General features: G+C 71.0%; 53 protein-coding genes, 1 tRNA gene and 1 riboswitch (2 of these 55 cut by a window edge). Of the genes, 37 read left to right on the top strand and 17 right to left on the bottom strand.

All coding sequences use genetic code 11. The features are described 5' to 3' along the window. The 19 genes from KDB89_RS11995 to KDB89_RS11905 all read left to right on the top strand — a co-directional run. A protein-coding gene (locus KDB89_RS11995) for a TadA family conjugal transfer-associated ATPase (RefSeq protein WP_219081340.1) crosses the window boundary here: on the top strand, nt 1–519 show its 3' end. Its footprint begins 621 nt before the window's first position; 519 of the gene's 1,140 nt are visible here — the last part of the coding sequence; its start codon lies off the left edge, out of view; it ends in the stop codon at nt 517–519. Further along, a complete protein-coding gene (locus tag KDB89_RS11990; protein ID WP_219081338.1) occupies nt 516–1,310 on the top strand; it encodes a type II secretion system F family protein in 795 nt (264 codons plus the stop codon). The genes KDB89_RS11995 and KDB89_RS11990 overlap by 4 nt, the downstream gene beginning before the upstream one ends. 46 nt (nt 1,311–1,356) lie before the next feature. Continuing rightward, entirely contained in the window at nt 1,357–1,926 is a 570-nt protein-coding gene (locus tag KDB89_RS14695; RefSeq protein ID WP_255555918.1) for a type II secretion system F family protein, read from the top strand. Nucleotides 1,927–2,043: 117 nt separating this feature from the next. Beyond that, nucleotides 2,044–4,305, top strand: coding sequence for a DEAD/DEAH box helicase (locus KDB89_RS11980; RefSeq protein WP_255555917.1), 2,262 nt, complete (start codon nt 2,044–2,046; stop codon nt 4,303–4,305). 105 nt (nt 4,306–4,410) lie between these two features. Continuing rightward, on the top strand, nt 4,411–4,626 hold the full coding sequence (locus KDB89_RS11975) for a DUF4244 domain-containing protein (RefSeq protein ID WP_219081334.1): 216 nt from the start codon (nt 4,411–4,413) through the stop codon (nt 4,624–4,626). After that, nucleotides 4,626–4,973: a TadE family type IV pilus minor pilin gene (locus KDB89_RS11970; RefSeq protein WP_219081332.1), complete on the top strand. Its 348-nt coding sequence runs from the start codon at nt 4,626–4,628 to the stop codon at nt 4,971–4,973. Before KDB89_RS11975 ends, KDB89_RS11970 begins: the two co-directional genes overlap by 1 nt. 155 nt (nt 4,974–5,128) lie before the next feature. Then, nucleotides 5,129–5,458 carry a hypothetical protein gene (locus tag KDB89_RS11965; protein WP_219081330.1) on the top strand — a complete coding sequence of 110 codons (330 nt, stop codon included), beginning with the start codon at nt 5,129–5,131 and terminating at the stop codon, nt 5,456–5,458. 21 nt (nt 5,459–5,479) lie between these two features. Next, complete coding sequence (gene mgrA, locus KDB89_RS11960) at nt 5,480–6,532, top strand: L-glyceraldehyde 3-phosphate reductase (RefSeq protein ID WP_219081328.1); 1,053 nt, start codon at nt 5,480–5,482, stop codon at nt 6,530–6,532. 34 nt (nt 6,533–6,566) lie between these two features. Further along, nucleotides 6,567–8,054, top strand: coding sequence for a DUF7059 domain-containing protein (locus tag KDB89_RS11955; protein ID WP_219081326.1), 1,488 nt, complete (start codon nt 6,567–6,569; stop codon nt 8,052–8,054). A 76-nt stretch (nt 8,055–8,130) separates the two neighbouring features. Beyond that, a complete protein-coding gene (gene topA / locus KDB89_RS11950) occupies nt 8,131–10,809 on the top strand; it encodes a type I DNA topoisomerase (RefSeq protein WP_439654851.1) in 2,679 nt (892 codons plus the stop codon). An 8-nt stretch (nt 10,810–10,817) separates the two neighbouring features. Beyond that, on the top strand, nt 10,818–12,194 hold the full coding sequence (locus tag KDB89_RS11945) for a hypothetical protein (protein WP_219081324.1): 1,377 nt from the start codon (nt 10,818–10,820) through the stop codon (nt 12,192–12,194). Continuing rightward, the gene (gene tmk / locus KDB89_RS11940) at nt 12,191–12,802 is read left to right on the top strand and encodes a dTMP kinase (RefSeq protein WP_219081322.1); all 612 of its coding nucleotides are present in this window, start codon (nt 12,191–12,193) and stop codon (nt 12,800–12,802) included. The genes KDB89_RS11945 and tmk overlap by 4 nt, the downstream gene beginning before the upstream one ends. A 257-nt stretch (nt 12,803–13,059) precedes the next feature. Next, complete coding sequence (locus tag KDB89_RS11935; RefSeq protein WP_219081320.1) at nt 13,060–13,959, top strand: sulfite exporter TauE/SafE family protein; 900 nt, start codon at nt 13,060–13,062, stop codon at nt 13,957–13,959. A gap of 7 nt (nt 13,960–13,966) precedes the next feature. After that, nucleotides 13,967–15,124, top strand: coding sequence for a DNA polymerase III subunit delta' (locus tag KDB89_RS11930; protein WP_219081318.1), 1,158 nt, complete (start codon nt 13,967–13,969; stop codon nt 15,122–15,124). A gap of 84 nt (nt 15,125–15,208) precedes the next feature. Then, nucleotides 15,209–16,513, top strand: a complete 1,305-nt coding sequence (locus tag KDB89_RS11925) for a DoxX family protein (RefSeq protein WP_219081316.1) — start codon at nt 15,209–15,211, stop codon at nt 16,511–16,513. 99 nt (nt 16,514–16,612) lie between these two features. Beyond that, complete coding sequence (locus KDB89_RS11920) at nt 16,613–18,274, top strand: alpha/beta hydrolase (protein ID WP_219081314.1); 1,662 nt, start codon at nt 16,613–16,615, stop codon at nt 18,272–18,274. A 53-nt stretch (nt 18,275–18,327) separates the two neighbouring features. Then, nucleotides 18,328–18,400: transfer RNA gene (locus tag KDB89_RS11915), tRNA-Thr, on the top strand. Between the two features lie 151 nt (nt 18,401–18,551). After that, nucleotides 18,552–19,901, top strand: a complete 1,350-nt coding sequence (locus KDB89_RS11910) for a flavin monoamine oxidase family protein (protein WP_219081312.1) — start codon at nt 18,552–18,554, stop codon at nt 19,899–19,901. A gap of 20 nt (nt 19,902–19,921) precedes the next feature. Next, nucleotides 19,922–21,004 (top strand): winged helix DNA-binding domain-containing protein, encoded by a 1,083-nt coding sequence (locus KDB89_RS11905; RefSeq protein WP_219081310.1) that lies wholly within the window; start codon nt 19,922–19,924, stop codon nt 21,002–21,004. A 75-nt stretch (nt 21,005–21,079) separates the two neighbouring features. Here KDB89_RS11905 and KDB89_RS11900 read toward each other — a convergent pair whose 3' ends face one another. From KDB89_RS11900 to KDB89_RS11870, 7 genes are all read right to left on the bottom strand, one after another. Beyond that, on the bottom strand, nt 21,080–21,418 hold the full coding sequence (locus KDB89_RS11900; RefSeq protein ID WP_219081308.1) for a P-II family nitrogen regulator: 339 nt from the start codon (nt 21,416–21,418) through the stop codon (nt 21,080–21,082). Beyond that, complete coding sequence (locus KDB89_RS11895; protein WP_219081306.1) at nt 21,415–22,746, bottom strand: ammonium transporter; 1,332 nt, start codon at nt 22,744–22,746, stop codon at nt 21,415–21,417. The genes KDB89_RS11900 and KDB89_RS11895 overlap by 4 nt, the downstream gene beginning before the upstream one ends. Nucleotides 22,747–22,856: 110 nt before the next feature. Further along, nucleotides 22,857–23,333, bottom strand: a complete 477-nt coding sequence (locus KDB89_RS11890; protein WP_219081304.1) for a SixA phosphatase family protein — start codon at nt 23,331–23,333, stop codon at nt 22,857–22,859. 36 nt (nt 23,334–23,369) lie between these two features. After that, complete coding sequence (locus tag KDB89_RS11885) at nt 23,370–24,158, bottom strand: ferritin-like domain-containing protein (protein ID WP_219081303.1); 789 nt, start codon at nt 24,156–24,158, stop codon at nt 23,370–23,372. Further along, entirely contained in the window at nt 24,142–25,050 is a 909-nt protein-coding gene (locus KDB89_RS11880) for a hypothetical protein (RefSeq protein WP_219081301.1), read from the bottom strand. The genes KDB89_RS11885 and KDB89_RS11880 overlap by 17 nt, the downstream gene beginning before the upstream one ends. 42 nt (nt 25,051–25,092) lie before the next feature. Continuing rightward, nucleotides 25,093–26,097, bottom strand: a complete 1,005-nt coding sequence (locus tag KDB89_RS11875; protein ID WP_219081299.1) for a TRM11 family SAM-dependent methyltransferase — start codon at nt 26,095–26,097, stop codon at nt 25,093–25,095. A gap of 1,180 nt (nt 26,098–27,277) precedes the next feature. Then, nucleotides 27,278–28,840, bottom strand: coding sequence for an HNH endonuclease signature motif containing protein (locus KDB89_RS11870; protein ID WP_219081297.1), 1,563 nt, complete (start codon nt 28,838–28,840; stop codon nt 27,278–27,280). A gap of 496 nt (nt 28,841–29,336) precedes the next feature. On the opposite strand from KDB89_RS11870, the gene KDB89_RS11865 reads away from it, so the two are divergent. The 3 genes from KDB89_RS11865 (at nt 29,337) to KDB89_RS11855 (ending at nt 31,608) form a co-directional block, all read left to right on the top strand. Then, a complete protein-coding gene (locus KDB89_RS11865; RefSeq protein ID WP_219081295.1) occupies nt 29,337–30,674 on the top strand; it encodes a DDE-type integrase/transposase/recombinase in 1,338 nt (445 codons plus the stop codon). Between the two features lie 66 nt (nt 30,675–30,740). Then, the gene (locus KDB89_RS11860; protein ID WP_219081293.1) at nt 30,741–31,106 is read left to right on the top strand and encodes a CrcB family protein; all 366 of its coding nucleotides are present in this window, start codon (nt 30,741–30,743) and stop codon (nt 31,104–31,106) included. A 142-nt stretch (nt 31,107–31,248) separates the two neighbouring features. Further along, entirely contained in the window at nt 31,249–31,608 is a 360-nt protein-coding gene (locus KDB89_RS11855; protein ID WP_219084310.1) for a fluoride efflux transporter FluC, read from the top strand. A gap of 308 nt (nt 31,609–31,916) precedes the next feature. On the opposite strand, the gene KDB89_RS11850 is transcribed toward KDB89_RS11855, so the two are convergent. Next, nucleotides 31,917–32,447: an inorganic diphosphatase gene (locus KDB89_RS11850; RefSeq protein WP_304650879.1), complete on the bottom strand. Its 531-nt coding sequence runs from the start codon at nt 32,445–32,447 to the stop codon at nt 31,917–31,919. A 110-nt stretch (nt 32,448–32,557) separates the two neighbouring features. On the opposite strand from KDB89_RS11850, the gene dacB reads away from it, so the two are divergent. From dacB to KDB89_RS11795, 11 genes are all read left to right on the top strand, one after another. After that, nucleotides 32,558–33,985 (top strand): D-alanyl-D-alanine carboxypeptidase/D-alanyl-D-alanine endopeptidase, encoded by a 1,428-nt coding sequence (dacB, locus tag KDB89_RS11845; protein ID WP_219081291.1) that lies wholly within the window; start codon nt 32,558–32,560, stop codon nt 33,983–33,985. Continuing rightward, nucleotides 33,985–34,884, top strand: coding sequence for a zinc-dependent metalloprotease (locus KDB89_RS11840; protein ID WP_219081289.1), 900 nt, complete (start codon nt 33,985–33,987; stop codon nt 34,882–34,884). Before dacB ends, KDB89_RS11840 begins: the two co-directional genes overlap by 1 nt. After that, nucleotides 34,871–35,842, top strand: coding sequence for a tRNA lysidine(34) synthetase TilS (gene tilS / locus KDB89_RS11835; RefSeq protein ID WP_219081287.1), 972 nt, complete (start codon nt 34,871–34,873; stop codon nt 35,840–35,842). Before KDB89_RS11840 ends, tilS begins: the two co-directional genes overlap by 14 nt. Before the next feature lie 10 nt (nt 35,843–35,852). Beyond that, complete coding sequence (hpt, locus tag KDB89_RS11830; protein ID WP_219081285.1) at nt 35,853–36,404, top strand: hypoxanthine phosphoribosyltransferase; 552 nt, start codon at nt 35,853–35,855, stop codon at nt 36,402–36,404. 104 nt (nt 36,405–36,508) lie between these two features. Further along, nucleotides 36,509–38,548: an ATP-dependent zinc metalloprotease FtsH gene (ftsH, locus tag KDB89_RS11825; RefSeq protein ID WP_219081283.1), complete on the top strand. Its 2,040-nt coding sequence runs from the start codon at nt 36,509–36,511 to the stop codon at nt 38,546–38,548. Continuing rightward, on the top strand, nt 38,548–39,114 hold the full coding sequence (gene folE, locus KDB89_RS11820; protein WP_219081281.1) for a GTP cyclohydrolase I FolE: 567 nt from the start codon (nt 38,548–38,550) through the stop codon (nt 39,112–39,114). The genes ftsH and folE overlap by 1 nt, the downstream gene beginning before the upstream one ends. Before the next feature lie 19 nt (nt 39,115–39,133). Continuing rightward, a complete protein-coding gene (gene folP / locus KDB89_RS11815) occupies nt 39,134–39,961 on the top strand; it encodes a dihydropteroate synthase (RefSeq protein WP_219084308.1) in 828 nt (275 codons plus the stop codon). A gap of 45 nt (nt 39,962–40,006) precedes the next feature. Beyond that, nucleotides 40,007–40,342 carry a dihydroneopterin aldolase gene (gene folB / locus KDB89_RS11810; RefSeq protein ID WP_439654850.1) on the top strand — a complete coding sequence of 112 codons (336 nt, stop codon included), beginning with the start codon at nt 40,007–40,009 and terminating at the stop codon, nt 40,340–40,342. A 2-nt stretch (nt 40,343–40,344) separates the two neighbouring features. Next, entirely contained in the window at nt 40,345–40,908 is a 564-nt protein-coding gene (gene folK, locus KDB89_RS11805) for a 2-amino-4-hydroxy-6-hydroxymethyldihydropteridine diphosphokinase (protein WP_219081279.1), read from the top strand. After that, nucleotides 40,905–41,420 (top strand): DUF3180 domain-containing protein, encoded by a 516-nt coding sequence (locus KDB89_RS11800; RefSeq protein ID WP_219081277.1) that lies wholly within the window; start codon nt 40,905–40,907, stop codon nt 41,418–41,420. Before folK ends, KDB89_RS11800 begins: the two co-directional genes overlap by 4 nt. An 85-nt stretch (nt 41,421–41,505) precedes the next feature. Continuing rightward, nucleotides 41,506–42,123, top strand: coding sequence for a hypothetical protein (locus tag KDB89_RS11795; RefSeq protein WP_219081275.1), 618 nt, complete (start codon nt 41,506–41,508; stop codon nt 42,121–42,123). Between the two features lie 64 nt (nt 42,124–42,187). Here KDB89_RS11795 and KDB89_RS11790 read toward each other — a convergent pair whose 3' ends face one another. Beyond that, nucleotides 42,188–43,297: an NADH-quinone oxidoreductase subunit D-related protein gene (locus KDB89_RS11790; protein WP_219081273.1), complete on the bottom strand. Its 1,110-nt coding sequence runs from the start codon at nt 43,295–43,297 to the stop codon at nt 42,188–42,190. Nucleotides 43,298–43,376: 79 nt separating this feature from the next. On the opposite strand from KDB89_RS11790, the gene KDB89_RS11785 reads away from it, so the two are divergent. From KDB89_RS11785 to pgsA, 3 genes are all read left to right on the top strand, one after another. Further along, nucleotides 43,377–43,715 carry a histone-like nucleoid-structuring protein Lsr2 gene (locus tag KDB89_RS11785; RefSeq protein WP_219081271.1) on the top strand — a complete coding sequence of 113 codons (339 nt, stop codon included), beginning with the start codon at nt 43,377–43,379 and terminating at the stop codon, nt 43,713–43,715. Nucleotides 43,716–43,890: 175 nt separating this feature from the next. After that, the gene (locus KDB89_RS11780; protein WP_219081269.1) at nt 43,891–46,386 is read left to right on the top strand and encodes an ATP-dependent Clp protease ATP-binding subunit; all 2,496 of its coding nucleotides are present in this window, start codon (nt 43,891–43,893) and stop codon (nt 46,384–46,386) included. A gap of 85 nt (nt 46,387–46,471) precedes the next feature. After that, nucleotides 46,472–47,095 (top strand): phosphatidylinositol phosphate synthase, encoded by a 624-nt coding sequence (pgsA, locus tag KDB89_RS11775; protein ID WP_219081267.1) that lies wholly within the window; start codon nt 46,472–46,474, stop codon nt 47,093–47,095. Here the strand turns inward: pgsA and KDB89_RS11770 are convergent. The 5 genes from KDB89_RS11770 to disA all read right to left on the bottom strand — a co-directional run bounded on the left by KDB89_RS11770 (nt 47,049) and on the right by disA (nt 52,839). Continuing rightward, nucleotides 47,049–47,642: a TetR/AcrR family transcriptional regulator gene (locus tag KDB89_RS11770; RefSeq protein WP_219081266.1), complete on the bottom strand. Its 594-nt coding sequence runs from the start codon at nt 47,640–47,642 to the stop codon at nt 47,049–47,051. The genes pgsA and KDB89_RS11770 overlap by 47 nt on opposite strands. Before the next feature lie 60 nt (nt 47,643–47,702). Continuing rightward, entirely contained in the window at nt 47,703–48,677 is a 975-nt protein-coding gene (locus KDB89_RS11765; RefSeq protein ID WP_219081264.1) for an ABC transporter ATP-binding protein, read from the bottom strand. Then, nucleotides 48,671–50,317 carry an ABC transporter permease gene (locus tag KDB89_RS11760; protein ID WP_255555914.1) on the bottom strand — a complete coding sequence of 549 codons (1,647 nt, stop codon included), beginning with the start codon at nt 50,315–50,317 and terminating at the stop codon, nt 48,671–48,673. Before KDB89_RS11760 ends, KDB89_RS11765 begins: the two co-directional genes overlap by 7 nt. Then, nucleotides 50,314–51,354 carry a thiamine ABC transporter substrate-binding protein gene (locus KDB89_RS11755; protein ID WP_219081260.1) on the bottom strand — a complete coding sequence of 347 codons (1,041 nt, stop codon included), beginning with the start codon at nt 51,352–51,354 and terminating at the stop codon, nt 50,314–50,316. Before KDB89_RS11755 ends, KDB89_RS11760 begins: the two co-directional genes overlap by 4 nt. Nucleotides 51,355–51,387: 33 nt before the next feature. Continuing rightward, nucleotides 51,388–51,493: riboswitch (TPP riboswitch) on the bottom strand. A gap of 308 nt (nt 51,494–51,801) precedes the next feature. After that, the gene (disA, locus tag KDB89_RS11750; protein ID WP_219081258.1) at nt 51,802–52,839 is read right to left on the bottom strand and encodes a DNA integrity scanning diadenylate cyclase DisA; all 1,038 of its coding nucleotides are present in this window, start codon (nt 52,837–52,839) and stop codon (nt 51,802–51,804) included. Nucleotides 52,840–52,955: 116 nt separating this feature from the next. On the opposite strand from disA, the gene KDB89_RS11745 reads away from it, so the two are divergent. Then, nucleotides 52,956–53,714 (top strand): HEAT repeat domain-containing protein, encoded by a 759-nt coding sequence (locus tag KDB89_RS11745; protein WP_219081256.1) that lies wholly within the window; start codon nt 52,956–52,958, stop codon nt 53,712–53,714. Here the strand turns inward: KDB89_RS11745 and KDB89_RS11740 are convergent. From KDB89_RS11740 to KDB89_RS11730, 3 genes are all read right to left on the bottom strand, one after another. Further along, the gene (locus KDB89_RS11740; protein ID WP_219081254.1) at nt 53,705–54,781 is read right to left on the bottom strand and encodes a HEAT repeat domain-containing protein; all 1,077 of its coding nucleotides are present in this window, start codon (nt 54,779–54,781) and stop codon (nt 53,705–53,707) included. The genes KDB89_RS11745 and KDB89_RS11740 overlap by 10 nt on opposite strands. Further along, nucleotides 54,778–56,145, bottom strand: coding sequence for a DNA repair protein RadA (gene radA, locus KDB89_RS11735; protein ID WP_219081252.1), 1,368 nt, complete (start codon nt 56,143–56,145; stop codon nt 54,778–54,780). The genes KDB89_RS11740 and radA overlap by 4 nt, the downstream gene beginning before the upstream one ends. A gap of 107 nt (nt 56,146–56,252) precedes the next feature. Beyond that, on the bottom strand, nt 56,253–56,658 hold the final stretch of the coding sequence (locus KDB89_RS11730) for a cytochrome P450 (protein ID WP_219081250.1). Its footprint extends 671 nt past the window's final position; 406 of the gene's 1,077 nt are visible here — the last part of the coding sequence; its start codon lies off the right edge, out of view; its stop codon occupies nt 56,253–56,255.

Here is a 56,658-nt window from a genome sequence, read left to right as displayed (position 1 = left end):
CACGAGCGCATCGTGCTGGTGGAGGACGCCAGGGAGCTGGACCCGGACCACCCGCACTGCGTACGGCTCGAGGGACGGCCCGCCAATGGGGAGGGCACCGGTCAGATCGGGCTGACCACGCTGGTCAGGCAGGCCCTGCGGATGAGACCGGACCGGCTGGTGGTGGGGGAGGTCCGGGGCCCGGAGCTGCGGGACCTGCTCACGGCTCTCAACACCGGGCACGAGGGCGGCTGCGGAACCGTGCACGCGAACTCGGCCTCGGACGTGCCGGCCAGGCTGGAGGCCCTCGCGACGCTCGCGGGCCTGACCCGCGAGGCGTGCCACGCCCAGGTCGCCGCCGCCCTGCGGGTCGTCATCCACCTGACACGCAGGGCCGACGGCCTGCGCAGGGTGCAGGGCATCGGCGTCCTGGCCCGCGGGGAGGACGCCCTGGTGCAGGTGTGCCCGGCCGTCTCCTTCGGAAGCGGGGGCGTCGTGCGTGAGGATGCCGCCGGTGTGCTGGAGGGTTGGCTGTCATGATCGCCGCGGTGCTGGCCGGGCTCGCCGCCCTGCTGCTCATCACGCCGCCGCCTGCCCGCGGCCTGCGGCGGCTGCACCCGCCCCGCCCGTCGTCCGGGCGACGTGGGACGGCGCCCCTCATCGCTGCGGCCATCGCGGCGACGGCCCTGGCCGCCGTCGTCGTCCCGTGGGCGGCCGGGTGGGTGCTGGTGGCGGCGGTGGCGGCCGGGACCGTGATCCTGCTGGCCACCCGACATCGGCGCAGGGCGGCCGCCGCCGTGGGGTCGGCCGAGACGGCCAGGGCCGCGCGCCTGCTGGCCGCACTCCTGCGGGCCGGGCACATCCCGCAGGAGGCGCTCGCGATGGCGGCAACCGACAGCCCGATGCTCGCGCCCGCCGCCACGGCCGCCCGCCTCGGGGCCGACGTGCCCGAGGAGCTGCGACGGCTGACCGGCTCTCCCGGCGGCGGGGGCGGGGCAGCCCTCGCGAGCGCGTGGCGGGTCGCGGAACGCAGCGGGGCCCCGGTGGCCGCCGTGCTGGGGCGGACCTCCGAGTCGCTGAGGGCCGAGCGGGCGCTCGCAGGGGTGGTCGAGGCGGAGCTCGCCGCGGCCCGCGCGAGCGGCCGGATCATGGCCGCACTCCCGTTCGGCGCGGTGCTGCTGGGCACCGCGGCCGGGGCCGATCCCGTCGCGTTCCTCCTGGCGAGCCCCGCCGGCGGGGTCCTCGTGCTCGTAGGCACGGTGCTGACCGCAGTGGGAGTGCTGTGGATCGACCGGCTCGCCGAGAATCCGACGCGGCGGGCCGGGCCATGACCGGCGTGGTGGCCACCCTGCTGCTGGGCGTCGCCTGGCTGATCGCGTGCTCACCCGCACCCGCCCGCCTCCGGCGGCTCCGAACGACCGGGCACGCCGGGCGGGCACGCTGCGTTCGTTCTCGAGCCCGGCGGATGGGGGACGCACTGGGACGCGCTACAGGTTCAGCGGGCCGCGCGTCACGGGACCGGGGGATCCCCGAGGCCCTCGACCTGCTGGCCGCCTGCCTCGAGGCCGGCCTACCGTTGTCGGCCGGCGTCGCCATCGGGGCGAGGCGACGCCAGGGCCCACGGGTGAGGCCCTCGGCCGGGTGGCTGCGCGATTCCGGCTCGGCCACCTCGGCGCTCAGGCGTGGGAGGCGGCCGATGGGCACCCGGGCTGGGCGGAGGTGGGCCGCGAGATGGCGAGGGCCGAGCGGTCCGGCATCTCACTGGCGCCCACCCTGCGTGACCTGGCGGAGGACGCCCGCCGGGAGGCGGCCGACCAGGCGTTGGCGAGCGCGCGCAAGGTCGGCGTGCGGTCAGTCGTGCCGCTGATGGTGTGTTTCCTGCCGGCCTTCGTGCTCGTCGGCGTGGTGCCGATCATCGCCGGCCTGCTCGCGGGCCTCGTCGGCTGACGGGGCGGCGGCCACAGGAGCGCCGCACAGGGGGACCAGTACGACGAGCACTGACCAGAGCGCCTGCCGCCAGGGCCTCGGACACACGACGTGCGAGGGCCCTGGCACAGTGGTGGGGTGGAATTCGACTGGGTGCTGGCGCGCGACGAGGTGACGGCCGTGTCCGTGCGGGAGCCCCGCGACGGGGTGGGCGTCGCCTGGCCGGCCTGGCTGGCGGCCGACACCGTCGCCCGGATCGAGTCGGCCGGGGTGCCGGAGCCCTGGGCGCACCAGGCGGAGTTCGCCGACGCCCTCTTCCGCGGGAGCCACGCGATGATCTGCACCGCGACCGGCTCCGGCAAGACCCTCGGCTACCTGATGCCGGTGCTCGCGGCCTGTGTCGACGGCACCGTCGGGTCCGAGGCGACGTCGTCGAGGCGACGTCTCACGCGCTCCAGACACACGGCCATCTACCTGGCGCCGACGAAGGCGCTGGCCCACGACCAGGCGCGCGCGGCCGCGGAGCTCGGCCCGGCGTCCTGGCGCATCTCCACGCTGGACGGCGACTCGGACGAGGCCGAGCGACGATTCGCCCGCGACCATGCCAGCTACGTGCTGACCAATCCGGACATGCTGCACTTCTCCGTCCTGCCGAACCACCAGCGGTGGTCGAGGCTGCTCGGCTCGCTGCGCTACATCGTCATCGACGAGGCGCACCGCTACCAGGGGGTCTTCGGTGCACATGTCGCGCAGGTGATCCGGCGGCTGCGCCGGCTCGCCGCGATGTACGGCGCGGAGCCGATCGTGGCCCTGTCGTCGGCGACCGCGCCCAACGCCGCGGAGTTCGCCGCGTCGCTAGCCGGGGTGGACGAGGTGACGATCGTGGAGGAGGACACGTCGCCCGCGGGTCGCCGCACCGTCGCGCTCTGGCGGCCGGCGGACTCGCTGCGCGGCGACACGGCCTTTCTCCTGTCGTCGCTCTCGGACGAGGGACGCCAGACCATTGCGTTCGTCCCCTCCCGGCAGGGCGCAGAGCTCGTCTCGCTGGCCGCGCAGGAACTGGCCAAGGACCCCGCCCGCATCGCCTCGTACCGCGGCGGCTACCTCGCGATCGACCGGCGCGGCCTTGAGGCGGCCCTGCACAGCGGAGAGCTCGGGGGGCTGGCAAGCACCAACGCGCTCGAGCTGGGCGTCGACATCGCCGGGATGGACGCCGTGCTCGTCTCGGGCTACCCGGGCAAGCTGGCCTCCTTCTGGCAGCAGGCCGGCCGCGCGGGCCGCCGCGGTCAGGACGCGCTGGTGGTGCTGTTGGGCCGCGAGGACCCGCTCGACGTCTACCTCCTCGAGCACCCCGAGCTGGTGTTCGACGCGCCCGTCGAGGCGGCCATCCTGCATCCCGAGAACCCCCGCGTCCTCGGCCCGCACCTCGCCGCCGCCGCGCAGGAGCGCCCCCTCACGATCGAGGATGCCCGCTGGTTCGGGCCCACGATCGGTGCCCTGCTCGACACCCTCGCGACCCAGGGGGTGTTGCGGAACCGTGCGGGGCGGTACTTCTGGACGCGTCCGGACCGTGCCGTCGACTACATCAACCTGCGCTCCATCGGCGAGCGGCCGCTCGACATCATCGAGCGCGACACCGGCCGCGTGGTGGGCATGGTCGACGTCGGCGCCGCCGACCGCACGGTGCATCCGGGTGCCGTCTACCTCCACCAGGGGGAGTCGTTCCTCGTCGAGAGCCTCGACGAGGAGGACCACCAGGCCATCGTCGTGGCGGGCCGCCCCCGCTACTACACCCAGCCGCAGGAGAGCTTCGACATCCAGATCCTCGGCACCACCGACTCGCGGCCCCTGGGGCGCACGACCATCCACCGCGGCGACGTCCGGCTCGACTCGCAGGTGCTTGCCTACCTGCGCCGCGACGAGGTCACCCACGAGGTGTGGGACACCACCACGCTGGAGCTGCCGCGACGGCAGATGATCACGCAGGCGGTGTGGTGGACCGTGCCGCCCGGACTGCTGGGCAGGCTCGGCTGGGATGAGCTCCAGGTCGGCGCCGCCGCGCACGCGATGGAGCACACGGCCATCGGCCTCCTGCCCGCCTTGGCGCCCTGCGACCGGTGGGACATCGGCGGGGTGAGTACCGCGCTGCACCCCGACACGGGGGTCGCGACGATCTTCGTGCACGACGGCATGACCGGCGGGTCCGGCTTCGCCTACCGCGGCTACGACGTCGCGGAACTGTGGCTGCGCGCCACCCTCGACCGCCTCACGAGATGCCCCTGCGCCGACGGCTGCCCAGCCTGCGTCGTGTCGCCGAAGTGCGGCAACCAGAATCAGGTGCTGAACAAGGCCGACGCCACCGAGCTCCTCGCGCTGCTGCTCGACCAGCCGCTTCCGTAGCCGGGTGCTATCCACACCCTTGAACGGGAGTGGAGACTCGGGCGCTGAATCGGTCATCACGTCCGTGACCGGCTGAAAGGCAGCCGCTCACGGAAGGAACCGGCCATGTCCCACCTCGTCGTCGCCAAGACGCCCACGAAGATCAGCCGTCGCGCCCGGTTGGCCGAGCGCGGTCTCACCACCGTCGAGTACGCCATCGGCCTGCTGGCCGCGGCCGCCGTGGCGCTCGTGCTCCTGCGGATCTTCAGCGACAACACCTTCTTCAAGACCCTGTTCGACTGGGTGGTGGAGATCTTCACCCGGGTCGCCGAGGGCCTGTGATGCCGCGGCCGGGTGGCCAGCGAGGGCTCGTCACGGTTGAGCTGGCCGTCGGGATCGTGACGGCCACCCTGCTGACGGCGTGCCTTGTCAGCCTGACGATGCTCGGCGTCGCGCAGGCCGCCTGCCAGGAGGCGGGATCGCAGGTCGCCCGGCAGACGGCCCGCGGGGACGGCGAGGCCGTCTCGGCGGCGCTGGCCAGGGCGCCCGCGGGCGCGGAGGTCGAGGTCGACCGGCAGGCCGACGGCGTCCGGGTCACCGTCACAGCGCCCGTGGTCGTCGTGGGGCTGGGGACGGTGTCCGTCACGGCAGAGGCGTGGGCCGCGTACGAACCGGGTGTCGGGCCGTGACGGGTCCGGCGAGCCGCCCAGCCCCACTCCGGTCCGGCCGCCCACTTCGGTCCGCCCGAACCCTCCTGTCGGTTCGGCTGCGCCGGGCGGCCGGGGTCCTCCTGTCGGCTCCCCTCCGCCGACGGGAGGGCTCCGAGCGGGGAGCCGCGGGGTCGATGCTCGTGGTCGGGGCGTGCGCGGGTGTGCTGGCCGTGACGCTGGCGGCCTGCGTACTGATCGGCTGGTTCGCGGTGGCCCGCAAGGCGCAGCAGACGGCCGAGCTCGCGGCGCTGGCCGGCGTGTCCGCGGCGGTCCGGGGCGGGGACTCCTGCTTGGCCGCGGCGGCGACGGCGGGCAGGAACGCGGCCACGATGACCGGCTGCGACGTGCGGGGGACGGCGCCCTGGGTGGTGGTCGAGGTGGAGGTGTCGGCCCGGCTCGTGGGCACGATCCCCGGTGCCCCGGAGAGGGTGGCACGGCGGGCGACGGCGGGCACGCTCGGCTGAGAGCGTCACTAGGCTGGGCGCATGACCTATGTCGCATCCGCTGACCGATACGAGTCCATGCCCTACCGCCGCCTCGGCACTTCCGGCCTGAAGCTGCCTGCCGTCTCGCTGGGGCTGTGGCACAACTTCGGCGACGACAAGCCGCTCCAGACCCAGCGCGATGTGCTGCGCAGGGCCTTCGACCGCGGCGTGACCCACTTCGACCTCGCCAACAACTACGGCCCGCCCTACGGCTCGGCCGAGACCAACTTCGGCCGCATCTACTCGGAGGACTTCGCCGGCTACCGCCACGAGCTGGTCATCTCGAGCAAGGCGGGCTGGGACATGTGGCCCGGTCCCTACGGCTTCGGAGGGTCCCGCAAGTACCTCCTCAGCTCGCTCGACGATTCCCTCCAGCGGATGCGCGTCGACTACGTCGACATCTTCTACCACCACCGTCCCGACCCGGAGACCCCGCTCGAGGAGACCATGGCCGCCCTCGACCAGGCCGTCCGTACCGGCAAGGCGCTCTACGCAGGCATCTCCTCCTACTCGGCGGGACTGACCCTCAAGGCGCAGGAGATCGCCCGCTCACTGGGCACGCCGCTCGTGATCCACCAGCCCTCCTACTCGATCCTCAACCGCTGGGTCGAGGAGGGCAGCCCGAGCCTCCTGGAGGCCGCCGCGCAGGCCGGCATGGGCGTCATAGGCTTCTCGCCGCTCGCCCAGGGCATGCTCACGTCGCGCTACCTGGACGGGATCCCCGCGGACTCGCGCGCCGCCCAGCACAAGTCGCTCGACACGGACCTCCTGAAGGAGGAGAACATCGCCCAGCTCCGCGAGCTGAACAAGATCGCCGAGGCCCGCGGCCAGTCGCTGGCGCAGCTGGCGATCGCGTGGGCGCTGCGGGACCAGGGCGCCGCTTCGGTCACCTCCGTGGTGCTCGGGGCGTCCTCGGTCGCCCAGCTCGACAACAACCTCGACGCGCTCGGCAACCTCGAGTTCACCGCCGAGGAGCTGAAGGCCATCGACACCCACAGCGGCGTCGAGGGCATCAACCTGTGGAAGGGCGCGACCGAGTCGGTCACGGCCTGAGTGACGGGCGCGCAGGCGGGATAGGCTGACCCTCATGTCTGCTGACCATGGACCCGCGGTGGACACCACCCGCCTGCGCGCCGACCTCACCGCCGCCGGGTACGTCGTGGACGAGGTCCTCGACCGGATCGGCACCAGTGGTCAGGACGGCCTCGGCCGCAACTGCACCGTGCCCGCCGACGTCGCGCTCGGCGACGCGACGGACCCGCTGGCCACCCTCATCCGGGTCTTCCTGCTCCAGCAGCCCGTCCCCGCCGCCGACCTCGCGGGCGAGCTCGACGTGGACGCCCTGCTCGCGGCCGGCTACCTTGCCGCGGAGGACGACCTCGTGCGTGCCGCCGTCGACCTGCGCCCCTACGGGTCGCCCGACGACGGGGCCAGCGGCTGGGTTGTCGCCGACCTCACGCCCGGCCTCGACACCGTCGTCGAACCCACCCGGCCCGACTACGTGCTCGGCGTCTCGCCGGCCTCGACGTCGTTGGCCCAGCTGACCATGCGCACCCCGGTCACCTCGGCGCTCGATCTGGGCACCGGCTGCGGGGTCCAGTCGCTGCACCTCGCCCGGCACGCGCGGCGCGTCGTCGCGACCGACGTCAACCCGCGGGCCCTCGAGCTCGCTGCGCTCAGCTCGGCGCTCAGCGGCACCCGCGTCGAGTTGCGGTCCGGGTCGCTGTACGAGCCCGTGGCGGGGGAGCGCTTCGATCTCATCGTGTCCAACCCGCCCTTCGTGATGAGCCCGCCCGGCGACGACGAGGACAGACTCGCCTATCGGGAGACGAACTTCGTCGGCGACTCGCTCGTGGAGACCCTCGTCAGGGGCGCAGCCGATCATCTGTTCGAGGGTGGCTCCCTGCAGCTGCTGACCAACTGGGCGATCCTCGAGGGCGAGCCGTGGGAGGAGCGCCTCGCCGGCTGGGTCCCCGACGGCTGCGACGCATGGGTCGTCGAGCGGGAGAGGCTCGATGTGTTCGCCTACATCGAGATGTGGCTTACAGATGCCGGCCTCGGCGGCCGCCCCGGCTGGCGGGCCGCCTACGACGAATGGCTCGCCTACTTCGACGGGCTCGGCATCACCTCGGTCGGCATGGGATGGATCCTCATCACCCGCGCGGGCCGCACCGTGCCGCACCGCCGGTTCGAGAGCTGGCCGCACGCCGTCGCCCAGCCGGTGGGCGGGGTGTTCGCTCGCCACGCCGCCGCGGTCGACGCGTCCCGGCTGCCGACCGCCGCACTGCTGGCCGCCAGGCCGAGGCTGGTCGACGTCGAGCAGGAGACACTCGGCGACCCCGGCGCCGCCGATCCTCGCTACGTGGTCTTCCGGCAGCGGGTCGGCCTGCTCCGGGCGATCAAGGCCGACACTGCGCTGGCCGCGGTCCTCGGCGCGCTCGACGGCGACCTCACGCTCGGCCAGGTGCTCGCGGCGGTGGCGCAGGTGCTCGAGGTCGACGGGTCCGAGCTCGCCGCGCAGGTGCTGCCCGAGGTCCGCGAAGCGCTCCTCGACCAGCTGCTCGTCATCGACTGACCCGGTGGCCCCCGGGGGCGATTGACACGTCAGGCTATTGTGTCGTGAGTCTCTCACCCCGGAAGGGCACCAACTGATGGCTTCGAAGCGTCTCGTGATCGTGGAGTCGCCGACCAAGGCGACCAAGATCGCCGGCTACCTCGGTCGCGACTACATCGTCGAGTCCAGCCGTGGGCACGTCCGTGACCTGCCGACATCGGCGTCCGAGGTGCCAGCCAAGTACAAGGGCGAGAAGTGGGCCCGCACCGGCGTCAACGTCTCCGACGACTTCCAGCCGATCTACGTGGTGTCCGCCGACAAGAAGTCCACCATCAAGGACCTGAAGGCCAAGCTCAAGGAGGTCGACGAGCTCCTGCTCGCCACCGATGGTGACCGCGAAGGCGAGGCCATCGCGTGGCACCTGATGGAGGAGCTCAAGCCCAAGGTTCCGGTCAAGCGGATGGTGTTCCACGAAATCACCAAGCCCGCGATCGAGGAGGCCGTCCGGAACCCCCGCGAGCTCGACGTCGACCTCGTCGACGCGCAGGAGACCCGCCGCATCCTCGACCGGCTCTACGGCTACGAGGTCTCCCCGGTGCTGTGGAAGAAGGTCATGCCCCGGCTGTCCGCCGGGCGCGTGCAGTCCGTGGCGACCCGGCTCGTCGTCGACAAGGAACGCGAGCGCATCGCCTTCGTCCCCGCCTCCTACTGGGACCTGGACGTCACGCTCGACGCCGGCCCTGACTGCGACCCCCGCAACTTTCCCGCACGCCTCGCCGAGGTGGAGGGCACCCGCGTCGCCCAGGGCCGTGACTTCGACGCCGCGGGTCAGCTGACCGGCAGCGACGCGCTCGTGCTCGACGAGGCCGCGGCCAAGGCGCTCGCCGAGGCGCTGCGTGCCGCCACGCTGAGGGTCGGCTCGGTGGAGTCGAAGCCCTACACACGCCGTCCCTACGAGCCGTTCCGCACCACCACGATGCAGCAGGAGGCCGGCCGCAAGCTCGGCTTCTCCTCGCAGCGCGCCATGTCAGTGGCCCAGGAGCTCTACGAAAAGGGCTTCATCACCTACATGCGAACCGACTCGGTGACGCTGTCCACGCAGGCGATCTCCGCGGCCCGCAGGCAGGTCGCCGAGCTCTTCGGCGAGCGCTTCCTCCCCGCGAAGCCGCGCGTCTACACGTCGAAGGTCAAGAACGCGCAGGAGGCCCATGAGGCCATCCGCCCCGCAGGCGACACCTTCCAGCATCCCGACGCGACAGGCCTGGCCGGCGACGCATTCCGCCTCTACCAGCTGATCTGGCGGCGCACGCTCGCCTCGCAGATGGCCGACGCCCGCGGCGAGTCCGTCTCTGTGGGCATCGAGGCGGCCTTCGTCGCGACCCAGCTGCCCGCCGGCGAGGCCTCGTCGGCGAAGCTCGTCGCCTCCGGCCGCACCATCACGTTCCCCGGCTTCCTGAAGGCCTACGTCGCCGGCACCGACGACGACTCCGCCACCGACGACGCGCAGACGCGCCTCCCCATCCTGGACGAGGGCCAGGGGCTGGCCGCCGCGTCCGTCGAGCCGGCCGGTCACGAGACCCGGCCCCCGGCGCGCTACACCGAGCCGTCGCTCGTCGCGAAACTCGAGGAACTCGAGATCGGCCGCCCGTCGACCTACGCGTCGATCATCCGCACCATCACCGCCCGCGACTACGTGTTCAAGAAGGGCTCCGCCCTCGTGCCGACGTGGCTCGCGTTCGCGGTCACCAGGCTGCTCGAGGACCACTTCCCGGACCTGGTCGACTACGCCTTCACGGCCCAGCTCGAGGAGCAGCTCGACGAGATCGCGGCAGGCAAGGCCAAGCGACTCAGCGTGCTGACCGACTTCTACTTCGGCGGCGGCGACGCCCACCTCGGGCTCGAGAAGCTCGTCACCGAGCTGGGTGACATCGACGCACGCGCGCTGTCCACCTTCCCGCTGGGGGACTCCGGGATCGACGTGCGCGTCGGCCGCTACGGCACCTACGTCGAGGCCTCCGACGGCCGCCGTGCCAACGTGCCGGAGGACCTCCCCCCCGACGCGCTCACCGTCGAGCTCGCCGAGGAGCTCCTCAGCAAGCCGCTCGACGAGGAGCACCAGCTCGGCGTCGACGAGGCCTCCGGGAACATGATCGTCGCGAAGAACGGACGCTTCGGCCCCTATGTCACCGAGGTGCTGCCCGACGACGCCCCGAAGTCGGCCAAGCCCCGCACGGCCTCGCTGTTCAAGTCCATGTCGCTCGACTCGGTCGACCTGCCGACCGCGCTGAAGCTCATGTCGCTCCCGCGCGTCGTCGGCGCCGATCCCGAGGGCAACGAGATCACCGCGCAGAACGGCCGCTACGGGCCGTACCTCAAGCGCGGCACGGACTCGCGCTCGCTGACGAGCGAGGACCAGATCTTCGACATCTCGCTGGACGAGGCACTGGCCATCTACGCGCAGCCCAAGACGCGCGGCAGGGCGGCGGCCGCCGCGCCGCTGAAGGAGTTCGGCCCCGACCCCGTCTCCGGGAAGCCGGTCGTGCTGAAGTCCGGCCGCTTCGGGCCCTACGTCACCGACGGGGAGACGAACGCGACGCTGCGCCGCGATGACGACCCCGCGACCGTCGCGCCCGAGCGGGCCTTCGAGCTGCTCGCCGAGAAGCGCGCCAAGGGGCCCGCACCCAAGCGCACCACCCGCAAGGCTCCCGCCAAGAAGGCGACGACGGCCAGGAAGCCGGCCGCCAAGAACCCCACCGGCACCGCCGCGAAGAAGTAGCGGCCCGCATGGGCACGAAGGGCAGGAAGCTCGCGCCGATCAGGCTCGAGGTTCCCTACACCGCACCGCCTCCCGAGCTGACCAGCCTCGACGTCGGCATCGCGCGGTTGCTGAGGCGCCCCTCGGCCAGTTACGAGCTGGAGGTCACGGTCCTCGATGCACCCGACGGCAGGCTCCTGCGCGACGGCGTGATCGTGGCGCACCGCGTCGTCGGCGGCATCGGGCAGTGGTTCCTGTCCGCTGCCCGCTGGCGCCCGCACCTGCCTGCCCGGCAGATCGAACCGCTCGGTGCCGACGGCGACCTGCCCCCGGTGTTCGCGCAGCTGCTGCGGCCGCTGATCCGCCACCAGATCATCGGCCCGCTCGCCGGTCTGCACTGCGTCCGCGACGAGTGGACGCTGCGCGGCGTCGACGGGAGCGGCATTGCGCACGTGCGGGACGAGAAGGTCAGGGTCCGCCGCGACTCCATGACGACCGCGAGGTACCGCGAGGTCACCATCACCCCCACCAAGGGCCTGACGGGAGACCAACGCCGGTTCCTGCTCGCCGCAGCCGACCGCATCAACGCCACCGAGGTCGACGCGTTCCCGTCGCTGCAGCGCCGCCTCGGCGCTCCCGCGACGGGGCTCACGAACTTCCCTCCCGTGCGCGACACGACCCGCGACGACACCCTCGAGGAGTTCGTCAGTGCCGTCTTCTGCCGGCACCTGCACGCGATCGTCACCGCCGACCTCGACCGGCGCGCCGCCGGCGGAGACGACCTCAGCCAGGTCAACGACCGGCTCTGGGCCTTCGGCCGCGACCTGCGTGGCCTCGCCTCCGTCCTCGACCCGAGCTGGCGCGAGTCCGTCGAGAAGCTGCTCGTCGGCCTGCCGTTCTCGACACAGACCGAGATCGATCCGCCGACGCTGGCCGTGCTCGACGCGCTCGTCGGGGCCGTGCCCGCGCCGCGGCTCGGCGACCTGTCGCAGCGGCACGCCGCGCAGATGCTCTTCCAGCCGGCCGATCAGGGTGCGTCCATCCTCGGGGACCGGTGCCTCGCGCTCACGGTTGATGCGCCCGACGAGCAGTGGCAGGCCGCGCTGCGTGCCGCCGAGCAGCTGGAGGTGGTGGCCGCGGTGGCGTCGCCGCTGTTCGGCAAGGAGCTCCGCAGGCTTCGGGGGCTCCTCGACGTCATCATCGACGAGCTGCGGGACTGCGCCCTCGGCCCCTTCCGCGGCGAACCCGAGCTCGACGGGCTGTCGGCCAGGCAGGCGTACCAGCTGGGGGTCGACACCGAACGCGCGCGCAGCGCCGTGGCGCACCGCCGGCAGACATTCATCGACCAGTGGCCCTCGCGGGTCGAGGTGGCGCGCAAGCAGCTGCGGAAGGCGAGGAACCGGTGACCGGACTGTTTGTGGTGTTCGAAGGCGGAGACTCGGTCGGGAAGACCACCCAGGTGGCGCTCCTTGGGACATGGCTCGCCGAGCGCAGCGTGCCGCACGTCGTGACCCGTCAGCCCGGCGGCACCGAGGTGGGGGCCGAACTGCGCCGCCTCGTGCTCGATCCCAGCTTCGGCGACGTGTCCCCCCGGGCTGAGGCGCTCATGTACGCCGCCGACAAGGCCCAACACGTATACGAGCTCGTCTCGCCGGCACTGGAGGCAGGGCAGGTCGTGGTCTGCGACCGCTACGTCGACTCGATGGTCGCGTACCAGGGGGCCGGGCGGGCGCTCGGCCAGGACGAGGTCGCCCGCATCGCGTGGTGGGCCGTCGGTGACCTGCGCCCCGACCTGACCATCCTGCTCGACGCGGATCCGGGGGACGCGGTGGCGACGATCAAGGACAAGGACCGGCTGGAGAGCGCCGGCCTGGACGTGCACCGTCGGGCCCGGCAGTTCTTCCTCGATCTCGCGGCCGCCGAGCCCGCCCGGTACCTCGTCCTGAACGCCCGCGGGACCCGCGAGGAGATCGCCGCCGCGATCCGGGACCGGCTGCTGCCGATGCTGCCCTGAACCGGCTCTGATCAGCCCCTTCCCCGCATCGGGGGAGGGGCGCTTTCATTCCTGATTCCTCGGTGGGCGAAAACGAATCGGGACGCTTCCTCCTGCCGCGCCACCCGTGCTTGACTCCTCCAGAACCGCACGGCCGGAGAGGAGTGAGCGACATGCCGATGTTCACCGCACGTCGTCCCATCGACTTCCGGCGCGTCGCGAGTGCCCTGTGTCTGCGCTGACGTCACCCATCCGTCAGCCACACCCAGGAGCCCACCATGTTCAGACTCATCCTCATCGCCCTCGTCGGGCTGGCCGCGCAACTCGTCGACGGCTCGCTCGGCATGGCCTACGGCGTCACGTCCACCACCCTGCTGCTGGCGATCGGCACCAACCCCGCCATGGCATCCGCCACAGTCCATCTCGCGGAGATCGGGACAACCCTCGCGTCGGGTGTCTCGCACCACCGGTTCGGCAACGTCGACTGGAAGGTCGTCGCCCGCATCGGCGTCCCCGGCGCCATCGGCGCCTTCCTCGGCGCATCCGTCCTCTCGAACATCAGCACCGAGCTGGCGGCCCCGATCATGGCCGTGATCCTGCTGACGCTCGGCCTCTACGTGTTGATCCGCTTCACCTTCTTCAACATCTCCACGAAGCGGCTGGGCGAGCGCCTGCCCACGAAGTTCCTCGCGCCGCTGGGCACCTTCGCCGGGTTCATCGACGCCACCGGCGGTGGCGGCTGGGGTCCGGTCGGCACGCCCGCGCTGCTGGCCAGCGGACGCATGGAGCCCCGCAAGGTGATCGGCACCATCGACGCGAGCGAGTTCCTTGTGTCCATCGCGGCCAGCATCGGCTTCTTCATCGGACTCGGCGGCGAGGCCATCGTGCCCGGCCTGGCCATCGCACTGCTCGTCGGCGGCGTCATCGCCGCCCCGATCGCCGCGTGGCTCGTGCGCCATCTGCCGCCCCGCCTGCTCGGCGCCGCTGCCGGATCGACCATCGTGCTGGTCAACGTGCGCTCACTGCTGAAGGCCTTCGACGTTCCGTCGGCGGCGCACGTGCCGATCTACCTCTTCATCGTCGCCGCGGGCCTGGCTGCGCTGGCCTGGTCGCTGCGCAACCACCGCATCGAGCGCGCCCAGCAGGCTGCCGCCGAGGGGGAGGCTGTCGTCGCCTGATGGCAGGATGAGCACCATGGGTGAGGTGTTCTCGGAACTTGTCGGTCAGGACCGCGCGGTGGAGACGCTCCGTCGCGCGGTCGACGGCCGTCGTCACGCCATGACCCACGCCTGGCTGTTCGTCGGCCCGCCCGGGTCGGGGCGATCGAACGCCGCCAAGGCCTTCGCCGCAGCCCTGCAGTGCCCGCGCGGAGGCTGCGGCGAATGCGAGGAGTGCCGGACCTCGCTCTCGGCTGCGCACCCCGACGTCACGCTGCTGCGCACGGAGCAGCTCTCGATCGGCGTCGCCGAGACCAGGGCGCTGGTGGGCCGCGCGAACATGGTGCCCGTCAAGGGCCGCTATCAGATCGTCATCGTCGAGGACGCCGACCGCATCACCGAGCGTGGCGCCGACGCTCTGCTCAAGGGCCTTGAGGAGCCGGAACCAGCCACGGTGTGGCTGCTCTGTGCGCCGAGCGCCGACGACGTCATCGTGACGATCCGGTCACGCTGCCGCACCGTGCGGCTCGTGACGCCGAGCGACGAGGCGGTCACCGAGCTGCTGATCCAGCGCGACGGGATCTCGCCCGCGCTGGCCGCGCACGCGGCCCGGGCCGCCCAGGGGCACATCGGACGCGCCCGGATGCTCGCCCGCCACGACGAGGCGAGGATCCGCCGTCGTGAGATCCTCTCGCTGCCCGGGCGGCTCACCTCGGTCACGGCCTGCCTCGACGCGGCCGAGAACCTGGTGTCGTCGGCGGCTGACGAGGCCCAGCAGGCCACCGCCGAGGTCGACGCGCGGGAGCGTTCCGCGCTGGAGGAGGCACTCGGCGTCGGCACCCGCGGTATCCGGGTCCGCAGCGCGCAGGCGGCACTGAAGGACCTCGAGGACCAGCAGAAGCTCCGGGTGAAACGGCTGCAGCGCGATGCTCTCGACCGGGTGCTCACTGAGCTGACCGGGTACTACCGCGACGTCCTCGCGGTGCAGACGGCACCCGAGGTCGCGCTCGTCAACGCCGATCTCGCCGACGAGATCGCGCCCGTTGCGCACCGGTCGACGCCCGAACAGACCGTGCGGGCCCTCGATGCGATCCTGGAGGCGAGGACCGCGCTCGAGGGCAACGTCGCCCCTCAGCTCGCCCTCGAGGCGATGCTGCTCGGTGTGTCGCTCGCGGCGCGTTCCTGACCTGGCGCGGGCGTGTCTGCCCGGGGGGTGGCCGCGTCGATGACAAGATGATGGTGAGGACTGCCCAGGAAGAGGGGACGCGACATGTCGAACAACGATTGGGTTCACGAGGGCACGCCCCGGGAGCCGGACTGGTCCGCCGAGCAGGACGACTACGGCGTCCCTGTGTCCCCGGGTGAGTGGGACGACTACGCCGAGGAACAGGCCGTTCCCGTGCCCGAGCCGCCGCAGAGCGTTGCCGCCGCCCAGGAGCCTGGCCCCGTCGTCGCCGCGACCGCGGACGAGCCCGCACCCGAGCCGGAGCCGGAGATCGCACCCGAGCCGGAGCCGGAGGTCGCGCCTGAGCCCGAGCCGGAGGTCGCGCCTGAGTCGGAGCCGGAGATCGCTCCCGAGCCGGAGCCGGAGATCGCTCCCGAGCCCGAGCCCGAGATGGTGCCTGAGCCGGAGCCAGAGGCCGAGCCGGAGATCGCACCCGAGCCCGAGCCCGAGATGGAGCCGGAGCCAGAGCCAGAACCGGAGCCGGAGATCGCTCCCGAGCCCGACCCGGACGAGACCCAGGTGCGCCCGCGGCCCGATGCGGAGGCGGTCGTCCCGCCGGAGCTGGCCGCGCCGACCGCAGAGACCGACATGTCGCTCGTCGACGAGGTGGAGCCCGCACCCGAGGAGTCGGATCTCGAGCCGGACCAGGAGGGGCTGGGCGCCGCCGCAGCCGTGATGGCGGCCGGAGCCGGCGGAGGCGCCGCGATCGCGGGGCTCTACCGACCCGATGCCGAGGACACCCAGATCATCGACGCTCCCCAGCGTCGCAGCCTCGAGGACGAGGTGGCAGAGGAGGAGCGTGTCGCCCAGCAGCTGCGCGCCGAGAAGGAGGCGCGGGACCAGCGACTCGGTCTCGTGGCCACCTCTGAGGCGAACGCGCTGCGCGAGGCACCGCCCGCGCCCCGCCGCGGCGTCGGGGGCTTCGGGAGCTTCGGCCTTCTGGTGCTGCGTCTGGTCGTCGCCGCGATCCTGGGGATCGTCGGCTACCAGATCCTGTCGGACATCGACGCGACCACCGAACTGCTCAGCCGCACACTGATCCCCGAGCCGCGCACTGTTGCCTGGGTGCTCGGCTTCGCGCTGGCCGTGATGGCGGTGCTCCTGGTGATCGGCATGGCGGTGCGGGTCGTCGGCCTGCTGCTCACCGTGATCGCGATCGGCTCGCTGGTGTTCATCCGCTGGGGCAGCTTCAGCATCTTCGTCGAGGGTGTCGAGGGCTTCATCGGAGACAAGGACCTGCTCCTGGCGGCCGTCGGCATCCTGTTCTTCAGCCTCGGAGGCGGCAAGGCAGGCGTCGACGGAGCCATCTCCGCGTCCCGCCACCACGCCAGAGAGGCCAAGCGCTCCTGAGCCGACACGCGGACGCCGTGGCCCGCTGCGGGCGAGGATCCCGCCCGACTGGGTATCTTCGACGTCAGGAGCGCGACGTCCGCGCTGGGAGAGGGGCTCATGAGTAGAACGGTCAAGCTGACCCAGGTCATCCTGGCGGTCATCGCCGTCGGCCTGGTCGTTGCGCTGTTCACCGGAGGCCTCGTGCGCGGGCAGAGCAGGGACGAGCCCGCGTCCCCGTCGACCACAGGGCCGGTCACGCCCTCCGCCCCTGCGGACGGCGCCCGGATGCCGGGCGTGCCCGAGGTCCCCGTGGCCGACCATGCGCTGCTGCCCTCCGAGGATGACGCGAACGCCGACCGTCAGCTCGACTACACCCCGTCGGGAGACCCGAGCGTCGAGTTCGAGGACTCGCTGGGGGACCTCACGTCGTACGCCACCCAGGTCGTCGACTGGGAGGCCTGCCAGGACTCCGACATCGGCGCCCAGTGCGCCACGATCGTCGCCCCCCTCGACTGGGAGGACCCCTCCGGGCCGGCCGTCGAGATCGCGGTGCGGCGCGTGCCGGACGGCGATTCGTCGCGCGGCCCCCTGTTCGTGAACCCCGGCGGCCCAGGTTACGGCGGGCAGTCCATGGCCGAGAACCTCGCCGGACGCTGGCAGAACTACGACACCGTCGGCTGGGATCCGCGGGGTACCGGCGAGTCAACGCACGTCGTGTGCGGAGATCTCGAGCAGACCGACGCCATCATGAACCTCGACGCGAGCCCGGACGACGACGCCGAGGTCAAGGCTCTCAAGAACGGCGGCAAGGACTTCGCCGAGCAGTGCCGCGACGCCTCCGGCGACCTGCTCGACCACATCACGACCGTCGACGTGGCGCGCGACCTCGACCTGCTGCGCCACCTCCTCGGCGCTGAGAAGCTGAACTACGTCGGCGTCTCCTACGGCACCTTCGTCGGGGCCACCTACGCCGAGCTGTTCCCCGACACCGTCGGCCGGCTCGTGCTCGACGCCGCCGTCGACATCACCGGGTCCGACGACGCGCCAGCCCAGGTGGAGGGTTTCGAGCTCGCGCTGTCCAACTTCACGGCCTGGTGCGCCGACTCCGACCTGTGCGACCTCGGCGACGACCAGGACGCCATCAACAACCGCATCGCCGACTTCCTGGCGGGCCTCGACGAGCAGCCCCTAACGGTGGGGGACCGGAAGCTGACCCAGAGTCTGGCGGCCACCGGCATCGCGCTGTTCCTCTACGAGGACGACACCGCCTACCGAACGCTGGCCGAGGTGATCGCACAGGGATTCACCGGCGACGGCACCAACCTGCTGTGGGCGGCCGACGTCATGAACGGACGCGGTGACGACACCTATGAGACCATCGCGTTCGCGTTTCCGGCCATGGCCTGTGCGGATGCGCAGGACGACGGCGCCGGTGCCGTCATGGGTGACTGGAAGGACACCTTCGCGAAGGCGCCGATCATGGCGCCGAACATGGGCACCAGCTACACCTGCCAGTTCTGGACGGCCGACTCGGCTCCCCAGTTGAAGCTCACCGCGAAGGGCGCCCCGACCATCCTCGTCGTCGGCACCACCGGAGACTCGGCGACGCCCTACGAGCAGGCGCAGACGATGGCAGAACAGCTCGACTCCGGCGTGCTGCTCACCCTCGACGGGGCGGGCCACGGCGCGGTGACGGGCGACAACAGCTGCATCGCGGAGCACGTCGACGCCTATCTGTACGACGGCGCCGCCCCCGACGAGGGAACCGTGTGCCGCTGATCGCGGCCCGGTTGGACCAAAGCCGCGCGGGTTCTGTATAGTTCTCAACTGCTGCCGCCCTAGCTCAGTCGGTAGAGCGACGCTCTCGTAAAGCGTAGGTCACGGGTTCGATTCCCGTGGGCGGCTCGGCAGTGGGACGGCCTCCGGAGCTCATCTGGAGGCCGTCCCCGTTTGCTGCCCGGACGTTTAGGGGCAGCCCGTGAATCCGAGCTGTGGCGGCCTTGTAGTCTGGTCTGAGCCCTCGGGAACCACCACTTCCGGGCAGCGAGGAGGAACCGTGTTCGATTGCGCCATCATCGGTGCTGGCCTGGCCGGCCTTGTTGCTGCCAGGCACCTCGTGGACCGAGGCCTGAGCGTCGTCGTCCTGGAGGCACGCGGTCGGGTCGGCGGCCGGGTCGAGAACAAGATCCTGAACGACGGCTCGTATGTCGAGCTCGGCGGCCAGTGGATCGGCCCCGGTTACGACTCGCTGCAGGAGATCATCGACGAGCTCGGATTCGAGACCATCGGGCTTCCGGCCTCCGGCAACCTGGTGGTGCGGCTGCGCGGCAAGTCCCTCGAGGTTCCGAGCTCCGAAGAGCTCCCCGCGCTTACGCCCTTCGAGGTCTCCGACCTCGGCCAGGGCCTGCTCCGGCTGCGGCGGCTCTCGCAGCGCCTGCGGGACGACGCGGCCTGGCGGAAGGCCAACGAGGCCTGGCTCAACCAGGATCTGCGACGCTGGGTCACCTCGAACCTCCGCACCCAGGGCGCCCAGCGCCGCTTCGGCGAGGTCTACGCCGCGGCCTTCGGCCCGATGCCCAAGGACGCGACGCTCCTGGAGGGGCTCCTGCAGGTCACCTCAGGAATCGACCTCGAGACGATGCTCGCCAGCAACGGCGGCCTGCATCAGAAGCGCGTGGAGGGCGGCGTCGCCGCCGTCGCCGACGCCATGGCCGAGCGCCTCGGAGACGTCGTGCGGCTGGAGTCCGAAGTCACTCGCGTCGACCACGACGACTCCTCCGCACGCCTCACGCTCGCGGGCGGTGAGGTCGTCGAGGCCCGCCAGGTCATCTCCACGCTGCCGCCGCGCCTCGCCGTCGCGCTCGAGCACAATCCGCCGCTGCCGCAGTGGCGGATCGAGGCCGCCGACAAGGTCGCCCCCGGAAACGTCATCAAGGCCTTCCTGATCTACAAGGAGCCGTTCTGGCGGGACAAGGGCTTCTCCGGCCAGTCGAGCGCCGATGAGGGCGCGGTGCGCGTCACGTTCGACACGACGGCCGACACCAGCGAGCACGGGCACCTGATGGGCTTCTTCGAGGGCGCGGATGCGGACTCGTTGGCCCGACGCTCGGTGACCCTGCGCGAGCGCGCCTTCGTGGACGCCGTCGTGCGTGCCTTCGGTGAGGGCGGCGCCAAGCCGATCGGCTATGTCGAGCGTGACTGGGGCGCCGAGCGCTTCACGGGCGGCTGCCACGGCGCGCATTTCGCGCCAGGCGTGTGGACCGCCAACGGTCCGCTCCTGGCACAGGACGAGGGTGTGCTGCATTGGGCCGGGGCCGAGTATGCGAGCCGTTTCAACGGCTACATGGAAGGCGCGGTGCGTTCCGGCCGTGAGGCCGCCACCCGCGTCACGCGCTCCCTGGCCTGAGCCTCTGGGACGCTGGTCCCATGCCTGACGCTCAGCTGGGCAGGTCCCGACTCGTCGCCCAGGGCCTCGTCACTCGCCCTTTCGCACGCCCCTCAGACGCGGTCGCCGCGCTGGGGGCCATGCAGGGCCAGGATCTCCCCGGCGTGCTGGCGTCCGCGGCCCTGCGGACCGCCTCGGGCGACGTCCGCGAGGTGCTCGAGGATCTCGACGTCGGCGCGCTCGTGCGCGGCTACCCCATGCGGGGGACCGTGTTCCTGCTCCCCAGCGTCGATGCGGTCTGGATGACCGAGCTGTGTGCCGAGCGGTCCATCCGCGAGGCCGTGGCGCGGCGGAACCGTCAGGGCCTCGACGACTCGTCCCTCGAGATGGCCAGGGAGATCGCCAGGGCGGAGATGGCCGGCGGTCCGATCAGCCGGGCACTGCTGTTCGAGCTGTGGGAGGCCGCGGGAATCCGGACCACCGGCGGCTTCGGCTACCACCTGGTCTTCATGCTCATCGCCGAGACGACCCTCGTCTACGGACCCTGGAACGGGACGGATCAGGACCTGGCGCTGGTCGACCAGTGGATCCCGGACAGCCCTCGCCTCGCGCACCGGTTCGACGGGGACACCGTCGCGGCGACGGCCGAGCTGGCGCTGCGGTACTTCACGTCGCACGGCCCTGCGACGGTGCGCGACTTCGCCTGGTGGACCAAGCTCCCCCTGAACGCGATCCGCTCCGCCATGCCGCTGATCGTCGAGGAGTTGGAGACCGACGGTGCGGCCGAGGCCAGCTTCTGGCGACCCGGCCTGCTGGATGAGGTCGCGAAGGTCGGCCGGGCGGCTGCGGGGCCGCTGCTCCTGCCCGGCTTCGATGAGTTCGTGCTCGGCTACCAGGACCGCCTGTTCGCGATGGCCGACCATGAGCATGTCAGGCTCGTCCCGGGCAACAACGGGGTATTCCGGCGGTCCGTGGTCGCCGGCGGACTGGTCCGCGGCACGTGGGCCCGCGCGGGGACGGCGTCGCGGCGTCGGTTGGAGGTCGAGGAGTTCGCGCCGCTGAGCGCCACGCGGATGCGACAGTTGGAGGTGTTGTTCGGCAGCTACCCCTGGGTGGCGCCCTGACCGCAGCTGCCGGCCGGTAGACGCCAAGAGGGGCGTCCGGCCTGTCGGTCGGACGCCCCTCGAGATGGATGCTGCTCAGATGGCGGCGGCTCCCCGCTCGCCGGTACGGATGCGCACGACCTCGTCGACGCTCGTGGACCACACCTTGCCGTCACCGACGGCGCCGGTGCGGGCCGCCTCGGTGATGATGTCGATCAGCGCGGACGCGTCGGCATCGTCGGTGAGGATCTCGATCTTCGCCTTGGCGATGAAGTCGATCGTGAACTCTGCCCCGCGGTAGACCTCACGGTGGCCGCGCTGGCGGGCGTAGCCGGAGACCTCGCTGACGGTCATGCCGGCGATGCCGTGCTGGGCCAGAGCGATCTGGACCTGGGTCAGCATGCTGGGCTGGACGATTGCGGTGACGAGCTTCATGCCTTGATCTCCTCGCGGCTCGGAACGATCAGCGTCTGCTTGACGCCGTAGCTGGAGTACTGGGTGACGCTGAGGTCGTAGCCGGTCTCAGCGTGCTCGGAGGTGTCGATGCCCTGGGTCTCGACCTCGGCGGGGACGCGCAGGCCCATGACCTTGTCGAGGACCTTGGCGATGAGGAAGGTCACCACGAAGGAGTAGACCAGGACGATCAGCGCCCCGGAGACCTGGCGCCAGAGCTGGTCGACTCCGCCGCCGTAGAAGAGGCCAGCGACACCGGCCGGGGACTCGGGATCGGCGAAGAAGCCGATCAGGATGGTGCCGACGAGGCCACCGACGAGGTGCACACCCACGACGTCCAGCGAGTCGTCGTAGCCGAGCTTGTACTTGAGGCCCACGGCGTAGGCGCAGGCCACACCGGCGATCAGGCCGAGGATCAGGCCGCCGAGCGGGCTGACGGAGTGGGCCGCCGGCGTGATGGCGACCAGGCCAGCCACGATGCCGGACGCGGCACCCAGCGAGGTGGCGTGGCCGTCACGGAGACGCTCCACGATCAGCCAGCCGAGCATCGCGGCGGCGGTGGCGCCCAGGGTGTTGATCCAGGCGACGCCGGCCGTGGTGTTGGCGCCCAGCGCGGAGCCGGCGTTGAAACCGAACCAGCCGAACCACAGGAGGCCTGCGCCCAGCATCACGAAGGGCAGGTTGTGGGGACGCATCGGCACCTTGCCGAAGCCGAGGCGGGGACCGAGCACCAGGCAGAGGGCGAGGGCCGCGGAGCCGGCGTTGATGTGGATCGCGGTGCCGCCGGCGAAGTCGATCGCCTTGATGACGTTGGCGATGAAGCCGCCCTGCCAGCCGGTGTCGGCATTGTCGAACGCGAAGACCCAGTGCGCAGCGGGGAAGTAGACGAGCAGCGCCCAGACGGCAGCGAAGACGACCCAGGCGGAGATCTTCATGCGGTCGGCGACGGCGCCGGAGATCAGCGCGACGGCGATGATCGCGAACGCGGACTGGAAGCCGGCGAAGACGATGTCAGGCAGCCCGTTGGTGACGGCCTCGGGGCTCATCAGGCCCTTGAGGAAGGTGAAGTCCAGCGGGTTGCCGATCACGCGACCCATCGAGTCGCCGAATGCCATCGAGTAGCCGACGATGACCCACAGGACGCCGACAACGCCCATGGTGGTCAGCGACATCATCATCATGTTGAGGACGCTCTTGGCGCGGACCATGCCGCCGTAGAAGAAAGCCAGGCCGGGGGTCATCAGCAGGACCAGTGCGGCGCTGGCGAGGACCCAGGCGGTGTTACCCGTGTCAATGTCGAGGAGTTCCATGGGCAGAATCCTGTCCAGCCCAGATTTCGCCGAACGACGCGTCTCGTAACGGTCGAGTTAGTTATCTGCTCTCAAATGTCACGTTTCGTCACCGGTTCATTTCCGCGGTGTTACCGCGGGCGGCGCACCTGCTGGAGTCGAACGGAGACCATCTCTGCCCAGTCCCCGTCGGCCTCGAAGGCCGTGAACGCGGACGTCGGGTACCAGCACTGCAGCTCGTCGGCGGCGCGCCGGTCGCCGGCGTAGGCGAGCTCGGCGGCCAGCGAGGCAATGGTGGGGTTGTGCCCGATCACCAGCAGGCAGTCGACGTCGTCGTCGGTCTCGGAGATGCGCTGCAGCATCGTCTCGGTGCCCTCGAAGTAGAGCGCGTCCTGGAACTCGGCGGGGATGTCGAGCCCCGTGGCCGCGAAGGTCTCCCTGGTCCGTGTCGCGGTGGAGACCAGCGCGTGCTGGACGCCGAGTGACTTCAGCTCGAGGCCGGCCTCCTTGGCCTCCTGCACGCCCCTCGGGGTCAGGTGCCGAGCCTTGTCACCCAGGGGATTGGTGGCCTCGGTCTTGGAATGGCGCATCAGGATCAGCCGTCGCATGTCGACAGCCTAGTTGTGCGCGGGGCGCCGAGGCGGTCAGACGGTGACGCCGAGGCGCGCGAACGCCGTGCGGAAGATCTGCAGCCCGTCGAGGCCCGGCAGGTTCGCCACGGACTGGTCCAGCTTGTCCAGCGCCTCTCCCTGGCCGGTGAAGAGGTGGCCCATCACGTAGCGGACCTCGGAGTCGTCCATCACGCCTGAGCCGACGGGGCGCCAGGCGGTCTGCATGAGGGTGCGGACGATCTTGGGTGCCGCTGCGGAGCGTTCGAGCGCCATGCGAGCCTGCGTCGTGTAGAACGCCACGTGCCGGGTCTCCTGCTGCGCGATGCGCTTGAGCAGGGGTGAGAGGGCCGGGTGCGCGAGCTGCTCCGCGAGGCGTCGGTAGGCGGCGACGGCCGACAGCTCGTTGGCGGCGCCCCACGCGTTGTGCACGGCGAGGAAGTCGTCGCCGACGAGGTTGGACAGGGTCCCCTGCTTCGTCGGGCCGAGCGCCTCCTTCCAACCGAGCTTGATGCGCTTGGCCTTCAGCTCGTCGTAGTCGACGACGATCCCGTGGCGGCCGAGCACCGCGGCCAGCGCCTCGCCGTGCCAGAACTCCTCGCGGTTCCACGTGGTCATGAAGCCGCGGGACTCCTCGCTGCGGTGCGAGCGGGTCACGAGCAGGTCCCGCAGGTAGCAGGAGGTGTGGTACTCGACGTCGCACATGTAGCGCAGCACCCGCAGGGTGGGCTCGTCGAGGGGCTGGGTCTCGAACGTGTCGAAGTCGAGGTCCTCCCAGCGGACGCGGTCGGAGGTCTCGGCGAACTTCTCAAGATTGAACGCCACGACGGCTCCTTCTGTGCAGCAGGCCCGGGGAGGGCAGCGGGGGTGGGCCGCCGAACCGGTCGGTGCCCGCGATGAGGCCGCGGCCGTCGAGCAGCCCGCGGATGCGTGCGTCGACGCTGGCCAGCCCGGCCCGGGCATCGGGTGTGGAGAAGATCGAGGCGAGCGCGCGGTCCTCGTCGGGATCGGGCACGCCTACGATCCGAAGCGGGCGCCAGGCGAGCAACGAACCCTTCGCCGACAGACGCTCTGTGCGGGAGCGTGCGATGCGGGCCGAGGCCTCGAGTTCGAAGAACTCCACGATGGTGGCGCGGCGGGCGATGATCTCGGTGACGACGCGGGCGGCCTCGCCGTCGAGCCGGGGCAGCAGTGCCGCGTAGGTGGCCTGCAGCGAGGCCTCCTGCAGGGCGAGGCGGAGCATGTGGCCCGCGGTGATGGACTCGCCGACGACCGCGGCGACAGGTGCGACGACGACGGGCATGGCGCGCTCGACCCACACATCGCGCAGCCGGGCGGTCAGGCGGGTGTGTGAGCGGGGTTCGGGCTTCGGGCCGTCGGCCGCGAGAATGTCGCGCAGCGCCCAGGCCAGCCACATGCGCTCGACGGCCCAGGTTGCGACGAATGCGGTGATCCGCGCCTCGTTGCCGGTCCAGTTGCCGAGGATGGCGCGGGTCTCGGACAGCCCTGCGCTGTCGAGGCGCCAGAGGAACTCGAGGTCGGCCCTGAGTCGGTCGTCGAGCGGGGCGACGGCCTGCGCGTCGACGGCGATCCTGCCCTGCGCATCGCGGGTGTATGCCGCGACATCGAAGGTGGTGAACAGCACCTCAGGGCGATCGGGATCCGAGAAGACCCGGCCGCTGAACCTCGTGGCAGACAGTTCCTCGGTGCTCGTCACCGGGTCAATTTAACATGTGCCGGCAACGCGGGCGACCGTCGCTCAGGGGCGCACCGCGACGATCAGGTCTCGTCGGATCGAGGAGTCGACGCGGTGCGCGAAGCGCTCCCACGCGCCACCCTCACACACCACGAGGCCGGCGCGCGACAGGATCTCGGCGAGGTCGTCGCGGGACAGGCCGAAGGTGTTCCAGGCGATGCCGAGGGCTCCGCCGTGCATCAGCTGGGACGTCCAGACGGGCACCGCTTCGCGAAGCAGGCCGGCGGGGGAGCGGTCGCGGCGGCCCGAGACGCCGCGCACGTCGGTCGACGAGCCGTGCATGACGCCGTAGGGGGCGTCGGTCACGATGACGTCGAACTTCTTCTTGCCGAACAGGTCGGCCGAGGTGCGGGTGTCTCCGGTGAAGGCCGTCACCTTGGCGGTGCGGTCGGCCAGCTGGATGGAGGCATCGAAGCGCTGTCCGATCGACTTGCCGTCGCGCCGCACGCCGGTCACGTCGGCGGTGTGCTTGATGCGCTTGCGGCGCAGCCAGGTCTTGTAGAAGGAGGCCATCTGCTGGAAGGCCTTCTCGTCCCCCTCGACGCCGTACGCGTCGTGGCCGAGCAGCAGCGCCGTCGAGAGGGTGGTTCCGCGGCCGGCCAGCGGATCGAGCACCTGCCGTGGGCCGGTCGGCTCGCGCGTGACGGCGGCGAGCGTCACGCTGAGAAGCAGTTGGGTGAACTGTTCGTTGGTCTTGCCCTGGTACTTCGGGATGGTGATCAGGTCGTCATCCAGGTCGAAGGGCCGGGGCAGGGCAACGGGGCGCAGGAGTTCCCCTGACGTCTCGAACAGGGCAAAGCAGGCCGACTGGGTGGCCAGCGTCGCCAGCTGCGCCGGGCCCAGGTCGTCGGCGTCGAAGGCGAGGTAGCCCACGCCCGCGATCTCCACGTCGGCGATGTCGCGCGCGAACGGCGCAGTGAGTTCCAGCTCAGCGGCCGTCAGCGGCGCAGCCTCGCCTGCGTAGACGCGGTTGGCAGACGGGGTGCGCAGCATGAGGTAGCGGGACATGCGGGAAAGTCTCCCACACCGCTCCCGCCGGTTTCCCGACTCCCTGGGCGTTCGGCGGCGCCTCGACGTCGGTGTCCACATCCTCAGGGATGGCGCCATCGGCCGCCCGACTCCCTGTGCGTTCGGCGGCGGCCCTGACTGGCCGGCTGTGGGCGGAGCGGGCGCGCCGACGGGAACGGCGCGGCCTGAGCCCCTCGCCCCATCTTGACTACTGAATCCGAAGGCGGACGACTGGGTACCAAGCGGCGACTGGCTATGAAGCGGCGACTGGCCACGAAGCGGACGCAGGTCTACGCAGCGGGCGACCCGGTCGGCTCGGTATCCGTCGGGCTGGCGCAGACTGCATCCGCTGTTCGACCGCCCGCGCGTCAGGCGACCTTTGCCCTGATCTGATCGGACCCCGGCCATTTCCGGCGGGGATCCCTGCGTCCTGCGTCGTCCGATGCCCGCCGCCCTGCGCCGTCCGACGCCCGCCGCTCTGCGCCGACCGACTCCGGACGCCCGGGCTGACCGCAGCCAGGGCAGCAGGCTGGCCCTGCCTTGGGCCGGCCGATGGACGCCTTCCGGGCTGACGGCCGCCCGGCGGGCGCTCTGTTGCCACCCGGACCTCGGGAGCTGGATCGGTCACCAGCAACTCTCGCGCGCCCGATGCCGGGCTACTGTCGCACTACGTCTGGTGTTTCCGGGACTGCCTGCGCCGGCCGGGCCATGGCTCTGCCCGCCGTCCGGCTTCACTCAGCGCCCCGGCGCCCTGGGTTGATCGAAGCCTGGCGCCCTCGGCGTTGGTGTGTCAGACGATGTTCGGTTTGTCTGGGGTCGGGTGCTGACGGGCGTCTACTGTGGAGCCGTCCTGCGCCGTCCTGCGCCGTCCGGCGTCAGTCGCGCTGGGCGGGCCGGAGCCCCGGCCAGACCGCGGCCCGGTGTTGAGCCGCGCTCGCTCGCTCACCCCTGTCGGCGTGGAGCCGCCATCCGCAGCCTGACGTTGGGCGGTGCTGCGCGGACTCTCGGTCGGCGTGGAGACGCCATGCACGAGCCGCTCGGGCTGACCGCCGTGCGGCGTGGGGTCGTTCTGCGCTGACCTGTGCCCGGAGCAGCCGATGCTGGTCGTCGCTCTTGCGCTGTGTTCCCGGGGACCGCGCCGGCGTCCTGCCTTGTTCGGGCGCGGGGCGCGCCGGCTGGGTCAGCTGGTGTTCGGGGGTTCTCGGCCGAGTGTGGGTTTGCCGGTGTGGGGGTCGAAGGTGATGTACCAGCCGTCGGCGGAGGTGGTGCCTGCGCCGGTGCCGGTGTGGGTGGGTTCGACTTTGGGGTGGTGGTAGGGGCACAGGAGTGCGAGGTTCTCAAGTGATGTGCTGCCGCCTGCCCACCAGGGGATGACGTGGTGGGCGTCGCACTCGAGGGCGGTGGCGTGGCAGCCGGGGAAGATGCAGCCGTTGTCGCGGAGGTTGAGGGCGTGTCGGATGGCGGGGGTGACGAAGCGGTGTGCCCGGCCGACGTCGAGGATCTCTGACTGGGCGCCCAGCACGACCGGGATGATCTGGGCGTCGCAGGCCAACCGGCGCAGCTCTCGGGCGGGGATCGGTGCTCCAGAGGGGAGCATGCCTGTGGCGTGGAGTTGCGTGGCGAGTTCGGTGTAGTCGATCGTCACGAGCAGCGTCGCCGGTGCGTGAGGGTCCGGGGGCGCGGTCGTCAATGGCTCGGGGGATGGCGTCTCGTTGCGCTCGGGGGCCATGGCCGTGCCTGTTGCCGGGATGGGTGGCGGCGAGGGGGCGTGCGGGGGCTGTGACGGTTCGCGGCGCGTTGATGGGGAGGTCTCGGGCGTGCGGCTGGCATCGGCGCTGACTCTGCCGCTTGCCGGTGCGTCGGCGAGGCGAAGGGGCGCCTCTCGTTCCGGCAACGGCTCGGGCGGCTGGATCGGCGAGGTACCAGCGGTGCCAGGGGTGTCCTGTGCGCCGCGGGTGGTGAGGGTGATGAGGGCGTCGGCTTGGCGCTGGTCCCAGCGGGGTGTGTCGTGGCGGCGGTGCTGGCGTCGTTCGGCGCGTTTGGCGTGGTTGACCTCGATGGTGATGGCCCGGATCAACTGCTCGGCCTCGAGGGCCGGGAGGGACCCTTTGAGGTACCAGGAACCGGGATGGTTGGTGTCTTCGCCCCAGGTGAAGGAACGGCGTGCGAGGGCGTCGGCGCGTTGCCGGGCGAGCCGGGCGTCGCGTTCCTCAGCGGTGGGGACCAGGTCTGGTGCGACGGCGGCGAGCACGTCGTCGGTGGACGCGGTCAGGCGGGCGGGTGTCTGTGTTGTGGCCTTCGTGAAGAGGAACTCTCGCGCTCTTTCACGCTGCTGGGTGTTGAGGGTGTGGGGGAGGGTGTCGAGGGTGCGGCGGATGGCCTGGGCGTGCTGGGGTGACAGGTTGCCGTCGATGACCCGGTGGGCGACGTCGTCGTGGTGGGCGATGTCGCGGGCCTGGGTGACGGAGCGGAGGGTGTCGCGGACATCGAGGTGTTCCTGCTGGCCGAGGAGGGTGGGGAGCTGGGTTCCGGCGACGGCTTCGGCGGAGTGGTTGGCTTCGGCTTCGCCGGTGAGCATGGCCACGAGGCCGGCGAGTTGTCCCTGGGCGCGTCGGGCGGTCTGGAGGAGGTCGAGGCGTTCGTGGTGGCTGATGTGGGTGCGTTGGGGGTGGTCGATGGCGGCCAGCGCGGCACGGATCGCGGTCAGTGCCGCGTCGGTGCTGAGTCTGGTCGTGGGTTCCATGTCTTCACGTTAGAGATCGGCACTGACAGAAATCGTTCGCTTGTTCGACGTGTTCGCTGAGGGTGAAACAGGTGGCGAGGTGTTGGGCGTTTCTCGTGGGTGGACGGGGGGAGAACCGGGCAATGCCCGCTTTTCGGGGGAGATGGAAGGGTCACGGCGGCGGCCCGTTTGGGCGGGTTGAGTCGGCCGGGCGAGGTGGTGGGCGATTCTCGTGCTCGGACCGGGGAGAACCGGGCACTGCCCGCTTTTCGGAAGCGGCCGGGTGCGGAGGGGCGGAGTGGTGGTGTTGGTGGGGCGGGTTGAGGGGCCGGGCGGTGGGCGATTCTCGTCACCGGACCGGGGAGAAGCGGGCATGTGAAGTCTCATACCTTCGTGGACGGTTGTGTCTCACAGCTTCGTTGACAGATGTGTCTCGACCTTCGTGGACAGTTGGTGTTGACGGTTCTGTCTCACGGTTTCGTGGACAGTTGCGGGTGCCCGCGGTGAGGGTCGGGCCATGGCTGCTCGTATCGACGCTCGTGTTCGTCAACGGATCATCAACTTCCCTGACAGTCCTCGTAGGGGCGAGGTCACCAGGTTCTGCCGGGAGCACGGCATCTCTCGCGCGGAGTTCTATAAGGTCCGGTCCCGGGCCGCCGACGAGGGCAAACTCGCAGCAGTGGCTCCTCGGCAGCCGATCGCCAGGTCCGTGGCGCGACGCACCAGCGACGAGATCGAGACGATCGCGTTGCAGGTCCGCGCCCAGCTGAAGCGGGAAGGCTGGGACCACGGCCCACTGTCCGTGGCGGCCGCGATGCGGCGTCAGGGGATCGACCCGCCGTCCAGGGCCACCCTGGCCAGGATCTTCACCCGCCATGGGGTGGTGCGTCCGGAGCCAGCGAAACGTCCCCGGGCGTCGTATCGCCGGTTCCGTTACCCGGACCCGAACGGCTGCTGGCAACTCGACGGAGTCGAGATCGTTCTCGACGACGAGGCCGGGTCGAGACGATGCGTACTCCAGGTCGAGGACGACCACTCCCGATTCATCCTCGCTTCACACGTCGCCTTGTCCGAGACCAGCCAGGCAGCGATCACCGTCGTCGCCGCGGCGATCGGTCACCACGGCGCCCCGGCCCGATTCCTGACCGACAACGGGACCGCGTTCAACCAGTCCCGCCGCGGCAGGACCTCCCAGCTCGAGGGTTTCCTCCGACGCCAGGGCGTCGAGCCGATCACCGGCCGACCCGGCAAACCCACCACCCAGGGCAAGAGCGAACGCCTGCACCAGACGTTCCACACCTTCCTCGACGCGCACCGCCCGATCCGCACCCAGGACCGACTCGCAGAACTCGCCGACCAGTTCGCCCAGTACTACAACACCCAGCGGGCCCACCAGGCACTGGACCCCGACCAGACTCCCGCTGACGCCTACCAGTCCCGCCCGAAAGCCCTTCCCGGCCCACCGACACCACCCCCGCCAGCCACCCCTGCGACAGGCCGACGAACCGTGAAGTCCGGCATCACCCGCCGTCTGAAGGGTGAACGCCCCGTCACCGACGCCAACGACGCCCGCTGGGCCGACCGCCTGGTCTCCCGGAACGGCCGCATCCACATCTGCAACGCGAAGATCTACGTCGGTGCACGCCACATCGGCGAAACACTCCACATCATGTTCAACGCCACCACCATCGAGATCTTCGACATCAACGGCGTCCTGATCGGCACGACACCACACCCCGGCCCAGTCACCACCGGCACCACCCGACTGCTCACAATCAGCCCCAGAACCCCACCAGTCACCGTGAGACATAACCGTCAACAAGCCACTGAGACACAACCGTCTACGAAGCACTGAGACATGACAGGGAGAAGCGGGCACTGCCCGATTTTCAGAAGCGGCCGGGTGTGGTGTGCTGGGACGGTGAACAGATCCCGCCTCCCCACGATCGGCGCAGTCTTCGCCGGCGGCTGCCTCGGGACCGCCGTGCGGATGGGGATCCTGCACCTGGTCGGTGAACAGGTCGTCGCCCTCGCGGCGGTCAACCTCCTCGGCTGTCTTCTGCTGGGTGTGGTGTCGGCCCTGCTCGGGCATCGGCACGAGGCATGGCGCATGTTCCTCGTGGTTGGTGGAATCGGCGCGTTCACGTCCTGGTCGTCGCTCGCCGTGCAGGGCGCCACCCACCCCTCGGGCGTCCTGATGGTCGCGGCCGAGGCGCTTGCGGGGGTGTCCGTCGCGGGTCTCGCGCACCTTTCGACGTGGCGACTCATGATGCGGGGGTCACGGTGATGGCGCGCGCGGCTCAGCATGGGATGGTCACGCTGATGTCGCCCGAGGGTGCTCGCGTCGGGGACGCGTTGAAGTCGGGCGAAGCTCCTGACAAGGGATTGTTGCTGACGGCACGCGCAGCGGCGGGCAGGGTGTCGAAATGCTGATTCTCCTGCTGACATGCCTTGCCGGAGGGCTGGGGGCCGTGGCCCGTTCGCTGGTCGACACCGCGCTCCGCGCCCGCAGCGAGGCGCTCTTCGCGACGCTGCCCTGGGTCGCGACGCTGGCCATCAACGTGACCGGCTCCTTCGTGCTCGGCGTCGCCACCGGCACGCTGACGGGGGCACCGCTGGGCATCCTCGGGACGGGATTCTGCGGTGGCTTCACCACCTTCTCGACTGCGTCGTGGCAGGTCGCGCGGCTCGTCGGGCGTCGCAGCCGACGGATAGCGGCCGCCTATCTGGTGCTGACGGTCGGCGGGTGTCTTGCAGCCGCCTGGCTGGGGCTGGCGCTGGCCGGTTGAGCCTGTTGGCACCTAGATCGGCACCGTTGGGCATCCACGGGACAGGATTTTGCGGCGGGTTCACCACCTTCTCGACGGCCTCGTGGTAGGTCAGCGGCTCGTCGGGCCCGCTGCCGAGGGGCGCGGCGGGCTAGCTGGTGCTGACTTCTGTCGGCTGCCGCAGCCGGCGGTCGCCGGCTGCCTGGCAGGGGCTGGTACCGCGTTGGTCGACTGGGTCCTGGGCGTCCTTCGACATCCTCGGCCACGGTGCCCGGGCAGACGAAACCGCCCGCGCCTGAGGTGGCGCGGGCGGTGATGACGTCAGGCGGTCAGGCCAGGTTCACGTGGTGGTGCTCGTAGGGCGTGCCCTTGGCGCGCTCGAACGACTCCGCGACCTCGGCCTCCGCCTCCTCGCGTCCGGTCCAGGTCGCGCCCTCGACGGACTTGCCGGGCTCGAGGTCCTTGTAGACGGAGAAGAAGTGCTCGATCTCGAGCAGCATGTGCTCCGGCACCGACGACAGGTCGGTGATGTTGCCGCGGCGCGTGTCTGCCGTCGCGACGCACAGCACCTTGTCGTCGCCGCCCATCTCGTCGGTCATGCGGAACATGGCGACGGCGTAGCACTCGACGAGGCAGCCGGGGAACGTCGGGTCGTTGCCGATGATCATCGCGTCGAGCGGGTCGCCGTCCTGGCCGAGGGTGCCCTCGACGAAGCCGTAGTCATACGGGTACTGCGTGGAGGTGAACAGCGTCCGGTCCAGTCGGATGCGGCCGGTGTTGTGGTCCATCTCGTACTTGTTCTTGGTCCCCTTGGGGATCTCCACCGTCACGTCGAAAAGGATCCGTCGACCGGGATCGATGGGCCTGAAGCCGGCCGGGGCGTCTTCGCTCACTTGGCGCACTCCTATGATTGGGGAACCGCCCCGCCGGGGCCGTCTGCTGCCTGCAGAATAGCGCTTTGGAGGAGCCGATGCCGAAGAGACGAGTGGCTGAATGGGTCGTCGTCGGCGTATTGAGTTGCCTCCTTCTGCTCGGCGGTTTTCTCGTCGCCGTGTTCCACGCGCCGTTGCTGACCGCCGCCGGACTGACGCGCGAGGGGGCGCCGGACACCGTCGACGTCTCCATCTTCGCCCCTCAGGTCGAGGAGAGTGAGGCGCCCGCCACGGCAGGCACCGGGCTCGCGCAGGCCGCGGAGATCCCCACCGACGGGAAGGTCCCTGACTCCGACACGCTCACCGCACAGCTGAAGGCCCTGGACCGGTCGAATCTGAAGGCCGCCGACGGCACCAAGGTGACCGTCGCCTGGGAGGTCGTCGACGTCGAGACAGGGGACGTGATCTCGTCCACCAAGGCGAAGACGGCGCTGATTCCTGCGTCGAACACCAAGCTGATGACGTCGCTGGCCGTCATGAACGCCTTCGACGGTTCAGAGACGTTCGCCACGCGGGTCCTGCAGCCGGCCGACGGCGAGATCGTGCTCGTCGGCGGCGGCGACCCCATGCTGCTCAGCACCCCCGCGGACGAGGGGACGTACCCGCAGCCCGCCAGCACGCAGGAGTTGGCCGCGGCGACGGCCGAGGCGCTCAAGGCCGACGGGCAGTCCAGCGTCACCCTCGGCTACGACGACTCCTACTTCGACGAGGAGGGCTGGAACGACACCTGGCCCTCGAACTACCGCGACCAGGTGACGCAGCTGTCGTCGCTGTGGGTCGACGAGGGCCGCACCAGCGGCGCCCGGACCCGCACCCCCGCCGCTGACGCCGCGAAGATCTTCGCGACCCAGCTCGAGAAGGCGGGCATCACGGTGACGGGCAGCGTCAAGGAACGTTCCGGCACCGGAGACGAGGTGGCACGCGTCGAGTCGCTGCCCCTCCACGTCCTGGTCGAGACCGCCATGAACCGCTCCAACAACTCCTTCACCGAGATTCTCGGGCTCCAGCTGGCGAAGCAGACCGGCCGCGACTCGACGTTCAAGGGGGCAGTCGCGGCCATCAAGTCCGAACTGACCGACCTCGGTGTCTGGGACGAAGGGACCGTCCTTCGCGACTCGTCGGGCCTGTCCCGCAGCAACCGCATCACGGCGAACATGCTCGCCAGGGCCGTGCAGCTCCTCGACACCGACGAGCACCTCTCCGTCATCCTCGACGGGCTGCCCACCGCAGGCGTGACCGGGACGCTCGCGACCAGGTTCACCGACGCGCTCGCCCGCCCGGCCCGCGGCGTGGCGAGCGCCAAGACCGGAACCCTCTCGCTGGTCTCGACGCTCGCGGGCACCACCCTGACCGCGGACGGCCGCCAGGTGTCCTTCGCGTTCATGATCAACGGCACCGACGCCGGCTGGTGGGCCAAGCTGTGGGCCGACCAGGCCACGGGCGTCGTCGCGTCCTGCGGCTGCTGATGGAGCACGCCCCCGAGATCGACTGGGCACTCGCCCGTCGCATCACCCGGCTCGCGCCCGGCAAGCTGCCCGACCTCGACCGCCGCGACCTGCAGCGGCTGGTCGCGGGCCTGCGCGTCACCGCGCGCCGCGCCGGTGAGATCAGCGCCTCGGCCCTGGGCATCGACTCCGTCGGCGCCGGCACGATCTCGGTCGTCGACTGGACCGGCTGGGGCGCCGCCGTGCGCGACATGGCCCACGCGGGCATGTCCGACCTCGGGCTCCGCCGCCGCGCGCCCGGCGCGCTCCGGACCCTCCGTGGCGTCGGGGGAGGACTTGTCGCGGGTGTCGGCCTCAGGATCGCCGGCCCCCGCCTGATCGGCCAGTACGACGCGTACACCGGCTCCGACACCCTCTTCCTGCTCGCGCCGACCATCGTGAACCTGGAGCGCGCCCACGGCTTCGTGCCAGCCGACTTCCGGCTCTGGGTGTCGCTGCACGAGCAGACGCACGCGCTCCAGTTCCGCGCCGCGCCCTGGCTGCGCGACCACCTCGTCGGCCTCGGCCGCTGCGTGCTGGAGACCGAGGACGGCGACGATGTCGCCGGCCTCGTCGCGACCATGACCTTCCTCGAGGGCCACGCCGACCACACGGCCGACACCGCCGGCCGCGCCCGGATCCGCACCGTCGGGCAGCTGCGCCGCGCCTTCCACCGCACGCCCGGCACCCTGTCGCGGATCGCGGGCGTTTTCGACAAGGGTGCCCAGTACCGCAACGGGCTGGAGTTCTGCACGCAGGTCACGCGCAAGGGCGGCCGGAAGGCGCTGCGCGACGCCTTCCTCGCTCCCGAGACGCTGCCGCGGCCCGACGAGATCGCCGACCCGCCCGCGTGGCTGAGGCGGATGCGTGGCCAGGCGTGAGCTCGGGCCCGCCGCCCTGCGGGTGACGGCGGCCGTCGCCGACGCGCTGCCCGGCGGCGACGTAACGGTCGGCTGCTCCGGGGGCGCCGACTCGCTGGCCCTGGCGCTCGGCGCGCACCGCGCGGCCGCCCGGCGGGGCGTCACGGCGGAGGCGTTCGTCGTCGACCACGGCCTGCAGCCTGGCTCGGCCGACGTCGCGACGCGCGTCGTCGAGACGCTGGCCGCCCGAGGAGTCGACGCCCGGGTCGTCGCGGTGCGGGTCGACGAGGGCGGCGACGGGCTCGAGGCGGCCGCCCGCGACGCGCGCCTCGTCGCCCTCGCCACGCCGGGCAGGCCGGTCCTGCTGGGCCACACGCTCGACGACCAGGCCGAGAGCGTGCTGCTCGGACTGTTCCGCGGGTCCGGAACCCGCTCGCTGGCGGGCATGGCCCCCGCCCGCGGCCCCTTCCTCCGCCCCCTGCTCGGGCTGCGGCGCGCCGACACAGAGCAGGCGTGCCGCGAGTGGGGCCTCGACTGGTGGGACGACCCGATGAACGACGACGAGAGGTTCGTCCGCGTCCGCGCCCGCCGCGCGCTGGCCGACCTCTCCGCCGACCTCGGCCGCGACCTCGCCCCCGCCCTGGCCCGGACGGCCGCGCTGGCCCGCGCCGACGCGGACCTCCTCGATGCCCTGACCGGCGAGGCCATCGACACGTCGGCCGACACGCTGGACGTCGCCGAACTACATCGGCTGCCCGACGCCCTGCGGTGGCGGGCGCTCCGCGCCTGGCTCGCGGCCGCCGGGGTCGCGGCCGACCGGCAGGCGACGCTCGCGGTGGACCGCCTGGTCACGCACTGGCACGGGCAGGGGCCCGTCGCGCTGCCCGGCGCGCACGTCGCACGCACGGGCGGGCGGCTCCGTCTCGCAGGTCGGCCCGGCGACACTCCGCGACCTGCGTCGCACCGTCCCGCGCTGTAGGGTCACTCCCGTGGATGCCGCAGATGTGTCACAGGACCTCGAGCGTGTGCTCTTCACCTCCGACCAGATCCAGGCCCGGATCGCGGAGGTCGCAGCGCAGATCGACAATGACTACGCGGGCCGGGAGGTGCTGCTCGTCGGGGTGCTCAACGGGGCCGTCATGGTCATGAGCGACCTGCAGCGGGCGATGCACAGCCACGTCGAGATGGACTGGATGGCGGTGTCGTCCTACGGGGCGGGCACGCAGTCCAGCGGAGTGGTGAGGATCCTCAAGGACCTCAACGCCGAACTGAAGGGCCGCGACGTCATCGTGGTCGAGGACATCATCGACACCGGCCTGACGCTGAGCTACCTCATGAAGAACCTGGCGTCGCGCGGACCCGCGAGCCTCGAGATCATGACGATGTTCCGCAAGCCCGACGCCGCCCAGATGGAGGTGCCCGTCAAGTACATCGGCTTCGACATCCCCAACGAGTTCGTCGTCGGTTACGGCCTCGACTTCGCCGGCCGATACCGCAACCTGCGCGACGTCGGCACCCTCGCCAAGCACGTTTACAGCTGACCGCTGAATCGCCGCCCCGCAGACTGCATGCCTGCGGGGCGTGTTGTTTGCGCTGGTATCGTTTCGATGCACCGCGCGTGCGCGTCAACTAGATCGGCAAACCATTGCAGAAGTTCTTCAAGAGCCCCGTGGCCTGGATCGTCCTGAGCGTCCTTTTCCTGATCCTCGGCATGCAGCTGCTGAGCTCCATGACCGGATACCAGAACGTATCGACCGCGGAGACCATCGCGCTGCTGAACAGCGACACCAAGCTGAAGTCGGTGACGCTGATCGACGGCGACCAGCTGATCCAGGTCACCGACGAGCAGGGCAACCGCACGCAGACGGCGTGGGTCGGCAGCCAGGTCGATGACATCGTCAAGCTCGTCGAGCAGCGCAAGGAGGCCGGGACCCTCGAGGACTGGACGGCCACCAACCCGCAGCCGGGATTCTGGTCGACGTTCCTCTACACGGGCCTGCCCTTCCTCGTCCTGATCTTCGTGTTCTTCTGGCTCATGCGCTCGATGTCGGGCGGCGGCGCCGGAGGGCCCCTGTCCTTCGGCAAGTCGAAGGCGAAGATCGTCTCCAAGGACACCCCGAAGACCACCTTCAAGGACGTCGCGGGAGCCGACGAGGCCGTCGAGGAGCTCGAGGAGATCAAGGAGTTCCTCGCGGAGCCCACCAAGTTCCAGAAGCTCGGCGCCAAGATCCCCAAGGGAGTGCTGCTGTACGGCCCGCCCGGTACCGGCAAGACGCTGCTCGCCCGCGCCGTCGCAGGTGAGGCCGGGGTGCCGTTCTTCTCCATCTCCGGCTCCGACTTCGTCGAGATGTTCGTCGGTGTCGGCGCCTCGCGCGTGCGTGACCTGTTCGCGCAGGCCAAGGAGAATGCTCCGGCCATCATCTTCATCGACGAGATCGACGCCGTCGGTCGGCACCGCGGCGCAGGCATGGGCGGCGGGCACGACGAGCGGGAGCAGACGCTGAACCAGCTGCTGGTCGAGATGGACGGCTTCGATGTGCGCGGCGGCGTCATCCTGATCGCCGCGACCAACCGCCCCGACGTGCTCGACCCGGCGCTGTTGCGCCCCGGCCGCTTCGACCGCCAGATCGGCGTCGAGGCTCCCGACGCCGACGGCCGCGCCCACATCCTCCAGGTGCACGCCAAGGGCAAGCCGCTGGCCAGCGACGTCGACCTCACGTCGATCGCGCGTCGCACCCCCGGCTTCTCCGGCGCCGACCTCGCCAACGTCCTCAACGAGGCCGCGCTGCTCGCCGCCCGCATGAACCAGGACATGATCCGCCAGCCGCAGCTGGACGAGGCCATCGACCGCGTGATCGCCGGCCCGCAGAAGCGCACCCGGCTCATGAACGACCACGAGCGCCTCATCACCGCCTACCACGAGGGCGGCCACGCCCTCGTCGCGGCAGCGATGCCCGGTAACGATCCGGTGCAGAAGGTCACGATCCTCCCGCGCGGCCGGGCGCTGGGCTACACGATGGTGATGCCCGACGCCGACAAGTACTCGCAGACCCGCGGCGAGCTGCTCGACCAGCTCGCTTACATGATGGGCGGCCGTGCGGCCGAGGAGCTCGTGTTCCACGACCCCACCACCGGCGCCGCCAACGACATCGAGAAGGCCACCAAGGTTGCCCGCGCGATGGTCATGCAGTACGGGATGAGCGAGCGCGTCGGCTCCGTCAAGCTCGGCGGCGGCGACTCGGAGCCGTTCATGGGCATGCGCGGGACCGACTCGTCGTCCGAGTACTCGCAGACCATGGCGGCGATCATCGACGAGGAGGTCGCCGGGCTGATCCACACCGCTCACCAGGAGGCCTTCGACGTCCTGGTCGAGAACCGCGACGTGCTCGACGAGCTCGTGCGGCAGCTGTTCGCCAAGGAGACGCTGAACCGTCAGGAGGTTGCTGAGGTCTTCAAGCCGCTGCGCCGTCGCGAGAAGCGTTCGGCCTGGACCGGCTCCGAGGAGCGCGTGCCTTCCGACCTGCCGCCCATCGAGGTCCCTGCCTCCCCGAGCGTGCCGTCGCTGATCCCCGGCCCGGTCGCGCAGCCGCCGGTCGCCCCGCCGTCGCAGACGCCGCAGCCGCCGCAGGTCAACCCGCAGCCCGGCCCCGACTCCTGGCGCCCGCCGAGCGCGCCACAGCTCTGATGGCGGTCGACAGGGAGCGGGCCGCCGCGGCCGTCCGCGAGCTGCTCGCTGCGGTGGGGGAGGACCCCGACCGCGACGGGCTGCAGGACACTCCGGACCGCGTCGCGCGGGCCTGGAGCGAGCTGATCGCCGGCTACGAGACGGAAGCCGCGGACATCCTGGGGACCACGTTCGACATCTCGCACGACGAGATGGTGCTCGTCAAGGACATCGAGCTGGTGTCGATGTGTGAGCACCACCTGCTGCCCTTCACCGGGGTGGCGCACGTCGGCTACATCCCGTCCGTGGACGGTCGGGTCACAGGCCTGTCGAAGATTGCGCGGCTCGTCGAGCTGTATGCCCGCCGCCTGCAGGTGCAGGAGCGGCTCACCACGCAGATCGCCGAGGCCCTCGTCGAGCACCTCGACGCCCGAGGGGTCATCGTGGTGGTCGAGGCGGAGCACACCTGCATGACGATGCGCGGGGTGCGTAAGCCCGGCAGCCGCACCGTCACGTCCGCCGTCCGCGGGCAGCTGCGAGATCCCGCGACGCGCGCGGAGGCCATGAGCCTGATCCTCGGGAGGTGACGCGACGGTGACTCTCGTCATGGGAATCCTCAACGTGACGCCCGACTCGTTCTCCGACGGCGGGGCCTTCCTCGACGCCCACGTCGCGGTCGACCATGCCCGCGCGATGCTCGGCGACGGCGCCAGCATCGTCGACATCGGCGGCGAGTCGACCAGGCCCGGAGCGGCCCGGGTGTCCGCGGCCGAGGAACTCGACAGGGTCGTCCCGATCGTCGCTCAGCTGGCGGCCGACGGCGTCGTGGTGTCGGTCGACACCATGCGCGCATCGGTGGCCGCCGCCGCGATCGACGCGGGCGCCCGCATCGTCAACGACGTCTCCGGTGGGCTCGCGGACCCCGCCATGTTCGACGTGGTCGCAGCCACGGGCGTCGACTACGTGCTGATGCACTGGCGCGGCCACTCGTCGGTCATGAGCCAGGCGGCCCGCTACGACGATGTCGTCGCGGACGTGACCGCGGAGCTGCTCGCGCAGCGCGACGCGGCGCTTGCCGCCGGCGTGCCAGGGGAGCGGATCATCCTGGATCCCGGACTCGGGTTCGCCAAGACGTGGGACCACAACTGGACGCTGCTCCGGCACCTCGACAGCTTCATGGGGCTCGGTCACCGCGTCCTGGTCGGAGCCTCCCGCAAGGCCTTCCTCGGCGAGCTGCTGGGCGGGCGCGAGCCCATCGGCCGCGACGGCGCCACCGCGGCCCTGTCCTTCTGGTGTGGACTGCATGACGTGTGGGCAGTCCGCACGCATGACGTGACCGGTCAGGCTGACGCCATCTCGGTGGCGCGACGGCTGCTTCGCGAGCGTCAGTGGGACGCTGCTGCGGGACCGGCGCGCCCCGACGCCGTGGGGTAGTCTCGGAGCAGATCCGACAAGGAGTTCAGCATCGACAACATCACGTTGACCGGCATCACGTCGACCGGCTACCACGGTGTCTTCCCCGAGGAGCGCCGCGAGGGTCAGCCGTTCGTCGTCGACGTCGTGCTTGAGTTCCCGTTGGAGACCCGCACGGATGATCTGCGCGACACGGTGAACTACGCGGAGGTCGCGGCCGACGTCGAGTCCGTCGTGACCGGCGAGCCCCGCAACCTCATTGAGACCGTCGCGGGCGATATTGCCGAACGGCTTCTGGCCCGTGGCAGAGTGGAGCGTGTGACCGTCACGGTGCACAAGCCGCAGGCGCCGATCAGCCAGCCCTTCGGGGACGTTTCCGTCACCATCTGCAGGAGTAAGTAGCCATGTCCAACGGACCCTTCGATATCGACGTCGACACCCTCGGAAACCTGCGACCCATCTCCAAGGTCGTGCTCAGCCTCGGGTCCAACATGGGAGACTCCGAGACGATCCTGCAGGAGGCTGTCGGCTATCTGGCGGACACCCCCGACCTGATGCTCGTCGACGTGTCGCCGGTCTACCAGACCTCCCCGGTGGGCGGCCCCGAGCAGCCCGACTTCCTGAACCTGGTCGTGGTGGCGGAGTCCACGCTGGAGCCGCTCACGATTCTCGACCGGGCGCACGCCATCGAGGAGAACTTCGGACGCGTCCGCGGCGTTGTCAACGGCCCGCGCACGCTTGACATCGACGTCGTGATGGTCGGAAAACGCGTCTCGGAGGAGGGCATCGACCTCCCGCACCCCCGGGCCCACGAGCGCGCGTTCGTGCTCGTCCCGTGGCTCGACATCGACCCGGGCGCCGACCTGGCCGGCTACGGCCCCGTCGCCGACCTCGTCGATGACCTCGACACCGACGGCGTCACGCGTCGCGACGACATCGCGATCACCGTGAGCGGCACCGTCTTTTGAGCGATGTCCCGAAGCTCGGACTGACCACCGCCCGCCAGGCGGTGGTCTCCGTCCTCGCCGGCGCGGCGATCAGCTGGCTCATCATGCTCGGCTTCGAGGCGTTCGGCGCGCAGCCGCCCGTCGTGCCCTGGACCGTTCCTGGCCTGCTGATCGGGCTCGCCGTCGCGGTGACCATCTATGCCAGGGCCCTGCCCAAGCGGATCGAGGACCACAGGGTCTCCTCGCAGGAGGCCTTCGCGGCGCTCGCGGTCGGGAAGTCGATGATCGTGACGGGGGCCGTCTTCGCCGGCGGTCACGTGGTCTACGTCATGTTTTTCATCACGCGGCTGGGTGCGCCCCTTCCGTCCGCGCGCGTGGTGCAGGGCGCCGCGACCGTCGTCGCCGCGCTGCTGCTCGCCGGGGCCGGGGCGCTGCTGGAGCGCGCCTGCGTCGCCAAGGACGACGACGGCGACGATGAGGGACGGAAGAATGGCCAGCAGCCCGAGGCGCGCGGTCATCCTGACCCGGCCTGACGAGGCTGCGCGATTATATGGTCGAATACCGCGACACGGCACGTCGTTTCGCGGGAACCCGGCGCGGCTCACCTACACTGAGCGCATGGCTGGTCGTCGAGTTGCTCCCGAATCCTCTGAGCGCACCATTGCGTTGGTGATCCTCGCGGTGGGTGGCGCCATCGCGCTGGCGTCCATCTTCGGAACGCACCTGATCACCCAGGCGGGCGTCGTGCTCGCCGTCGCCATGGCCTTCATCGCCTTTGTCGTCGCCGGCCGTGAGCTGGTGAAGGAGCGCGCGCGTCACGCCGAGGAGATGAAGCACGAGATCGGGCTGCGCGCCCAGCAGGCCGAACGGTTCCATGAGGAGTCCGTGGCCATGATCGGGCGCTTCAACGCCCGCGCTGAGAACCTGCAGGGCGTCATCGCCAAGCTGCGTGGACAGCTTGGCGCAGCCAAGACCGAGCTCAGCTCCATGCGGGGCAATGCCGTCTGGCTGCGCGCCGAGATCGCCGAGCGCCAGGCCCGGATCGAGGCACTGGAGGCGAGGATCGCCGAGCTCGAGGCCGAGAACACCGCCAACATCGTCACCCTGCCCCGCAAGGCGAAGCTGCACCCCAGCGTCGAGGACGTCTGGGGAGCCGACGAGCATCCCACGATGGTCGACCTCGCCAAGCTGGACCTCGACTTCCTCCCCGAGCTGCCGGTGGCGCGACGCGCCTGAAGCAGCCCACACACGACACGGGAGCCCGCGGAACACCGCGGGCTCCCGTGCTGTGTGCGCATGGCTACTTGTCGGCGTCGCCGATCGTGTAGCCCAGCGACGCGATGACGTCCGGCATCCGGTCGACGGGAACGCCCGCAAGCGCCGGGCCCAGTGCCGAGAGGTTCGCGAAGGACGGCGTCCGCAGCCCCACGCGCCACGGCGTCTGCCCGCCACGGGAGACCATCAGGCACGACGCGATGCCCCACGGTGCCTCGATGTCGGTGACGTGCTCGCCCTCCGGCACCTTCAGGCGCCGCGCGAGACGTGTGGACACCTCTCCGGGTGTCTGTGCGGCGAGCGCCAGCGCGTGGCGGACCATGTCGATCGACGTGCCCACCTCGTCGATGAGCACTGCGAAGCGGGCCGACGCATCGCCGTCGCTTCGGGGCTGCACGGGACGAAACAGCTGGTCGTACGCGAGGTAGCCGCCGGCGCGGCGGTCGAGGTCGAGCCCGGCGGCGCGTGCGACGGGCCCGGAGAGGGCGTAGTCCACGCAGGCGCCGCGCTCGAGCACCGCGAGGCCGCGAAGGTGGCTCGCGTCCGCCAGGACCGTCCGCAGGTCGGAGGCGACGCGGGCGATGTCGTCCAGCAGCGGCTCGAGGTCCTGGCCCCAGCCTTCTGGCATGTCGGAGGCCAGGCCGCCGACCCGGTTCAGCATCGGATGGACCCGGTTTCCGGCCCACGTCAGCGCCGCCTCCCGCAGCCCCTCGACGCATCCCCAGAGTCGGGTCTCCAGCGGGCCTTCGGCCAGGTAGGACAGGAAGGACAGGTGTGAATGGATGCGGGCGACCTCCGCGAGCAGGGTCCGGAGCAGGGTGGCGCGCGGTGGCGTCACCAGCCGCATCGCGTTCTCTATGGTGCAGGTGACAACCAGTTCACCCGAGAATGCGGATAACCAGTCGTGACGGTCGGCCAGCATGATCAGCGACCGGTAGTCGCGCACCTCGAAGAGTTTCTCGGCTGCGCGATGGCCGTAGCCCGATGTCACATCCGCCGAGACGATGATGTCGCCGTCGAGCTGGGCGGCGATTCGGATCAGCCCGACGTTGCTCGGATGACGGCTGCCGAGAGACACCGCGATGTCGCCAGGAAATGTAATCCCGCCGACCGAGAAAAAAAGATTATGCGTCATATGGCTTCCGGTGGAAAATGCTTGCCCCCAGCAGGTACTGTTTCTTCATCTTAGTCATCCGACCACTTGAGGAGCACACATGGCACGCGAGATCCGCGTCATTCTGACCGACGACATCGACGGCGGAGAGGGCGCTCGGACCGTCGAGTTCTCGCTGGACAAGACCGCGTACAGCATCGATCTCAGCGAGGCGAACATTGCCAAGCTGGAGGCCGCTCTGGCTCCCTACATTGCCAAGGCCGAGCGCGTCCGTCCCCGCCGCACAGCCGCGTCCGCCGGCGGCCGCAAGGCATCAGGGTCCCGCTCGGGAGGTGGATCCTCCGCAATCCGTGAGTGGGCACGCGCCAACGGTTACGAGGTCTCGGACCGCGGGCGCGTCCCGGGCGCCGTGGTGGCCGCCTACGAGGCCGCCAACTGATCGAGAACTGTCACCGCGCGAGGCGCCGCGACCTTCCAGGGTCACGGCGCCTCGCGCCGTGTGACGGGCCGGTTCGCGGTGGGCTGAGCGGCCGTGCTCCGGAAGTTTCCGCCGCTGGGTAAGCTGGGTGGCGCCTGCGGGGCGCATGTCCGCCTTGCAGCAGGAGGGAAGTTTCATGTTCGAACGGTTCACCGACCGCGCGCGGCGAGTGATTGTCCTGGCACAGGACGAGGCGAAGCTGCTCAACCACAACTTCATCGGCACCGAGCACATCCTGCTCGGCCTCATCCACGAGGGTGAGGGTGTCGCGGCCAAGGCGCTGGAATCCCTCGGGATCGAGCTGGATGCCGTGCGCCAGCAGGTGGAGGAGATCATCGGCCAGGGACAGCAGGTTCCCACCGGCCACATCCCGTTCACCCCGCGCGCCAAGAAGGTCCTCGAGCTCTCGCTGCGCGAGGCGCTCCAGATGAACCACAACTACATCGGCACCGAGCACATCCTGCTCGGTCTGATCCGCGAGGGTGAGGGCGTCGCAGCCCAGGTGCTGATCAAGCTCGGCGCCGACCTGAGCCGGGTCCGCAGCACCGTGCTGCAGCTCATCACGGGCTACCAGGGCCGCGAGACCTCGATGTCCGGCGCCCCGGAGACGGGCCCGGAGAAGACCACCTCGCAGATCCTCGACCAGTTCGGGCGCAACCTGACGCAGGCGGCCCGCGAGGGTCAGCTCGACCCGGTCATCGGCCGCACGCACGAGATCGAGCGCGTCATGACCGTTCTCAGCCGCCGCACCAAGAACAACCCGGTGCTGATCGGCGAGCCCGGCGTCGGCAAGACGGCCGTCGTCGAGGGCCTCAGCCAGGCCATCGTCCGCGGCGACGTGCCGGAGACGCTGCGCGACAAGCAGATCTACACGCTGGACCTCGGCGCACTCGTCGCCGGCTCGCGTTACCGCGGCGACTTCGAGGAGCGCCTGAAGAAGGTGCTCAAGGAGATCAAGACGCGCGGCGACATCATGCTGTTCATCGACGAGATCCACACCCTGGTGGGCGCGGGTGCCGCCGAGGGCGCCATCGACGCCGCAAGCATCCTCAAGCCCATGCTGGCCCGCGGCGAGCTGCAGACCATCGGCGCCACCACGCTCGACGAGTACCGCAAGCACATCGAGAAGGACGCGGCGCTCGAGCGTCGTTTCCAGCCGATCCAGGTGGCCGAGCCTTCCGTGGCGATGACGGTCGACATCCTCAAGGGGTTGCGGGACCGCTACGAGGCGCACCACCGCATCACCATCACGGACGAGGCGCTCGTCGCCGCCGCGACGCTGGCCGACCGATACATCCAGGACCGGTTCCTGCCCGACAAGGCGATCGACCTGATCGACGAGGCCGGCGCCCGGCTGCGCATCCAGCGGATGACCGCCCCGCCGGACCTGCGGACCTTCGACGAGGCCCTCGCGGCGAACAAGCTGGAGAAAGACGCCGCGATCGACGCGCAGGACTTCGAGCGTGCCGCCCGGCTGCGCGACGAGGAGCAGAAGCTCCGCGTCCAGCGCGCCGAGAAGGAGGAGGCCTGGAAGCTCGGGGACTCCGACATCCCCGCGATCGTCGGCGAGGAGGAGATCGCGGTCGTGCTGTCCGGCTCCACCGGCATCCCCGTGTTCAAGCTCACGGAGGAGGAGTCGCAGCGGCTCCTCCACATGGAGGAGGAGCTCGGCAAGCGTTACGTCGGTCAGAAGGACGCCGTCAAGGCATTGTCGCGTTCGATCCGCCGTACCCGCGCCGGGCTGAAGGATCCGAAGCGCCCCAGCGGCTCGTTCATCTTCGCCGGCCCCTCGGGCGTCGGCAAGACCGAACTGACCAAGGCGCTGACCGAGTTCCTGTTCGGCGACGAGGACGCCCTGATCACGCTCGACATGAGCGAGTACTCCGAGAAGCACACCGCGTCTCGGATGTTCGGTTCCCCGCCCGGATATGTCGGCTACGAAGAGGGTGGCCAGCTCACCGAGAAGGTCCGCCGGAAGCCGTTCTCCGTCGTCCTGTTCGACGAGATCGAAAAGGCGCATCCGGACATCTTCAACTCGCTGCTGCAGATTCTGGACGAGGGTCGTCTGACCGACGCCCAGGGCCGCGTGGTCGACTTCAAGAACACCGTGATCGTGATGACGACCAACCTCGGGACCCGCGACATCTCGAAGTCCGTCAATCTCGGATTCTCCCGCGGCGGGGACCACGAGTCGAACTACGAGAAGATGAAGGCGAAGGTCTCGGACGAGCTCAAGCAGCATTTCCGTCCGGAATTCCTGAACCGCGTCGACGAGATCGTGGTGTTCCACCAGCTCACGCAGTCCGACATCGAGCACATCGTCGACCTGATGGTCGCGCAGATCGAGACACGCCTCAAGGACAAGGACATGGGCATCGAGCTCACGCCCGCGGCCAAGACGCTGATCGCCAAGCGTGGCTACGACCCGGTGCTTGGCGCGCGACCGCTGCGCCGTGCGCTGCAGCGCGACGTCGAGGACATCCTCGCCGAGAAGATCCTGTTCGGTGAGCTGTCCTCCGGGCAGATCGTCCAGGTCGACGTCGCCGAGGAGGGCTCCGAGCTGCCGTTCAAGTTCACCGGCGTCGCGAAGGCCGATGTCGCGGAACTCGAGGTCTCCGACCACAAGGAGTGACCCAGGTCCGCTGATCTGATCCGCCGACGGGCGGGCCCATCCCGGGCCCGCCCGTCGGCGCGTGCGAGGCGGGTAGTTTGGGGCGGTGCTCTCCTTCCTGCGCGGCGCCTACGGGCGGGCGCTCACCCCGTCGGCCCGGCTGCTGTTGCGGCTCGGCCTCACGCCGACCCAGGTCACCGTCGCCGGAACCGTGGCGGTCGTGGTCGCGGCGCTCGCGACCCTGCCGGCCGGTCGTTTCGTGGTCGGTTCGGTGCTCGTGTGTTGCTTCCTGCTCGCCGACGGGCTCGACGGGACGATGGCGCGGCTGGGCGGAGGTGAGTCCCGCCTCGGAGCGTTCCTCGACTCCACGCTGGACAGGATCGCCGACGCTGCGGTGTTTGCCTCGCTCGCGGTCTGGGCCGCCGGCCGCGACGCGGTCGCGTTGTGGCTGGCCCTCGGCGCCCTGGTGGGAGGATTCCTGGTGTCGTACGCAAGGGCGCGCGCGGAGGCAGAGGGGTGGGATGCCTCGGTCGGGTTGTTCGAGCGGACGGACCGGCTCGTCGTCGCGCTGGCCGGGACGTTCGCCGTCGGGTTGGGAGCGCCGACGGCGGTCCTGACCGTGGCCCTCGGGATCGTCGCGGCCGGGTCCGCTGTGACCGTCGGCCAGCGGATCACCGCCGCGGTCAGGGGCGCTGCGGGACCGAGTCGACCAACGCCCGGGCAGCGGTGACGGACGCGTCGACGATGCGCCCGTAGGGCAGCTCGGTGTCGAGCTGCTGGAACGCCGCCCCCAGCATCCCGAGCGTCAGCGAGCTCATGATCCTGGCCTCGGTCGGATCGCCGAGCAGGTCCATCCAGGCCCGGCCGAGCGCGTCGCGCATGATCCGGTGGGCGTGGTCGGCCAGCGCCGTCATCGCCGCCGACTGCGGCGCCTCCCGCGTCATGGTGATGAGCCAGCCGTGGCCGGTCAGGTGGGCCTGCTCCAGGTTGATCCGCACCCACTCGACCACCCGGTCGCCGGGATCCGTCAGCGGGGCGAGGGCCTCGGTGACCGCGGTGTCCCAGGCGGGCAGGTAGCGCTGCAGTACGAGCCCGCGGAGGTCGTCGACGCTGTCGACGTAGCGGTAGATGGAGTTTCGCGCGATGCCGGCCGCGCCGGATACGACGCCGGCCGTCAGCGGCTCACCGGCCCTCAGGATCGCCTCCGCCGCGTCGATCAGCGCCACGCGGATGTGTTCGCGGTGCTCTGCGACGGTGGGGGCGGCGATCTTCGGCATGGTCCCCATTCTCGCACGGCGCCTTGCCGACACCGCGTCGCACCCCAGGTCAGGAATCGGTCAGGCGGGAACCACGGCGCCTCCGACGAGGCGGACCCCGACGGTGGCGGACTCGACCCGCTCCGGCGAGGAGACGACGGCGCGCTGTCCATCGGGCAGCCGGACCCCGACGGCGACGTCCTCGGGAGTGTAGCCCTGGTCGGTCACGACCAGCTGGGCGCCGTGCGCGTCAAGCACCAGCGAGCTGGGCAGCACACCCAGCATCTCGCCCACGGCGAGCGTGCCAGTCCAGCCGAGGGCTTCAGCCTGGGCCTGGGTCAGGAACGCGGTGGCGCCGAGGAAGGCCGCGACCTCGCGGGTCGCCGGGGCGTGCCGGAGGGCCTCGGGGCCGTCGAGCTGGAGCAACCGGCCGTGGTCGAGCACTGCGACGCGGTCCGCGACCGTGAAGGCCTCCTGGTGGTCGTGCGTGACGTAGAGGGCCGTGGTGCCGGTCGCCCGGAGGATGCGCGAGAGGTCGTCGGACAGGCGGCGGCGCAGCCCGGTGTCGAGCGCCGAAAGGGGTTCGTCGAGCAGCAGGGCCCGGGGGGAGGGGGCAAGCGACCGGGCCAGCGCCACCCGCTGCGCCTGGCCGCCCGAGAGCTCCGTCGGCCTCCGGGAACCGTAGCCCGCGAGGCCGACGAGGTCCAGCAGCTCGGCGACGCGCTGCCTGCGGGTGGCCTTCGGCAGGGCGCTGAGCCCGTAGGCGATGTTGCGCTCGACCGTCATGGTGGGGAACAGCTGGCCGTCCTGGAAGACGAGCCCGAAGCCGCGTTTGTGGACCTTGACGCCGACCAGGTCCTCGCCGTCCCACGACACCGTCCCGGAGGTCAGGGGCTCGAGCCCGGCGACGGCGCGCAGCAGAGTGGACTTGCCGGAGCCCGACGGCCCGAGCAGCGCGACGACCTCGCCGGGGCTGACGGTGAGGCTCACGTCGTCGACGGCGAGCGTGGCACCGTAGCTGACGCTCGCGCCGGAGACCTCGAGTCCTGCTACCACGTCGCAACCTCCCTCGGGCGCAGCCGCTCGGCCAGCGCCATCGTGATTCCCGCCAATCCTGCCAGCATCACCGAGGCCGCCAGCGCCTGCCCGTAGGACTCGGCACCGGGCCTGCCGAACAGCCGGAACACCAGCACCGGCAGCGTCGGCCGGTCCGGCCTGGCCAGGAACGACGTGGCGCCGAACTCGCCGAGTGAGGTGGCGAACGCGAAGCCGACGGCCAGCCCCAGCCCGCGGGCCAGGTGCGGCAGCTCGACCCGGCGCAGCACGTCGAAGGGGGTCGAGCCCAGCACGGCGGCGGCCTCCAGCTGCCGGGGATCGATCGCGCGGAGCGTGGGCAGCAGGCTGCGGACCACGAGCGGCAGCGCCACGACGGCCTGGGCGATCGGGATCAGGACGAGGCTGGAGCGCAGGTCGAGCGGCGGGCGGTTCAGGGTGATGAGGTAGCCGAAGCCGACGGTCACTGCCGAGACGCCCAGCGGCAGCAGGTAGGCGCCCTCGAGGACGGCCAGCGCCCGGCGGCCCGACCGCACGCGAGGCCGCCGGGAGGCGACCAGCGCGACCAGCACGCCAAGCGGGACGGCGATGGCGGTCGCGGCCAGGGCGGTGGTCAGCGACGTGCCCAGCGCGTCCAGCACGCTGATGCCGGGCAGCTCGGAGCTGGCGAGCCCGGTGTAGTTGGCCAGGGTGAGGACGCCGTCGCGGTGCAGCGAGCGCCAGGCCAGGCCGATCAGTGGAAGGCCGAGGAGGAGGACCGCCACGGCCAGCGTCGTGACCAGCGCCGCGCCGTCGCGGCGCCACCGCAGCGGCCGGGACGACGCGACGTCGGGCTGCAGGCGCAGCGCCCGCGTCAGCGACGACTGTGCGCGCCCACTGAGCCAGAGCGCGGCGGCCACGATCACGAGCTGCGTCACGGACAGGGCCGCGGCCCCGCGGAGGTCGAGAAGCGCGGTGGTGAGGTACCAGATCTCGGTCTCGATGGTGTGGAAGCGCGTCTGGCCCAGCACCATCACGATGCCGTAGCTCGACGAGCTGAACAGGAACACCAGCGACGCGGCGGACAGCACGGCCGGCGCCAGGGCGGGCAGCGTGACGGTCGCGAAGACGCGCAGCGGCGCCGCGCCGAGCGTCGTGCCAGCCTGCGCGAGGCGCGGGTCGAGCCGGGCCCACATGGTGCCGACGGTGCGGACGACCACCGAGTAGTTGAAGAACACCATGGCGGCGACGATGGAGACCGCGGACCCGTCGAGGCCGAGGAAACCGAGCAGCCCGTCCGGCCTCAGGAGCGCCCCGAACGCCACGCCGACGGCGACGGTCGGGAGCACGAACGGGACGGCCACCGCGGCGCGCAGAAAGCCCCGGCCGGGGAAGCTGCAGCGGTACAGGGCGTGGGCGCCGGGGAGCCCGAGCACGAGGCACAGCAGCGTCGTGGCGGTGGCGGAGGCGAGCGTGAAGCCCAGCGCGCGCCACGTCCGTGCCGACGAGAACACAGCCTCGAACCCGGCGAGCGTCCAGGCGTCGCCGTCGTGGAAGCCGCGCAGGATCAGGGCGCCCGCGGGCCAGGCGAAGAAGACCGCGAGGAACGCGGCCGGGATGGCGGCGGCCGCCACCCATGCCGCGCGCCAGGCGAGTCGTGTCACCCGATGGCCTCGCTCCACTGGCTGATCCAGGCCTCGCGGTTCGCGTCGATGTCGGCTGGGGCCACCTCGATGGGGGTCTCGGCCAGCGGCGCGAACTTCTGCCAGTCGGCGGGCAGCTCGGTGTCGGTGACGGCCGGGTACATGTACATGTTCTCCGGGATCACTGACTGCACCTCGTCGGAGAGGAGGAAGTCGATGAACTTGCCCGCCCCGACGGGGTTCTGCGCGCCGGCGATCACGCCGGCGTACTCGACCTGCCTGAAGCAGGTGTCCAGCAGGGCCTCGGTCGTCGATGTGTCGCCGTCGAGCGTGAACGCGGGGGAGGTGGAGTAGCTGAGCACCAGCGGGCGGTCGCCCTTGCCGTCGGCGCCCGAGAAGTCGGTGTAGTAGGCGTCGGTCCAGCCGGCGACGACCTTCAGCCCGTTGTCCTTGAGGCTCTGCCAGTAGTCGAGCCAGCCGTCGCCCTTCGCGCCGACGGTGGCGAGCAGGAACGACAGCCCCGGCGAGCTGGTCGCCGGCGACGAGACCACGAGGAGGTCCTTGTACTCGGGCCTCGCCAGGTCGTCGAGCGTCGCGGGCACCTCAAGGTCGTGCTTGTCGAACCAGGCGCTGTCGGCGTTGATGCACACGTCGCCGTAGTCGACGGGCGTCAACTGGTCGGCGGCGAGCTGCGCGTCGATGCCTGCGGCGGCAGCGGAGGTGTAGTCGGCGAGCACGCCCTCGCGGGAAGCGCGGGAGGCCATCGCGTTGTCGATGCCGAAGACGACGTCGCCCAGCGGCGAGTCCTTCGTCAGGATGAGCTGGTTGACGAGCGTTCCCGCGTCGCCGGGCGCCACGTAGGTGACGGTGTAGCCCGTCTCCTCGGCGAACTGGTCGAGCAGCTCCTGGGGCAGCACGAACGAGTCGTGCGTGACGACCGTGAGCGTGTCGGTCTCGGTGGGGGTCGGGCTCGTGGTGGCCTGTGTGCCCGTGGAGCCGCAGGCCGCCAGGGCGGTGACGGCTAGGCCGGCCGCGAGCAGTCGGATGGGTGACTTCATGACATCTCCTCATTTCAAGGAGGCTCGGCGCGTGCCGAGGAGAATCTCACTCCCTACGCCGGTGCTAACCGGATCAGGTTGGAGGGTCTGCGGTTCTCCGCACTCTCAGCGCCCTGGTGGCGCTCCCCTGTGTGTCTGACGCAACCCTAGCCCATGGCGCGGGGTCGCCCGAACCCACCGGACCGGACCCTCCGGACCGTACCCACCGGACCGGACCCACCGGACCGTACCTACCAGACCGGACCCACCGGACCGGACCCATCGGACCACCCCAACTCGCAGGCGCCACCCTTACCGACGGACGCCACCCTTACCGACGGACGCCACCCTTGTTCGCACATGCCACCGCCATGGCGGTGGCATGTGTCGAGACGGGTGGCGTCTGCACGTAAGGGTGGCGTCGGGGACGACGAAGCCACCGGGCCACGCGGGCCGCCCGACCGGCGGTCAGGACCCCTCGGAGATCCGCAGCAGGGCGTCGCGGATCTGGCGGGCGCGCATCGGGCCGACGCCGTCGATCTCCATCAGCACGGCCACGGAGGCGCCGAACAGCTCCTGCAGCGAGTAGCGGTCCACCAGCTTCGACACGAGGTGGGAGGGGAGGCGGCCTACATCCGTCAACAGTCTCACCCCTCGGCTCTCGAGTCCCTGCTCCAGGTTCGCGCCCTGCCCGAAGCCGAGGCGCTCGGCGACGAGCTGGCCGGAGAACAGCTCCTCGGAGGAGAAGTTCGCGAGTTTCGACAGGTCGAACTGCGACGGGTCGGACAGGTTCTGCGCGTAGTCCTCGGCGAGCAGGTCGGCGGCCCCCACGAAGGTGTTGGCGAGCTCGGAGTGCTGCAGCGCGACCATCCGGCCCTCGACGCCGAGCAGTTCGACGAGGAAGTCCACCTCGGCGGACAGCCGACGGGTCAGTTCCAGGCGGTGGATCACGTGGGTGAGGTCGCGCAGCGTGACCTGCTCGCCGATCTCGAGCAGAGTGAACTGGTCGAGCTGGTCGGTCAGGCGGCTGGAGACCCGCGACAGCGTCGCTAGGGCCTGGTTCGCGCGGCTGATGACCTGCGTGACGCTCTCGACGAGGTGGCGCCGGCCGTCGAGGAACACCGAGACCGTCGCCATGGACGCGGAGACCGTCACGACAGGGACCCCCGCGGCCTGGGCCGTGCGGTCGGCGGAGCGGTGGCGGGTTCCGGTCTCGGCTGTCGGCAGGTCGCCCGCCGGGACGAGGTGCACGCCGGCCGCGACGATGGTGCTCAGATCGTTGGACAGGATGATCGCGCCGTCGAGCTTCGCCAGCTCGCGCAGGGCCTGCTCCGTGCACTCGACGCCGATCTTGAAGCCGCCGGAGGAGACCTGCTGCACCTTCTGGTTGTTCCCCAGCACGATGAGCGCGCCTGTGCGCCCGTGCAGGATGCGGTCGACGCCCGCGCGCAGGGGTGTGCCGGGCGCGAGCAGCTTCAGGTAGCGGCGGATCGTCGGTTTGGGCACCTGACCTCCTGGTGGATCGCCGCCCAGTCTAGAGGGACGGGCCTCAGCCGGGTTCGCTCTCGGCGGACCCGTCCGCGGTTGACCCTGACGCGACGTCAAGGTTTACCGTCGAGGACATGACGAACACCACGCTGGAGACCATGTTCACCGCCCTCCGCAACCCCGAGGGCTCCACCCGTCGGCAGGCTGCGCTCGCGCTGGGCGCCAGCCGTGACGACTCCGTCGTCCCCGTGCTGCTGGCGCAGCTGCGCGTCGAGTACGACCCCCACGTCATCGAGGACATCACCTGGGCCCTGGTGCAGCACGCCGAGGCGGCCCGCGGCGATCTCGCCCAGATGCTCACCGACGACGACCCGGCCCGCCGCCGCACCGCCGCCCACATCCTGAGCAAGGTGGCAGACCCCGCCGACTTCGACGCGGTCGTGCCGCTCGTGGCTGACGAGGATGCGGACGTGGCCATCAAGGCGTACCGCGCCGCGGCCAACACCGGCGGCACGCGGGCGCTGACCGCGCTCGTCGCGCGGCTGGGCGACGGGGAGCTGCTGCAGCGCGACGCGCTGAGCAATGCCTTCGCCGCGATCGGCGCGGCCTCGGTCGCGCCGCTGACCTCGGCGCTGACCGACGGCAGCCCCGCCGCGCGTGAGCACGCCGCTGAGGCGCTCGGTCACCTGGGGGCACCCGAGGCCGACCCGGCCGCCGATGCTCTCGAGCGCGCCGCCGGCGACGACGATCCGACCGTGCGGCTGGCCGCCGTCTCTGCGCTCGGTCAGCTGGGTGGCGCCGCCGGCGAGGCCCTCGGCCGTCTGGCCGGCGGCGCGGATGCGCTCACCGCGCAGGTCGCGACGCGGCTGCTCGCGGGCCGCGTTCAGGCCTGACGGTCGGCAAGCAGCCTGAGAGCCAGAGTTCGGGCGCGTTCGTCGGGGGAGTCCACAGCTCCCTCGATGGCGCGCCCGGCGTCGTCCCCCGGCAGGTCGCCCAGGGCAACCAGGGCGGCGAAACGCACCGCGGGTGAGTCGTCGCGCAGCGCGACGGCGAGCGTGGGCACGGAGGCCGGGTCACCCAGGATGCCGAGGGCCTCCGCGGCGTGCTCCCTCACCAGCGCGTGGCCGTCCCGCGTCGCACTTTCAAGGGCGGCGCGGGCCCCCGCCACACGGGCGACGGCCAGCGTCGCCTCGTCGCGCACGCGCTGCCGGTCGTCGCCCAGCGCGCCTACCAGGGCGGTCACCGCGTCGGGGCCGCCGAGCTGTGCCAGGCTGAAGGCCGCCTTGGCGGCGGTGCGCTCGTCCGCGTCGGAGAGCAGGCCGACCAGCTGAGGCGTCCCAGCCGGATCGCGCAGTTTGCCGAGGACGTGGGCCAGCGCGTGCCGTGCCTCCGCCGTCCCCGATCCCAGCTCGCGGACCAGCAGCGGCAGCACTCCGTCCCGATGCGTCAGCGCCCACGTGGCGCCCTCGCGGACCGACGGATCCTTGTCCGTCAGCAGTGCGATCAGCTCGTCGACGGGCGCGCGGCCCGAGCCGTCGAGCGCCGCCCCGAACCGCACCGCGGCGTCCGGGTGGTGCAGGCGCTCCGCGAGCTCGATCGACTCCAGGACCTCGTCCCAGTCGGCGTCGTCGGTGCGTTGCAGGAACCGCAGCCGGGCGAGCAACTCCTGCTCCGCGGCGATGCGCCGCTCCAGCAGCTCAGCGTGCCGGGCCAGCAGCTCGGCGGGCTCGGTCCCCTCGTCGAGGGCCCTCCCGATCTCCGCCAGCGACAGCCCGAGCGACTTGAGCTGCGAGATGGCCAGCAGCCGGCCGACGTCGGCGCGCGAGTAGAGGCGGTAGTCGGCCCAGCTGCGCCCGCTGGGCCTGAGCAGGCCGATGGCGTCGTAGTGGCGCAGCGTGCGCTGCGTGAGGCCGGCGCGGCGAGCCAGCTCGCCGATCCGCAGGAACCCGCCCTCGGTCATCCCGCCAGACCGATGCGTGTGAGCGCCTCGGCCAGCGTCGGCACCTCCACCACCCGCATCCGGCCGAGGGCCGGCACCTTCTGGGTCACATCGCGTGATCCGGAGGGGATGATGGCCAACTGGAAGCCCAGCCGGGCGGCCTCGACCAGGCGGCGCTCCACGCCGGGGACGCGGCGCAGATCGCCGGCGAGACCCACCTCTCCCAGGGCGACGGTCCGCTCGAGAGGGGGCACTCCCGTGCACGCTGAGGCGATGGCGACGGCGGCGGCCAGATCCGCAGAGGGGTCGGCGACCTTGGCCCCGCCGACCGTCGATGCGTAGACATCCTTCGAGGACAGTTTCAGCCCGAGCCCACGATCGAGCACGGCCATCACCATCGCGATGCGGGAGCCCTCGAGCCCGTGCGTCGCGCGCCGCGGGTTCCCGGCGGCGTCGGTGGCCAGGGCCTGGATCTCGGCCAGCAGGGGACGCCGCCCCTGGAGGGTGACGGTGACGCACGTGCCGGGGGTGGGGTCGGCGTGTGAGGTCATGAACAGGCCGGAGGGGTCGGTCACCTCGACGATGCCCGTCTCGCTCATCTCGAAGCAGCCGACCTCATCGGCCGGGCCGAACCGGTTCTTGGTTGCCCGCACCATGCGGAACCCGGAGTGCCGGTCCCCGTCGAAGCCCAGGACCACATCGACCAGGTGCTCCAGCGTGCGGGGGCCTGCGATGCCGCCGTCCTTGGTGACGTGTCCGACGATGATGACCGCCATCGACTCCCGCTTGGCGATCCTGGCCAGTGCGCCCGTGATCTCCTTGACCTGCGTCGGGCCGCCGGCTGCGCCATCGGCCTCGGCGGTGGTGATGGTCTGCACGGAGTCCAGCACGAGCAGTGTGGGGTGCACCTGCTCGATGTGCCCGAGCACGGTGCCGAGGTCGTTCTCGGAGGCCAGGTAGAGGGTGTCGGCTACCGTCCCGGTGCGCTCGGCCCGCAACTTCACCTGTGAGGCCGATTCCTCGCCCGAGATGTAGAGCGTCGTCGCTCCTGTTCGGGCCCACTTCGCGGCGACGTCCAGCAGCAGCGTCGACTTGCCGACGCCGGGCTCGCCTGCGAGCAGCACCACGGCGCCGGGCACCAGACCTCCGCCCAGCACGCGGTCGAGTTCCGCGATGGTGGTGGGCTTGCGCCGGGCGGAGTCCGACGGCACCTGCGAGATGGGCATCGCCCGATCCGTCGGCGTCGACGACGCGACCGACTTCAGCTTCGGCGCGCCCCGCTCGACGACCGTTCCCCACGCCTGGCACTCGCCGCAGCGGCCGACCCAGCGCGTGCTGGTCCAGCCGCACTCGGTGCACTGGTAGGAGTCCTGGTTCTTCGCCACGGGTAGAGACTAGGCGAAGCCTCCGACAGAACCAGGAGTGGAGCCGGCCGGGCACTCAGGTGGCCAACGCCCCAGGGCGGATCGCCGGCGAACGAGTCGAGGTGCCCTCAGGCCTCCAGCCGGACGTCGAACTCGCGCACCTGGTAGCCGGCGACCAGGTCGTGCCACAGGATCCGCGGCGCGGTCACGGCGACGGGGTTGCGCCGCAGGAGGGCCGTCAGCAGGACCTCGGTCTCCATCATCGCCAGGTGCTGCCCGGGGCAGCGGTGGGGCCCGGCGCCGAAGCTCAGCCCGGCCTCCCCGGCAGTCCGTTCCGCGTCGTCGGCGTTCGCCGCGGTCACGTCGATATCGACCAGCGTCCCGGGCGCTAGCTCGCCGGCACGGTCGACGGTGACCGGTTCCCTGACCCGCCGGTACAGGTGCGCGACGACGGGCTCATCGCGGATGATCGCGTACAGCAGGGCCAGTCGCCCGGCCCGGTCGGCGTCGTCGTAGCGCTGCCGGAGGCCGGGG

It is taken from the genome of Tessaracoccus palaemonis (assembly GCF_019316905.1).
Classification (GTDB): Bacteria; Actinomycetota; Actinomycetes; order Propionibacteriales; family Propionibacteriaceae; genus Arachnia; species Arachnia palaemonis.
Note: the sequence above shows the minus strand (reverse complement) of the source record. Positions and strands in the feature narration are given on the sequence as shown.

What these genes read in the sequence shown, in the direction of transcription:
- KDB89_RS11990 (WP_219081338.1), top strand. Translation starts at nt 516, where the DNA reads ATGATCGCCGCGGTGCTGGCCGGGCTCGCCGCCCTGCTGCTCATCACG.
- KDB89_RS11975 (WP_219081334.1), top strand. Translation starts at nt 4,411, where the DNA reads ATGTCCCACCTCGTCGTCGCCAAGACGCCCACGAAGATCAGCCGTCGC.
- KDB89_RS11970 (WP_219081332.1), top strand. Translation starts at nt 4,626, where the DNA reads ATGCCGCGGCCGGGTGGCCAGCGAGGGCTCGTCACGGTTGAGCTGGCC.
- KDB89_RS11965 (WP_219081330.1), top strand. Translation starts at nt 5,129, where the DNA reads ATGCTCGTGGTCGGGGCGTGCGCGGGTGTGCTGGCCGTGACGCTGGCG.
- mgrA (WP_219081328.1), top strand. Translation starts at nt 5,480, where the DNA reads ATGACCTATGTCGCATCCGCTGACCGATACGAGTCCATGCCCTACCGC.
- KDB89_RS11955 (WP_219081326.1), top strand. Translation starts at nt 6,567, where the DNA reads ATGTCTGCTGACCATGGACCCGCGGTGGACACCACCCGCCTGCGCGCC.
- topA (WP_439654851.1), top strand. Translation starts at nt 8,131, where the DNA reads ATGGCTTCGAAGCGTCTCGTGATCGTGGAGTCGCCGACCAAGGCGACC.
- KDB89_RS11945 (WP_219081324.1), top strand. Translation starts at nt 10,818, where the DNA reads ATGGGCACGAAGGGCAGGAAGCTCGCGCCGATCAGGCTCGAGGTTCCC.
- KDB89_RS11935 (WP_219081320.1), top strand. Translation starts at nt 13,060, where the DNA reads ATGTTCAGACTCATCCTCATCGCCCTCGTCGGGCTGGCCGCGCAACTC.
- KDB89_RS11930 (WP_219081318.1), top strand. Translation starts at nt 13,967, where the DNA reads ATGAGCACCATGGGTGAGGTGTTCTCGGAACTTGTCGGTCAGGACCGC.
- KDB89_RS11925 (WP_219081316.1), top strand. Translation starts at nt 15,209, where the DNA reads ATGTCGAACAACGATTGGGTTCACGAGGGCACGCCCCGGGAGCCGGAC.
- KDB89_RS11920 (WP_219081314.1), top strand. Translation starts at nt 16,613, where the DNA reads ATGAGTAGAACGGTCAAGCTGACCCAGGTCATCCTGGCGGTCATCGCC.
- KDB89_RS11905 (WP_219081310.1), top strand. Translation starts at nt 19,922, where the DNA reads ATGCCTGACGCTCAGCTGGGCAGGTCCCGACTCGTCGCCCAGGGCCTC.
- KDB89_RS11900 (WP_219081308.1), bottom strand. Translation starts at nt 21,418, where the DNA reads ATGAAGCTCGTCACCGCAATCGTCCAGCCCAGCATGCTGACCCAGGTC.
- KDB89_RS11895 (WP_219081306.1), bottom strand. Translation starts at nt 22,746, where the DNA reads ATGGAACTCCTCGACATTGACACGGGTAACACCGCCTGGGTCCTCGCC.
- KDB89_RS11890 (WP_219081304.1), bottom strand. Translation starts at nt 23,333, where the DNA reads ATGCGACGGCTGATCCTGATGCGCCATTCCAAGACCGAGGCCACCAAT.
- KDB89_RS11875 (WP_219081299.1), bottom strand. Translation starts at nt 26,097, where the DNA reads ATGTCCCGCTACCTCATGCTGCGCACCCCGTCTGCCAACCGCGTCTAC.
- KDB89_RS11870 (WP_219081297.1), bottom strand. Translation starts at nt 28,840, where the DNA reads ATGGAACCCACGACCAGACTCAGCACCGACGCGGCACTGACCGCGATC.
- KDB89_RS11865 (WP_219081295.1), top strand. Translation starts at nt 29,337, where the DNA reads ATGGCTGCTCGTATCGACGCTCGTGTTCGTCAACGGATCATCAACTTC.
- dacB (WP_219081291.1), top strand. Translation starts at nt 32,558, where the DNA reads ATGCCGAAGAGACGAGTGGCTGAATGGGTCGTCGTCGGCGTATTGAGT.
- KDB89_RS11840 (WP_219081289.1), top strand. Translation starts at nt 33,985, where the DNA reads ATGGAGCACGCCCCCGAGATCGACTGGGCACTCGCCCGTCGCATCACC.
- folE (WP_219081281.1), top strand. Translation starts at nt 38,548, where the DNA reads ATGGCGGTCGACAGGGAGCGGGCCGCCGCGGCCGTCCGCGAGCTGCTC.
- folP (WP_219084308.1), top strand. Translation starts at nt 39,134, where the DNA reads ATGGGAATCCTCAACGTGACGCCCGACTCGTTCTCCGACGGCGGGGCC.
- folK (WP_219081279.1), top strand. Translation starts at nt 40,345, where the DNA reads ATGTCCAACGGACCCTTCGATATCGACGTCGACACCCTCGGAAACCTG.
- KDB89_RS11795 (WP_219081275.1), top strand. Translation starts at nt 41,506, where the DNA reads ATGGCTGGTCGTCGAGTTGCTCCCGAATCCTCTGAGCGCACCATTGCG.
- KDB89_RS11790 (WP_219081273.1), bottom strand. Translation starts at nt 43,297, where the DNA reads ATGACGCATAATCTTTTTTTCTCGGTCGGCGGGATTACATTTCCTGGC.
- KDB89_RS11785 (WP_219081271.1), top strand. Translation starts at nt 43,377, where the DNA reads ATGGCACGCGAGATCCGCGTCATTCTGACCGACGACATCGACGGCGGA.
- KDB89_RS11780 (WP_219081269.1), top strand. Translation starts at nt 43,891, where the DNA reads ATGTTCGAACGGTTCACCGACCGCGCGCGGCGAGTGATTGTCCTGGCA.
- KDB89_RS11770 (WP_219081266.1), bottom strand. Translation starts at nt 47,642, where the DNA reads ATGCCGAAGATCGCCGCCCCCACCGTCGCAGAGCACCGCGAACACATC.
- KDB89_RS11755 (WP_219081260.1), bottom strand. Translation starts at nt 51,354, where the DNA reads ATGAAGTCACCCATCCGACTGCTCGCGGCCGGCCTAGCCGTCACCGCC.
- KDB89_RS11745 (WP_219081256.1), top strand. Translation starts at nt 52,956, where the DNA reads ATGACGAACACCACGCTGGAGACCATGTTCACCGCCCTCCGCAACCCC.
- KDB89_RS11740 (WP_219081254.1), bottom strand. Translation starts at nt 54,781, where the DNA reads ATGACCGAGGGCGGGTTCCTGCGGATCGGCGAGCTGGCTCGCCGCGCC.